This window comes from Streptomyces sp. NPDC048507 (assembly GCF_043199995.1).
GTDB lineage: Bacteria > Actinomycetota > Actinomycetes > Streptomycetales > Streptomycetaceae > Streptomyces.
Genome location: NZ_JBICWZ010000003.1, coordinates 498762 through 553137, shown reverse-complemented (window position 1 = coordinate 553137; position 54376 = coordinate 498762). Strand labels below are relative to the sequence as shown.

Sequence of the window (54376 nt, the reverse complement as noted above, 5' to 3'; positions counted from 1 at the left end):
CAAGCCGAAGAAGAAGGGCGAGGAGGATCCGTACGCCGAGTCCGAGAAGGAGATGGACGAGGCGAACCGGCAGGAGGACGAGGACACCGGCGAGGACGAGCAGATGTCCTTCGAGGCGCTGGAGTCCGACGCCGTCTTCGACCGGGTCCTCTACGACGGCGCCGAGTTCGGCATGCAGGCGCACCCGGGCAGCGAGGAGGAGCAGGACTACCTCGGCATCCCGGGGCTGCTGGAGCCGGACCAGGTGCAGATGCTGCTGCAGAAGCGGCAGTCGCGGCAGATCGCGCACAGCCGCCGCAAGCCGGACTCCGAGGCGGACCTGCTGGAGCTGCCCGCCGACCGGCGTCCGGTGGTTTCGCACAAGGAGCTGCTGGAGCTGCGCAAGTCGCTGAACACGATGGTCGGCGCGTACGTCCACCAGAGCGGCAAGCCGCACGGGGTGATCCACACCGAGCTGCGCCGGGTGTGCGGCGGGCCGCCGAGCGCGGAGGCGACGGCGGGGCAGCTGCGGGAGCGGATCAAGAAGGTGCAGGAGTGGGCCACGCGCATGCGGTAGGCATGCGGGGCCGGGACGGGAACGGGGCCCGTGCGCTGCTGCGCACGGGCCCCGTCCTCGTGTGGCCTGAGGCCGTCAGGCGCTGACGCGCCGGCGGCGGCCGTTGCCCGCGACCAGGGCGGCGCCCATGGCGAGGGCGACACCGCCGGCGCCGAGGGCCCAGCTGGTGGCCGCGTCGGTGCCGGTCTCGGCGAGCTCGCCACCGGCGTTGGTGGTGGTGCCGCCGGTGCCGGTGCCGGCGCCGTTGTTGTGGTCGACGATCGGCGTGGTGCTGGTGCCGCCGTTCGGCTTGGTGTCGTTGCCGCCACCGGTGTGACCGCCACCGGTGGAGCCGCCGCCGTTGGAGCCGGCCTTCGTCACCTGGGACTCGACGAAGTTGTCGGGCGAGTAGCTGTCGTCACCCTTGTTGTTGCTCCAGCCCGTGGGGGTGAGCGCGATGTCCGTCTCCGGGGCCTTCTTGTCGAACTTCAGCCGGAGCTTGATGTCGAACTTGTCGTCCTTGGCGATCGAGCCGTGGCCGAAGTTCAGGCTGTAGACGCCGTCGGAGCCCGTGGACTCGGCCGGGTACCAGTCCCAGTTGCCGTCCTCGTCGGGCAGGTACACCTCGAGGGAGATGTAGCCGTTGTCGAACTGGGTCGTGCGGGTCAGCAGGTCGATGCCGAGCTGGTAGTCCTCGTGGTCCTTGCCGCCGGTGTTGTCCACCTCGACGGTGAACTCCTGCCAGCCGCCGCCGGCCTTGAAGGAGGACGGCAGGTCCTTGATCGCGAGCTTCGGGCCGTCGGCGACCCACTTCGCGGCGTCCTGGGCCTCGGCCTCGCCCGCGGTCTTCGCGGCCGGGGTCTCGGCGCCGGCCTTGGCGGCCGGGGTCTCGGTGGCGGGCTTCGCGGCGTCCGCGGCGGGGGCCGGGGTCTCGGCCGGCTTCGCGGCGTCGGCGGCCGGCGCCGGGGTCTCCGCGGGCTTGGCGGCGTCCGCGGCGGGAGCCGGGGTCTCGGCCGGCTTCGCGGCGTCGGCGGCGGGGGCCGGGGTCTCGGCGGCGGCGTCGGCGGCCGGGGCCGCGTCGGGCGTCGAGATCGGTGCGTTCGGAGCCTCGTCCGCCATTGCGGGCGTCGCCATGAGGACCGTCGGGCCCACCACGGCGGCAGCGGCGACGATGGCCATGCGCTTCAGCTTCACTTGTACTTCTTTCCCCTACGTGGACGGGGCGCCGAACGCCCTGCCCACCCCCAAACATCTTTTTGAACACGATCAGAGTAAGGGGCCTGTAAAGCGGTTTTCGCCTGAGGAACATTACGAATTGGCACACCCGTGAGCAGAAAATGACGCAAACCGGCAGCAGGCGACCGGATTCTGGACGAGGCCTTCCGCTGAGCGGACCCGCTCGCTAATGTCCCCGCATCGAACGCCCCGTGGCAGCGCCGCCGCGGGAGCGCAGCCGGTGCCTTGGCCGCTACCGGCGGCCTCTCCGTGCGTCGCCGAGGGACCGGCAGCGCTCCACCCCGCGAGAGTCACCGCCGCCCACCGAAAGAGAGGGAGAGGCGTCGTGACCGCGGAGACCTCCCAGACTCTCGACCGAGGACTCAGAGTCCTCAAGCTGCTCGCCGACACCGACCACGGTCTGACTGTCACCGAGCTGTCCAACCGGCTCGGGGTGAACCGCACCGTCGTCTACCGACTGCTCGCGACCCTCGAACAGCACGCCCTGGTCCGCAGGGACCTCGGCGGCCGGGCCCGCGTCGGGCTCGGCGTGCTGCGGCTGGGACGCCAGGTCCACCCGCTGGTGCGGGAGGCGGCGCTGCCCGCGCTGCGCTCGCTCGCCGAGGACATAGGCGCGACCGCGCACCTGACCCTCGTCGACGGCACCGAGGCGCTCGCCGTCGCCGTCGTGGAGCCGACCTGGACCGACTACCACGTCGCCTACCGGGCCGGGTTCCGCCACCCGCTGGACCGGGGCGCGGCCGGGCGGGCCATCCTGGCCGCCCGTCAGGGCACGCTCATCGAGCCGGGCTACACCCTGACCCACGGAGAACTCGAAGCCGGCGCCAGCGGCGCGGCCGCCCCGCTGGTCGGTGTGACCGGGCTGGAGGGCAGCGTCGGCGTCGTGATGCTCGCCGAGGCCGTCCCCGAGCGGGTCGGCCCGCGCGTGGTCGACGCCGCCCGCGAGGTCGCCGACGCGCTGCGCTGAGCCGCTCGCGGGGTCGCCGAGACGCGCTGCGCCGGGCCGCCAGGCCGCGGGCCGGTCGGGGCCCCGGGCCCGGGCCCCGGTCCTGGCTCCGTGCCGGGCCGCAGGCGCACCGAAGGCGTACCCGAGGCGCAGCGGGCGCCGGGGCCGGTGTCCCGCCCGGCCGCCCTGTCCGCGCGCCCCGGGCACCGGCGCGGACGGTGCGGGCACGCGGCCCGATAGATTGGCCGGGTGCTCTCTCGCCTCACACGTCTGCCGCGTCCCGCCGCCCTGGCTGTCTGCGCACTGCCCGTGGCCGCGCTGTTCGCCGTGGCCGCCCTCGCGCCGCTGCCCTTCGTGATCGCCCAGCCGGGCCTCACGGCCGACGTGCTCGGCGCCCGTGACGGCAAGCAGGTCATCGTCGTGGCCGGCGCGCCCACCCGGGACACCAAGGGCCAGCTGCGGATGACCACCATCCAGGCCACCGGCCCCTCCTCCACGGTGACCCTGCCCGAGCTGCTCGGCGACTGGTTCGACACCAGCCGGGCGGTCATGCCGAAGGCGGCCGTCTATCCCTCGGGTGGAAGCGACAAGGAGATCGAGCAGCACAACCTGGAGGAGATGACACAGTCCCAGTCGTCCGCCGCCGAGGCCGCGCTCGGCTTCCTCCACAAGGACCCGGGGTCCGTCAAGGTCGAGCTGAACCTCGCCGACGTCGGCGGCCCCAGTGCCGGGCTGCTCTTCTCCCTCGGCATCGTCGACAAGCTCGACGGAGACGGCAGCGGCGGCGACCTCACGGGCGGGCGCACCATCGCCGGTACGGGAACCATCGCGGCCGACGGTACGGTCGGCGCCGTCGGCGGCGTGGGCCTCAAGACGCAGGCCGCCCGCCGCGACGGGGCGAGCGTGTTCCTCGTGCCGAAGGCGGAGTGCTCCGATGCCAAGGCCGAGCTGCCCGAGGGGCTGCGGCTGATCCCCGTCACCTCGCTGAGCGGGGCGGTGGACTCGCTGCGGGCGCTGAACCGGAACGAGTCGGTTCCGGGGTGTTGAGGGGCGGCGGGGGGCGGTCGAGGCCGCGCCAGGCGGGGAAGAGGAGCGGGGCCAGGGTGGCCAGGAGGTAGACGGCGCCGAAGCCGAGGAGGGCCGGCCGCACGCCGAGGGCGTCGACCAGCAGTCCGGCCGCGAGCCCACCGAGCGGCATGGTCAGTTCGCAGCCCGCCGTGGCCACGCCCGAGACCCGGCTGCGCAGTTCGTCCGGCACCAGCTCGTAGATCACGGTGCTCAGGACCGGATTCAGGACCCCGGCTCCCAGGCCCGAGAGGGCCATGACGACGGCGAGGGGGAGCGGGATGTCGGTGAAGGCGGCCGTCACGTACCGGGGCGCCCCGCACAGCAGGAAGGCCGCGGCGAACACCGCCCGGCGGGGGAGGCGTTCGCCCCACGCCCCGTAGAGCAGGGCGCCCAGCAGGGCGGCGCCGCCGAACAGGGAGATCAGCAGGCCGACGGAGGTGGCGCTGCCGAGGTCCTCGCGGCCGTGCACGGGCAGCAGGACGGCGCCCCAGCCCTGGTCGAGGCCGTTGGTCACCATCACCATCAGGGTGACCCCGGTCAGCAGCCGGGAGCGGATCAGGAAGGTCCAGCCCTCGGCGAGTTCGGTGCGGTAGGAGGCGAACGAGACCTTCTGCGCGGCCGGTTGGGGTTCGGCGGCCGGGACTCCGCGCAGGAAGGCGCCGACCAGCAGCGCGGAGGCGGTGAAGGAGGCCGCGTCCAGGAGCAGTACGGTCTCGGCCCCGACGAAGGCGATCAGCAGTCCGGCGGTGGCGGCGCCGATCATCCGGGCCCCGCGCGAGACGGCGTCGTAGAGGCTGGCCGCGCGGGGGAGGGTGGTGCCGGCGTGCTCGGCGAGGTGGGGGAGCAGGACGGAGCGCGAGGTCAGGCCCGGGGTGTGGACGAGGCCGCCGAGGGCCATGAGCGCGCACAGCATCCAGAACTGCAGCAGGCCCGCGTAGTGCAGCAGCGGGATCGCGCCGACCGCGAGGCCGCAGATGAGGTCGGAGGCGACGGAGACCCGGCGGCGGCCGATCCGGTCGATGACCGGGCCCCCGACGAGCGCGGCGACGATCACGGGCAGGGTGGCGCAGAAGGCGACGACGCCGGCCCGCCCGGCGCTGCCCGTGGTCTGGAGCACGAACCACGGGACGCCGATCAGGGTGAGTGAAGTACCGGCCGTGGAGACCATGTTGGCGGCCAGGACCGCCACGAAGGGGCGCCTGCTCATGCCGCGCGCTGCTGGACGCGGGTGTGCGGTCGGGCCTGGACGTGGGCCGGGTCCAGCAGGCGCACGCCGGCGCTGATCAGGGCTGCGCCGAGCCGGTTGCGCAGGGCGGGGACGGCCGGGACGGTGGGGGCGGCGGCCTCGTGGGCCCGGCGCCAGGAGGCGGCTTCGGCGGCGAGTTCGGCGGTACGGGCGGCGTGGATCAGGGTGTGCGGGTAGGCGTGCACGGCAGGACGGCTCCTTCGATGCGGGTACGGGTACGGGTACGGGTACGGGCGCGGCGGGGGTGAGGGCAGGGCGGCGCGCCCGGGCGGCCGGCGGGGCGGCGCGGGGGCGGCGCGCAGTGCCGCGCGGGCCGTGCGGGAAGCGGCGCGTGGGGCGGGGCGGCGACGGCGGGGCGACGTCGGTGCGTCGGCGGGCCGGGACTCGGGAGGCGGGCCCGGGAGGCGGGCCCGGGGGCGGTCAGGGCGTGCGGCGCGGGAAGGCGTGGGTGTGGACGCGGACCGTTTCGGATTCCGCGGACTCCGGCAGGTCGCGGTAGCTGTTGACCAGCTCGTGCATCTTGTGGACCAGTTCGTGGCTCTGCTCGGGCGTCAGCCGCAGCGTGAAGTCGCTGAGGTCGTGCGCCTGCCGCCACTCCTGCGGCCAGGTGCGCGCCTCGCCGAGCCAGGTGGTCAGCTCCTGCGTGTGGATCTTCAGGATCTCGCCGCGGAAGACGTCCGCCGCCTTCTTGGTCTCGGGGTCCTCGTCGCCCAGCAGGTCCTCGTCGAAGGCCGTGCCGTCGTGCGAGGCCTGCCACCAGCGCTCGCGCCCCTTGCCGTGCCCGGGCGCGTCCTCGACGAACCCGTGCGCGGCGAGCTGGCGCAGGTGGTAGCTGGTGGCGCCGCTGGACTCCCCGAGCTCCTCCGCCAGCCGGGAGGCGGTGGCGGGGCCGTTGCGCCGCAGGGAGGAGAGGAGCCGGATGCGCAGGGGGTGGGCGAGCCCGCGCAGGGAACGGGCATCGAGGGTCCGGACGTTGGGCTGGCCTTCAGCGGCGTTCTTCTCGGGCATGCCTCAACAGTAGAGTTGCAAAGAATTCTCTGCAAGAGTTTCTTTGCAACCAGTTCTTTGGAACCGGTTCGCCGAACCTCGGCCCGCCCGCTTCAGCGGTCCTCCGCGGCCTGCTCCACCAGCGGGATGATCCGCAGCGGGACCGGGTTCTCCATCACGATCGCCGTCGAGGCCCGCACGATCCCCTCGAAGCCGACGACGCGGTCGATCACCCTCTGGAGGTCCGCGTTCGAGCGCGCCACCAGCCGGCAGAGCATGTCCCCCTGCCCGGTGGTCGTGTGCAGCTCCAGCACCTCCGGTACGCCGTCCAGATGGGCCCGTACGTCCGCGCCCTGGCCCTGCTTGATCTCCAGCGTGGCGAAGGCCGTCACCGGATAGCCGAGGGCCGTCGGGTCGACCTGCGGGCCGAAGCCGCGGATGACCCCGTTCGACTGGAGCCGGTCCAGCCGGGCCTGGACCGTGCCGCGCGCGACCCCGAGCCGGCGCGAGGCCTCCAGGACCCCGATCCGGGGCTCGCGCGCGAGCAGCACGATGAGGCGGCCGTCGAGTTCGTCGATGCCCATGGAAACCCTCTCCCCGATCGCCGAATCGGCTGGTCATACTGCACAGATCTCGCAGTCATCCTGCGCCTGTACTGGTCATTCTGTACAGCAGAAATGGAAACTATTGCGCAGCTTGTGGATGGGCGGGACTCTGCGGTCATGACTGAGTCTCTGGCGAACCTCGAAACCGCCCCGCACACCGCGCGTGAGGCCGACCCGTTCCCGGTGAAGGGCATGGACGCGGTCGTCTTCGCCGTCGGCAACGCCAAGCAGGCCGCGCACTACTACTCCACCGCCTTCGGCATGAAGCTCGTCGCCTACTCCGGCCCGGAGAACGGCAGCCGCGAGACCGCCAGCTACGTCCTGACCAACGGTGCCGCGCGCTTCGTGCTGACCTCGGTCATCAAGGCGACGACGGACCACGGCCGCTTCCTCGCCGAGCACGTCGCCGACCACGGCGACGGCGTCGTCGACCTCGCCATCGAGGTCCCGGACGCGCGGGCCGCGTACGCGTACGCCGTCGAGCACGGCGCCCGCGGCCTGGACGAGCCGTACGAGGTCAAGGACGAGCACGGCACGGTCGTCCTCGCCGCCATCGCCACCTACGGCCAGACCCGCCACACGCTGGTCGAGCGCCGCGACTACACCGGCCCCTACCTGCCGGGCTTCGTCGCCGCCGCCCCGATCGTCGAGCCGCCGGCCAAGCGCACCTTCCAGGCGATCGACCACTGCGTCGGCAACGTCGAGCTCGGCCGCATGAACGAGTGGGTGGCGTTCTACAACAAGGTCATGGGCTTCACGAACATGAAGGAGTTCGTGGGCGACGACATCGCGACCGAGTACTCGGCGCTGATGTCCAAGGTGGTCGCGGACGGCACCCTCAAGGTGAAGTTCCCGATCAACGAGCCGGCCGTCGCGAAGAAGAAGTCGCAGATCGACGAGTACCTGGAGTTCTACGGCGGCGCGGGCGTCCAGCACATCGCGCTCGCCACCAACGACATCGTCGCCTCCGTGCGCGCGATGCGCGCCGCGGGCGTGCAGTTCCTCGACACCCCCGACTCGTACTACGACACGCTCGGCGAGTGGGCCGGCGAGACCCGGGTGCCCGTCGAGATCCTGCGCGAGCTGAAGATCCTCGTCGACCGCGACGAGGACGGCTACCTGCTCCAGATCTTCACCAAGCCGGTCCAGGACAAGCCGACCGTCTTCTTCGAGATGATCGAGCGCCACGGCTCCATGGGCTTCGGCAAGGGCAACTTCAAGGCCCTGTTCGAGGCCATCGAGCGCGAGCAGGAGAAGCGCGGCAACCTGTAGGACCCCCGCCGGTCCGCACGGCGCCCGCCGCGCGCCGCGACGCCCGCCTCCCCCGGACGCCGTCCGTCCGGGGGAGGCGGGCGTCCGCGCGCGGGCGCGGGCGCGGCGCGCCCGTCAGCGGGCCGGGGGCGACGGCTGCGGTTTCGCCGCCGGGGCCTTCGGCTTCGCCGGGGCGGGCTTCGGCGGATTGGGCTTCGGCAGCTCGGGCGCTACCCACGGGGTGCGCGGCTGCATGTTCTCCGGGCCGCCCTCCGAGGGCTGGCCGACCGAGGCCAGGGCCTCCTTCGCGAGCGGCCCCCGCAGCGGCGAGAACCCCGGGTTGGTCCGCATCGTCTCCTGGAGGTGGCGCCGCGCCGCGGCCTCGTCGCCCAGGCTCCGCTCGATCACGGCCCGGTGGTAGGCGAAGCTGGCGCTGCGCAGCCCCAGTTCGGTGGCCTTCTTCGCGTGCTCCAGGGCCGCCGTGTCCTCCCCGGTCCGGTGCAGGGCCCAGCCCAGGGCGTCGGCCACCTCCACGCTCTTGGTCCGCTCCCATTCCGCCGACAGGCGGCTCACGGCGGCCTGCGGATCGCCGTGGTCGGCCTCGAACAGGCCCAGCACCACCGCCTCGTTGACCCCGGCGGACGGGCCCCGTGCCGCCTGCGCCGCCAGCGAGCGGTACTGGACGCGGGCCTCCTCCGGCCGCCCCAGGGAGTCCAGCAGCTCGCCGAGCTCCAGCGCCAGGCGCGGCACCGGCGTGCGCCCGAGCGCCAGCCGGTAGTCCCGTACGGCCTCCCCGCCCCGCCCCAGCGCGGCCAGCGCCCGGGCCCGGCCGCCGAGCGCCTCCGGCTGCCCCGGGTCCGTGCGCAGCGCGGCCTCCTGCTGGCGCAGGGCCTCGGCGGCGTCGCCGCGTTCGAAGGCCAGCTCGCCGAGCCGGTGGAGCACGTACGCCTTCTCCGCCGGGGCCTTCGCGTCGCCCGCCGCGGCCTCCAGCGAGAGCACCGCGTCCTCGCGCCAGCCCCGGTCCCGGTAGACCTGCGCGGCCCTGAGGTGCGCGGGCAGTCCCTCGCGGAGCTCGGTGAGCCGCTCCAGCGCCTGCTGGGCGGCCTTGTAGGAGCCCAGGCCCGTGTACGCGTCCACGAGGACCGGGTACGCCGTCCAGCGCTTCGGCGCCTGGGCGCGCACCAGCTCGCCCCACTTCTTCGCCGTCCCGAAGTCCCGGCGGGCGTTCGCGAGGGCGCCCATGCCCGTCATCGCGTCGAAGTTGCCCTTCTCCGCCGGGCGGACCTCCAGGGACCGCTTCAGGGCCTTCTCCGCCTTCGGGAACCAGGCCGAATCGGCCGTCCGCCGGGCCTGTTCCAGGTACGCGGAGCCGAGCACCGCCCACGAAGCGTCGTCGTCGGCGTGCGCGGCGACCCACTTCTCCCGGTCCGCCACCAGTGCCTTCAGGTCCACCGCCGCCGCCGGGGCGCCCATGCCGACCGCCGCCGCGGCGCGTTCGCCCGGCCCCGGGGGACGCGCGTCGTCGCCCGTGCGGGCCGGGCGGATCAGCAGGGCCCCGGCGATCAGGACCACCGTCACCGCGGCCGCCACGACCGTCTTGCGGCCGGTGAAGGTCACGGGCGGCGCGGGCTGCCGCGATTGCTCGTCGAATCCGTCCATGCGCTCACTGTGCGTCAATATGAAGAGTTACCCGAGGTGTCCGAAGCCGGTCGCGGCCGTGTTCACACCGATGGCCCCGGCTGCCACGCTGACCCCATGGACGACGATCTTTCGGTACGGATTCCCGAGCCGGCCCCCGGCCCGCCGCCGGTGGCGCCCTCCGCGGAGCGGCTCTCCGGCGGCCTCTCCGAGGAGCATTCCGCGCGGCTCCTGGCGGCCCTGCGCGAGGGGCTCCCGCCCGAGGCCCTGCTGACCGACCCCCAGGTCACCGCCTCCTACGCCACCGACATGGCCAGCTTCTGCGCCGCCGGGACACCCGCCGTCGTCGTCCTGCCGCGCACCGTGGAACAGGTGCGGCACGTGATGCGCACCGCGACCGCCCTACGGGTCCCGGTCGTCCCGCAGGGCGCCCGTACGGGCCTGTCGGGCGCCGCCAACGCCTCCGACGGCTGCATCGTGCTCTCCCTCCTCAAGATGGACCGGATCCTGGAGGTCTCCGCCGTCGACCGGATCGCCGTCGTCGAGCCGGGCGTGGTCAACGCGGTCCTGTCCCGGGCCGTCGCCGAACAGGGCCTGTACTACCCGCCCGACCCCTCCAGCTGGGAGCAGTGCACCATCGGCGGGAACATCGGCACCGCCTCGGGCGGCCTGTGCTGCGTCAAGTACGGGGTCACCGCCGAGTACGTGCTCGGCCTCGACGTGGTCCTCGCCGACGGGCGGCTGCTGCGCACCGGGCGGCGCACCGCCAAGGGGGTCGCCGGATATGACCTCACCCGGCTCTTCGTGGGTTCGGAGGGCAGTCTGGGCGTGGTGGTCGGGGCCGTCCTCGCGCTGCGTCCGGCGCCGCCCCGGCAGCTGGCGCTGGCCGCCGAGTTCCCGTCCGTCGCGGCCGCCTGCGCGGCCGTCTGCGCCGTCATGGAGGCAGGGCTCGCGCCCTCGCTGCTGGAGCTGATGGACCGTACGACGGTCCGCGCCGTCAACGCGCTCGGCCGGATGGGGCTGCCCGAGAGCACCGAGGCGCTGCTGCTGGCCGCCTTCGACACCCCGGACGCCGCCGACGGGCTCGCGGCCGTCGGCGCGCTGTGCACGGCCTCCGGGGCCACCGCCGTCGTGCCCGCCGAGGACGCGGCGGAGTCGGAACTGCTGCTCCAGGCCCGCCGGATGTCGCTGACCGCCCTGGAGGCGCTGCGCCCCGCGACGATGATCGACGACGTGTGCGTGCCCCGGTCCAGGCTCGCCGAGATGCTCGACGGGACGGCGGCCATCGCCCGGACGTACGGCCTGCTCATCGGCGTCTGCGCGCACGCGGGCGACGGCAACACCCACCCGGTGGTCTGCTTCGACCCCGCCGACGAGGACGAGGCGCGGCGGGCCAGGGAGTCCTTCGACGCGATCATGGCGCTCGGTCTGGAGCTCGGCGGGACGATCACCGGGGAGCACGGGGTCGGGGTGCTGAAGAAGGAGTGGCTCGCGCGGGAACTGGGACCGGTGGGGGTGGAGGTGCAGCGCGAGGTGAAGCGGGCCTTCGACCCGCTCGGGCTGCTGAACCCCGGCAAGCTCTTCTGAGCCCGCGGGCATCAGAGGTCGCCGTCCGCCGACTCGTCCGAGGGCCAGGGGTCGCGCAGCCACAGGTCGTCGGCCGCCGGGGTCGGGGCGAGCAGTTCGGCCAGGGCGGCGTCCAGGCCGAGCCGGTCCGCCTCCGTCCCGGGCGGGACCGCGCGCAGCGTCCGTTCCAGCCAGGCCGACACCAGCCCGGCCGGGGCCTCCAGGAGGGCGTCGCCGTCGGGGGAGCTGAGGGCCATGCACAGGACGGCCCGGTTGTCGATCTTCGTGGGCCAGATCCGGACGTCTCCGTGCCCGCAGGGACGGAACACCCCCTCGACGAGCAGTTCGCGGGCGAACGTCCAGTTGACCGGGGTGCTGGAGCCGGTGTGGAAGGTGATGTGCACGGCGTACGGGTCGTCGGTGAGGTAGAGCAGCTTGGCGGGGACGCAGACGCTGCGCTCGGGGGACAGGACCAGCTTGAGTTCCAGTTCGCGTTCGATGACGGGCTGGTTCACGACGGCCTCACTTCGGTGGATGCGCTCGCGGGTGCGGGACCGGAGCGGATCCCGCACCCGGAGGGAGCGCGGAGGGGGCCGGGTATGACGCGACTTCCGGCATCGGAGCCGAGATTGGCCTGAATCTTTCGGCTGACCGAAAAGGGTCGGGTGGGGTGAGGTTCGCCCGAAGGCTTGGAATCTCCCGTTACCGGACCTGTCGGGAGGGGGTTCTTGGCTATGGTCCTCCCCTTGGGTCCTCCCCTGCACAAGCCTCAAGCCACGATCGGAGTTGGGGACATTGACGGCCTCCCCTGGTGACGGCGAGCACGCTGCCCGCGAGGGTTACTACCCCGATCCGTCCATCCCCGGCTTCGTCCGGTACTGGAACGGCGCGGCCTGGGTTCCGGGGACGAGCCGCCCCGCCGGGCCGGCCGCCGCTCCCGCGGAGGAAACGGGTCCGGTGTTCCTGGACGAGACCTCCGCGACGGAGGCCCTGCCGGAGCCGGCCGGTCCGCGGCCGGTGCCGGTGCCGGTGCCGGTGCCGGTGCCGCCGGGCGGCGGGGCGGAGCGCGGTGCGCCGGGGTGGCCGGATACCGCCCCCGGGCCGGGCGGCGGGGCTGCGGGGCGGGCGCCCGCCGCGGACCCCGCGTCGGGCGACGGGGCGGCGGGCTGGCAGGCGGACCCCGCGCACCAGGCGGGCTTCGGCGGACCCCGAGACGTCCGGGTCTCCTGGGGCGGCCCGGCGGAGCCGGAGCCCCGGGGCGCCGGGATCTCCCTGGCCCGGCACGCGGCCGCCACGGCCGCCGCCGCGCCGGGACCGGCCCGGCGGATGCCGGTACAGGCCGCGGCGGAGAGCGTCGGCATCCTGTCGGCCCGCCCGCCCGCCTGGCCCGACGCCCCCGGGGCGGGCACCTCGGGCCTCACCTCCAGTTGGCCGGAAGCCGTCGCCCCCGCCGTCGCCCCCGCCCCCGCCGTCACACCGGAGGCCCACGCCCCGGCCGGCCCGCCCCCGTCCGAGGTCCGCGGGGCGGCCCCGTCGGCGTTCGACGCGCTCGACGCGTTCGGTGAGCTCGGCGCGTTCGGCGAGCTCGACCCGCTCGACGTGCGCGGCCCGGCCCGGCCGGCCCGCCCCGCCGCGCTCGACGCGCACGCCCCCGCCCCCGTCGCCCGCGCCGAGTCCGGGCCCCGCGACCGGGCCCCCGTCGCCCCCGCCCGCCGCGCCGCGGTGCCGCCGGCCCCGACCGGGCACCCCGCGCCGTCCGGGGCCCGCGCGGACGCCGCCCGGCCCGTGCCCCCGGCGGAGCCGGCCCGCGCCGTGTTCGAGCGGATGGCGGAGCGCGCCGTACGGCCCGCCGGGCTCGTCCGCCGGGTGCTGGCCCGCGTCCTGGACTCGCTCGTGTCCGGCGCCGTCGCGACCGCCGTCGCGCTGCCCCTCGTACCGCGGGCGACGGCCCACGTGGAGGCCAAGGTGGACCTGGCCCGGGCCGGCGGCCGCAGCACCACCGTGTGGCTGCTCGACGCCACCACCGCCGGCTACCTCGGCGTGGTCCTGGCCGCCGTCCTGCTCTTCGGGGTGTTCTACGAGGCGCTGCCCACGGCCCGTTGGGGCCGGACCCCGGGCAAGAAGCTGCTCGGCGTCCGCGTCCTGTCCGCGTCCACCCTGCGCCCGCCCTCCTTCGGCGCCGCCCTGCGCCGCTGGCTCGTGTACGCCCTGCTCGGCCTGCCGGGCAGCCTCTGGTGCCTGCTGGACCGCCCCCGCCGCCGCGGCTGGCACGACCGCGCCGCCGGCACGTACGTGGCCCGGTAGGCCGTCTCTCGCGGATCGTGCCCGGCCCGCGCCGCCCGGGCCGCCGCGCGGGGGAGGCCCTCCCCCGAACGGACGCCGTCCCGTTGCGTGGTCCCCGGGCCCGGGTTCGACTCGGGCCATGAGTACCGACCAGCCGCCGCCGGGCCGGCAGCCCGAGGACGACCCGTTCCTCAAGAAGCCCCAGGGGCCGACGCCCCCGTCGGGCGGTTCGCCGTACGGCTCGCCGCCTCCCGGTGACGGTGGCTATCCCCCGCCGCCCCCGCCCCCCGGCGGCGGTGGTGGCGGCTACCCTCCGCCCCCGCCCCCCGGCGGCGGCGGATACCCCCCGCCCCCGCCGCCGTACGGCGGCGGCGGTGGCCCGTACGACGGTGGTGGCGGCGGCTACGGCATGCCCGACCCGCTGGCCGGGATGCCCCCGCTCGCGGACTTCGGCAGACGGCTCGGGGCCCGGATCATCGACCTGCTGATCGTCGGGATCCCGCTGTTCCTCATCCAGCTGCCGTTCGGCACCAAGCGGTACGTGGTCGACACCGACAAGGGCGAGGACGTCAGCGAGGTCATCACGAAGTCGTACAACGGCTCCGGTCTCGTGTGGACGCTGATCTCGATCATCGCGTACGTCGGCTACGACTGGTGGCTCACCAAGCGCAACGGCCAGACGGTCGGCAAGAAGGCCATGGGCCTGCGCGTCGCGATGCTCAACGACGGCAGCATCCCCCCGTCCAACGCCTCGCTGACCCGGGCCGCGGTGCTCTGGATCCCGACGCTGGTGTGCTGCTTCTGCCTGTGGCCGCTCGCGCTGATCGTGTCCATGCTGATCGACAAACCGTACAAGCAGGGCCTGCACGACAAGGTGGCCAAGACGGTGGTGGTCAAGGCCCCCTGACCGGTTACGCGTGCACGCGCGGGCGGCCGTCCCTCCGGGGGCGGCCGCCCGCTGTGGCGTTCGGGCCGGGTGGGTCCGGTCGGCTCAGTGGTGAACGGGGTGCTCGGCCGGGGCCGTTCGCGGCTCCGGCACCCGCGGGTGGGCGCCGGCGGCGGGGGTGGCGGCCCCCGCGGCGGTGGCCTCCGTGGCGGCGGAGGCGCGGCCGGTCCCGGTGCGCCCGGCGGCGTGGCGGCCGCGGCGTCGGGGGAGCGGCACGGTGAGGGCGACCAGCAGCCCCAGGGCCAGCGCGGCCGCGGAGATGACCGCGACCCCGAGTCCCGTGCTCGTCTGCGAGAGCAGCAGCATGGCGATCGTCGACACGATGACGGTGGCGGACCCGTAGGCGATCTGTGCGGCAGTCGGACGCGGCATGGCGTGTTCCGTCCTCAAGGCGGGGAGGGGGAGTCGGCTCAACTGGTCGCGCGTCAAGTGACTCTAGGACGGGATGCCCGAGCCGCGCCAGGAGTAAGCGTGGCCTTACCCACGGCGGCGGAGCACGGGGGGCGCACGGGATCACGCGGTGCGCGCCCGTGGCGGGTCCCTTCGCCCGGGATGGCCCCCTATGGCGGGAGAACGTCCGTATACCGGAACTGCCTGCCCGCATAGTGCAGTTGTAAGGAACAAGTCAAGGTCTGTCTTTTCTTTCGACTCTCCGGTCAAATGTCGTCACTTGAGACGCGCGCCGCGCGGAACCCCCCGCTCCCTTGGAGAAGTTCCGACCCACGTTGCGGCCGCGGGAGGGGAACGACATCAAGTGACCGGCAACTCCGTCAGACGACGCACCCTGCGCACCCTGGCCATCGGTGTGACCATGGCCGCCTGCGCGACCAGCGCCACCTTCTTCGCAGTCACCGCCGCCCAGGCGGACGACAAGGGCCCCGGGGTCTCCGCTTCCGACCGGCAGGACCCGACCGCTCCTGCCAACGTCGTCGAGCACAACCTCAAGGGCCCGTTCAGCGAGCAGGCCGCCAAGGAGCGCAAGGCCGCTCTGGAGCAGGTGCTCACCGGCAAGAAGGACGTCGAGCAGCGCGGCGCCTCGAAGGTCGTGAAGCTCGACGAGAAGAAGTACGTCGAGCTGGGCCGCGAGAAGACCGACAAGATCTTCACGATCCTCGTCGAGTTCGGCGACCAGGTCGACAACTCGACCATGTTCGACCCGGACGGCCCCGACGGCCCGAAGCCGCCCGTGCCGAAGTACGGCGGCACGCCCGGCCCGCTGCACAACCAGATCGCGCAGCCGAACCGCGCGGACAACAACAGCACGGCCTGGCAGAAGGACTTCAGCCGCGAGCACTTCCAGGACCTGTACTTCGGTACCGGCAAGGGCAAGGACTCGCTGAAGACCTACTACGAGAAGACCTCCTCGGGCCGTTACTCGGTCGACGGCGAGGTCGCCGACTGGGTCAAGATCCCGTACAACGAGGGCCGTTACGGCTCGAACTACTGCGGCCAGACCAACTGCTCCAACGTGTGGGACACCGTCCGTGACGGCGTCACCGCGTGGACGGAGGCCCAGAAGAAGGCCGGCAAGACCGACGAGCAGATCAAGGCCCAGCTGGCGCAGTACGACCAGTGGGACCGCAACGACTTCGACGGCGACGGCAACTTCAACGAGCCCGACGGCTACATCGACCACTTCCAGATCGTCCACGCGGGCGAGGACGAGTCGGCCGGCGGCGGCGTGCAGGGCACCAGCGCCCTGTGGGCGCACCGCTGGTACGCGTACGGCACCGACGTCGGCAAGACCGGCCCGGCGAACAACAAGGCCGGCGGTACCCAGATCGGCAACACCGGCATCTGGGTCGGCGACTACACGATGCAGCCGGAGAACGGCGGCCTCGGCGTCTTCGCGCACGAGTACGGCCACGACCTCGGTCTGCCGGACCTCTACGACACCTCCGGCGGCGGCGACAACTCCGTCGGCTTCTGGTCCCTGATGTCGGCGGGCTCCTGGCTCGGCGACGGCAAGGAGTCCATAGGCAACCTCCCGGGCGACATGACCGCCTGGGACAAGCTGCAGCTGGGCTGGCTGAACTACGACAAGGCCAAGGCCGCGACGAAGTCCACCCACAAGCTGGGCGTGTCGGCGTACAACACCTCCGACAAGCAGGCGCTGGTCGTCGAGCTGCCGAAGAAGAAGGTCACCACCGACATCGTCGCTCCCGCCGAGGGCTCCTCGCAGTGGTGGAGCAACATGGGTGACGACCTCAAGAACACCCTCACCCGCTCCGTCGACCTGACGGGCAAGAAGTCCGCCGCCCTGTCCCTCAAGGGCTGGTGGGACATCGAGGCGGACTACGACTTCCTCTACACCGAGGTGTCGACGGACGGCGGCGCCACCTGGACGGCGCTGGCGGGCACCGCCGACGGCGCGGCCATCCCGGCCGACGCCTCCGGCAGCCCGTCCCTGACCGGTGTCTCCGGCGCCTGGAAGTCGCTCAACTTCCCGCTGGACGCCTACGCGGGCAAGAAGGTCGACCTCCGCTTCCGCTACCAGACGGACGGCGGCGCGGGCGGCAAGGGCTTCACCGCCGACGCCGTCAACCTGACCGCGGACGGTGCGACCGTCTTCGCGGACGGCGCGGAGAACGGTGACAACGGCTGGACCGGCAAGGGCTTCTCCCGCGTCGGCGCCGGCTTCACCAAGGAGTACGACCAGTACTACCTGGCCGAGAACCGCCGTTACGTCTCGTACGACTCGACCCTCAAGGTCGGCCCGTACAACTTCGGCTTCTCCAACACCAAGCCGGGCTGGGTCGAGCACTACCCGTACCAGGACGGCCTGCTGATCTGGCTGTGGGACACCTCCCAGAAGGACAACAACACCAGCCAGCACCCGGGCTCCGGTCTGATCCTGCCGGTCGACGCCAACGCCAAGCCGATGAAGTGGTCGGACGGCACCCTGCTGCGCAACAAGATCCAGCCGTACGACGCGACGTTCAGCGCCTACTCGACGGACGCGTTCACCCTGCACAAGAACGGCGAGGCGCTCTTCCTCAAGCCGAAGCCGGCCCAGCTGGCCTTCGACGACCACAAGGGCAAGTACTACTACGACGAGAACCCGACCGGTTCGGTGAAGGTCACTGACACCAACACCAAGATCAAGATCGCGAAGGAGACCTACGACGGCCTCCAGATGACGATCGAGGTCGGCCCCGCCACCAAGTAGTCAGCAAAACCGCAGGTCAAAGCATGATCGGCCGTCGCCCTCTAGCGGGCGGCGGCCGATCGCGTTTAGATGCGGGTGCGAGTTTTCTTATTGACGGGGGAGCTGAAGATCATGCCAGGTGGAGGTTTCGTCAGACTGCCGGGCGGCAGCGTGGTGGTCGCGCTGACGCTGCCGCGGCCGTCCGGCGAGGGCGGAAACGTCCGCGTGCTGGTGCACGCCGCGAACCGGGCCCGCGCCCTGACCAGGCTGCGGAACCTCGGCATGCGGGCGGTGTACCTGCGCGGCAACGCCCAGCCCCCGACCCCCGACGAGGTCACCGCCGTCCTGCACCATCCGGACGGCCTCCTGTGGCGCTGCGCCCCCGACCGGGCGGCAGAGCTCTGGCACCCGATCCGGGCCCTCCTGCGGGGCGCCTAGGCCCCCCGCGGGCCCGTCCGCCCGGTCTCAGGGCCGGTGGCGGTCGCCGACCAGGGTGACCCCGGCCGCGGTGAGGTCCGCCAGGGCCCGCGCCGTGGTGCGGGCGGCCACCGCGGCCGTGAGGTCCAGCAGGACCCGGGTGGTGAAGCCCGCGCGGGCCGCGTCCAGGGCGGTGGCCTTCACGCAGTGGTCGGTGGCGATGCCGACCACGTCGACCTCGTCCACGTCGTGCGCGCGCAGCCAGTCGGTGAGCCCCGCGCCGTTCTCGTCGGCGCCCTCGAAACCGCTGTACGCGGCCTCGTACGCCCCCTTGTCGAACACGGCGGCGACGGCCCCGGACGCCACGGCGGGCGCGAAGTTCGGGTGGAAGCCGACGCCCTCGGTCCCCGCGACGCAGTGCACCGGCCAGGAGGTCTCGTAGTCGGGCTCGGCCGGGGGGCGCGCGAAGTGCGGACCGGGGTCGATGTGGTGGTCGCGGGTGGCGACCACGTGCCGGTAGCCGGCCGTGCTCTGCCCGATCAGCTCGGTGATCGCGGCGGCGACGTCGGCCCCGCCGGTGACGGCGAGGCTGCCGCCCTCGCAGAAGTCGTTCTGTACGTCGACGACGATCAGTGCGCGGTGCATGTCGGGTGCCCTTCGGCTCGATGGTGTGCGGCGGTGTGGGCGGCGGGCCCCCGCGGGGGCTCTTCCCCCGTCCCGCCCCTGCCCGAAACGGGGGGCCGGACCCGCGGCCCCGGCCGCGCGCCCGCCGCCCGGATCCCGCGGTCCGCCTCCCTACACGTACTCCGTCGGCAGGACCGCCTCGCCGCGAGAGAGCTGCGTCGCCGACAGGGGCAGGGCGGCGCGGGCCGCGCGGTGGCGGTCGCGGGCCGCCTCCAGGGGCTCGCGGGCCACCACCTCGCCCGCCTTGACGAGCTGGGTCAGCAGCTGGTGGTCGGCCAGGGCGGCCGGCACCGGGCCGGTGCCGATGACCTCCGCCTCGGCGGTCCCGTCCGCGTCCACCCGGCGGGCCGCCCACTTGCGGCCGCCGAGGGAGGTCTTGCCGCCCGAGGACTTCTTCGCCACCGGCGCCAGCGCCGCCTTCGGATCGGCCGAGACGGCCCGCGCGACCAGCTTGTAGACCATCGAGCACGTCGGGTGCCCGCTGCCCGTCACCAGCTGGGTGCCCACCCCGTACGCGTCCACCGGCGCCGCCGCCAGCGAGGCGATGGCGTACTCGTCCAGGTCCGAGGTGACCACGATCCGGGTGTTGACCGCGCCCAGCTCGTCCAGCTGCTGGCGCACCCGGTGGGCGACCAGCAGCAGGTCCCCGGAGTCGATCCGGACCGCGCCCAGGTCGGTGCCGGCCACCTCCACGGCGGTGCGCACCGCCTCGGCCACGTCGTAGGTGTCCACCAGGAGGGTGGTTCCCCGGCCCAGGGAGGCCACCTGCGCGGTGAAGGCGTCCCGCTCGGTGTCGTGCACCAGGGTGAAGGCGTGCGCGCTGGTGCCGACCGTCGGGATCCCGTACCGGAAGCCGGCCGCGAGGTCGGAGGTGGAGGTGAAGCCGCCCACGTACGCGGCCCGCGCCGAGGCGACGGCGGCCAGCTCGTGGGTGCGCCGGGCCCCCATCTCGATCAGCGGGCGCCCGCCGGCGGCGGAGGCCATCCGGGAGGCGGCGGCCGCGATGGCGGAGTCGTGGTTGAGGATCGACAGGATCACCGTCTCCAGCAGCACGCACTCGGCGAAGCTGCCCTCGACCCGCAGCACGGGCGAGCCCGGGAAGTAGACCTCCCCCTCCGGGTAGCCCCAGATGTCACCCGAGAAGCGGTACGACGAGAGCCAGTCCAGCGTGCGCATGTCGACGACGGCCCGCTCGCGCAGGAACTCCAGCACCGCGCCGTCGAAGCGGAAGTTCTCCACCGCGTCGAGCACGCGGCCGGTCCCCGCGACGACCCCGTAGCGCCGTCCCTCGGGCAGCCGCCGGGTGAAGACCTCGAAGACCGAGCGTCGGTCGGCGGTGCCGTTGGCCAGGGCGGCCTGCAGCATCGTGAGCTCGTAATGGTCCGTGAAGAGCGCTGTCGACGGCACGTCCACCGGCAGGCCCAGGTCCGCAGGGTTCATGTCACGGATGCTAGCGCACATCTCGTCAAACTGACGAGATGTGGGGGCCCGTTTGTGCGACGGGCCCCCCGCAGTGGCAGCATGGGACGAGTGAGTGTTGCTCCCATTGAGATCGAACGCACCGAATCGGCCGAAGAGACCTTCGCGGTCCCCGAACCCGACGTCCCGTGGGTGACCCTGGTGCACAACGACCCGGTCAACCTCATGAGCTACGTGACGTACGTGTTCCAGGCGTACTTCGGCTACCCCAAGGACAAGGCGACGAAGCTGATGATGGACGTCCACCACAAGGGCCGGGCGGTCGTCTCCAGCGGCACCCGCGAGGAGATGGAGCGCGACGTGCAGGCCATGCACGGCTACGGGCTCTGGGCGACCCTCTCGCAGGACCGCTTCTGATGGGCGGCGTCTTCGAGCCCCTGAAGGGCGCCGACGGCGCGACGGCCGAGCTGGACGGGATCGAGGTCTCCATCCTGCGCTCCCTCGCCGTGCAGCTGCTGGAGCTGATCGGCCCGGGCGAGCCGGAGCCCGCGCCGGACGCCGACCCGCTGGCCGTGCTGTTCGCCTCCGACGGTCCCACCGAACCGCCCTCCGACCCGGCCCTGGCTCGGCTCTTCCCCGACGCCTACGGGGGCCCCGGCGCGGGGCCCGGCGACGACCCGGAGGAGCTGCGCACGCGCTCGTCGGAATTCCGCCGCTTCACCGAGAACGACCTGCGCACCCGCAAGCGGGAGGACGCGCTGGCCGTCGTGCGCAGCCTCGACGCCCTGGCCCCGGCGGGCGACGGGGCGGCGGAGCTGGAGCTGACGGGCGAGCTGCGGCTGCGCTGGCTCGGCGCCCTGAACGACCTGCGGCTGACCATCGCGGCCCGGCTCGACATCACCGAGGACGACGAGAGCGCCGTGCTGTTCCGGCTGCCGGACGACGATCCGCGCAAGCCGATGGTGATGGCGTACCTCTGGCTCGGCGGACTCCAGGAAACGCTCATCGAGACCCTCTAGCCACCCAACGTTCGCTCAGCGGACGCTCAAATCCGGATAACGATCAGATCACCGCGATGCGGTGATCTGATCTCCTTCGGGACCTATGTCCCGATTTTTTTATGCCCCGCGTCACATGCGCACCCCTCGATCACCCGTAAGCCCGTGATAAATCTTCACGACCGCCGACGGGACGCCACCCATGTCCCCCGGCCCGCTTGAACCGGCTGATCGCCGGCGTGCAACTCCATCCGTATCCGGGGGGATCGAGGACCCGATCCGCAGCCAGTCAAGGCGCGGACCGGCGTGGAGAAAGGCGCACCAGACATGACCTCCGTACAGGTCGAACAGCACGACAGGACGCCCGACGAGGGCGCTCAGGGCGAGGGCGAGGGCTACCACCGCGCGCTCGGGGCCCGCCAGATCCAGATGATCGCGATCGGCGGCGCCATCGGCACCGGCCTGTTCCTCGGCGCGGGCAAGGCGATCTCCAAGGCCGGACCGAGCCTGATCCTGGCCTACGCGATCGCCGGCCTGGTCATCTTCTTCATCATGCGGGCCCTGGGCGAGCTGCTCATGTACCGCCCGGTCTCCGGCTCCTTCTCGGACTACGCCCGCGAGTTCCTGGGCCCGTTCTGGGGTTACGCCACCGGCTGGACGTACTGGCTGTTCTGGGTGGTCACCGGCATCACCGAGGTGACCGCGGCGGCCAAGTACATGTCGTACTGGACCAACGACAGCTTCCCGCAATGGGCGTACGCGCTGATCTTCACCGTCATCCTCTACGCCGCGAACCTGATCTCCGTGAAGCTCTTCGGCGAGCTGGAGTTCTGGTTCTCGATGGTCAAGGTCACGGCCATCGTCGGCATGATCCTGATCTGTGCCGGCATCCTCACCATCGGCTTCTCCGACGCCGCCGCCACCGCCTCCGTCTCCAACCTGTGGAGCGACCGCGGCTTCTTCCCCAACGGCATCGGCGAGACGCTGATGACCCTGCAGATCGTGATGTTCGCCTTCCTCGCCGTCGAGCTGGTCGGCGTCACCGCGGGCGAGTCCAAGGACCCCGCGAAGACCCTGCCCAAGGCCATCAACACCGTGCCGTGGCGCATCGCCGTCTTCTACGTCGGCGCGCTCATCATGATCATGTCGGTCATCCCGTGGTCGAACTTCAAGGCCGGCGAGAGCCCCTTCGTGCTGGCCTTCGAGAAGATGGGCCTCGGCGTCGGTGCCGCGATCGTCAACTTCGTCGTCCTGACCGCCGCGCTGTCCTCCTGCAACTCGGGCATGTACTCCACCGGCCGCATGCTGCGCGACCTCGCGCTCAACGGCCAGGGCCCGAAGTTCTTCACCAAGCTCACCAAGAGCGGCACCCCGCTCGTCGGCACCACCTTCTCCGCCGCGCTGATGCTGGTGGGCGTCTGGATCAACTACGTCGCCCCGGGCAAGGCCTTCGACTACGTCGTCTCCTTCGCCACCATCTCCGGCATGTGGGCCTGGATCATGATCCTGGTCTGCCAGATCCGCTACCGCGCCAAGGCCGACCGCGGCGAGCTGCCGCAGTCCCCCTTCCGCGCCCCCGGCGCCCCGTACACGAGCTGGTTCGCCCTGCTGTTCATCGGCATGGTCATCGTGATGATGGGCGTCGACAAGGACTCCCGCGTCTCGCTGTACTGCGCCCCGCTCTGGGGCCTGATCCTGGGCGTCTCCTACCTGGTGCTCAAGAAGCGCAACCCGAGCGGCGCGGCCTTCAACAAGGCCGACCGGGCCGCGAAGGCCGACGGGGCCGTCGAGGCCGGCCGGGGCGACCAGGGCGACAAGGCCGCGCGGGAAGCCTGACCGCAGCCCCCGGACCGTGAGTCCCGGCCGCCTGCCACGGCCGGGAACCACGCCCCCATGGGGCCCCTGTCCACCATGCGGGCCCTCCCGTACCGCTCCTCGGTACGGGAGGGCCCGTCTGCTTATCCTGTCGCTCATGCTGACCCTCACCCAGGACCTGTACGACCGGATCGTCGAGCACGCCCGCAAGGACCACCCCGACGAGGCGTGCGGCGTCGTGGCCGGCCCGGCGGGCACCGGCCGCCCCGAGCGGTTCGTGCCGATGCTCAACGCGGCCCGCTCGCCCACGTTCTACGAGTTCGACTCGAAGGATCTGCTGAAGCTCTACCGCGAGATGGACGACCGCGACGAGGAGCCGGTGATCGTCTACCACTCGCACACGGCGACCGAGGCCTACCCCTCGCGCACGGACCTCACGTACGCGAACGAGCCCGGGGCGCACTACGTACTCGTCTCCACGGCGGACCAGGACGGCCTCGGGGAGTTCCAGTTCCGCTCGTACCGGATCGTCGACGGGGTGATCACGGAGGAAGAAGTGCAGGTCGTAGCCAGCTACTGACCAGTATGCGAGCAGTTGTGGTCCACGATGCGGGATCACACTCCAAACGGGGGACCGGGAATCGTTAACATGACCGCATGGTTTCCCACGACGTGAGCATCGAGACGCCCGGCAGGCTGCTGCTCGTGGCGCGGCTGCACGTCGATCTGTGCCGCCTCGCCAGCGCCATCTGTCCCGCTGCCTGAGCACACCGGCCCCTCGCGCGGGGGCGCAAGAGCCGCGCGCCCGAACCTTCCTTCACGCCCTCCCGACACTGGAGCACGCTGCCATGGCCATCGAGGTCCGCATCCCCACCATCCTCCGCACCTACACCGACGGCGAGAAGGCCGTGAACGGTGAAGGCGCCACGCTCGGCGACCTGTTCAAGGACCTGGAGACCCGCCACAAGGGCATCGAGGAGCGCATCGTCGACGGCGGCCAGCTGCGCCGCTTCGTGAACGTCTACCTCAACGACGAGGACGTCCGCTTCCTCGACGGCATCTCCACCGCCCTCAAGGACGGCGACAGCGTCACCATCCTCCCGGCCGTGGCCGGCGGCTCGAAGTAATGCGATACGACTCCCCGCTCGCGGCGGTCGGCAACACCCCGCTGGTCCGTCTGCCGAGGCTCTCGCCCTCGGCGGACGTCCGCATCTGGGCCAAGCTGGAAGACCGCAACCCGACCGGCTCGATCAAGGACCGCCCGGCGCTCCACATGGTCGAGCAGGCGGAGAAGGACGGCCGCCTCTTCCCCGGCTGCACCATCCTGGAACCCACCTCCGGCAACACGGGCATCTCGCTCGCCATGGCCGCGAAGCTCAAGGGCTACCGGATCGTGTGCGTCATGCCGGAGAACACCTCGCAGGAGCGCCGGGACCTTCTCGCGATGTGGGGAGCCGAAATCGTCCCGTCACCGGCGGCGGGCGGTTCGAACACCGCCGTCCGGGTGGCCAAGGAACTGGCGGCCGAGCACCCGGACTGGGTGATGCTCTACCAGTACGGCAACCCGGACAACGCGGGCGCCCACTACGCCACGACCGGTCCGGAGATCCTCGCCGACCTCCCCTCCATCACCCACTTCGTGGCGGGCCTCGGCACGACGGGCACCCTGATGGGCGTCGGCCGCTACCTGCGCGAGCACGTGCCGGGCGTGAAGATCGTCGCGGCGGAACCCCGCTACGACGACCTCGTCTACGGACTGCGCAACCTCGACGAGGGCTTCGTCCCCGAGCTGTACGACGCCTCGGTCCTCACGACCCGCTACTCGGTGGGCTCGGCGGACGCGGTGACCCGCACGCGGGACCTGCTGCGCGAGGAGGGCATCTTCGCGGGCGTCTCCACCGGCGCGGCCCTGCACGCGGCGATCGGCGTGGGCCGCAAGGCGGTGGCCGCCGGCGAGAGCGCGGACATCGCCTTCGTGGTGGCCGACGGCGGCTGGAAGTACCTGTCGACCGGCGTCTACACGGCCGCGACGACGGAGGAAGCCATCGAAGTCCTCCAGGGCCAGCTCTGGGCCTGACCCGCCCAGCCGCGCCGCCCCCTCAAGCCCCACCGGCGTTTGGGGCGCGGGCGCGGAGCGCCGTGCGGTGAGCCGCGCCCGCGTCGGAGGCGGGAACGGTGGAAGGGCGGGTGGGGGACGGCCCGCGCAGCGGCGCCCCACCCGCGGCATCCGCGCCCGGGAGCGGCCCCGGTCCGCCCGGGCGGGGGCGTCACGCCCCGGTCAGGAGCTCCGCCAGGATCGCGGCGTGGCCCGAGGCCGGCTCACGCACCGCCGTGAGGAGCGTCAGCGGCCCCGCCGCCGCCAGCCCCCGCAGCCGCTCCAGCTCCGCCACCGCCCCCGGCCCCGCCAGCTCCGCCTCGTACCGCCGCCGGAACTCCCCGGCGGAGCCACCCGCGTGGAACCACCGCCGCAGCTCCGCCGACGGAGTCACCTCCCGGGGCCACTCGTCCACCGCGGCCGCCGCCTTCGACAGCCCGCGCGGCCACAGCCGGTCCACGAGCACCCGTACGCCGTCCGCCCCCGGCTCGGGCGGATCGTAGACGCGCCGCAGCCGGATCACGCCCCGCCCCCCAGCCCCAGCCCCCTGGCCCCGTCCCACAGCGTGGGGTCCAGCGTGCCCGTCCGGCTCCGGAACTCCCACAGCGACACCTCCTCCGGCCGGTCCGCCTCCAGGAAGGCGCCGCGGCCCTGCGTTCCCGCGACCCCCGGCGGCAGCGGGATGACCCCGGGCCGCCGGTCGTCGTACTTCCCGGTGATCCAGGCGACCCGCGCCCGCTCCCGGTGCACCCGTACGGCCAGCACCAGGCACGGCCGGCCGTCGGCCAGTCGCCACAGCTCACCGGCCCGCACGGGCGGCGGCGGTCCCGGCCCGTGGTGGCCCTCCGGCGGCCGCCGGACCGGCGTCGCCCGCCGGGGGAGCAGCACCACCACGGCCACGGCGACCGCCGCCAGCACGGCGGGCCACCAGGACGTGTCCATGCTCCGACCGTAGCCGTGCCCGAGCGCCCCGGCACGGCAGCCGCCACGTCGCCCGCCGTGGCAACCTCCGTGCCCCCTTTCGCTCCCCTGGGTGACAGCGCAGGTGATTCCCCCCACAACGGCCTGCCGCGGAGGAGCGACCGGAGGTTTCGCGCCTTACGCTCGACCCACGCACGGCCCGCATTCCGTCCACGGACCGTCCACGGAGGTTCACGCTCCATGAAGCTCACCGTCGTCGGCTGTTCGGGGTCGTTCCCGTCCGCGGATTCGGCATGTTCGAGCTACCTCGTCGAGGCCGACGGCTTCCGGCTGCTCCTCGACATGGGCAACGGTTCCCTCGGCGCGCTCCAGCGCCACTGCGGGCTCTACGACCTCGACGCGATCTTCCTGAGCCATCTGCACGCCGATCACTGCATCGACATGTGCGCCTACTTCGTCGCCCGCTTCTACCGCCACGAGGGCGGCCGCTGCGGCACGCTCCCCGTCTACGGCCCGGAGGGCACCGAGAAGCGCCTGACGACCGCGTACGAGGACGTCCCCGACGAGCGCTCCATGAGCGAGGTCTTCGAGTTCCGCACCCTGAAGCCGGCCACCTTCGAGATCGGCCCCTTCACGGTCCGCACCGAGAAGGTGTGCCACCCCGTGGAGTCGTACGGCATCCGCGTCGAGCACGGCGGCCGCACGCTGGCGTACTCCGGGGACACGGGGGTCTGCCCGGAGCTGGGGACGCTGGCGCGGGGCGCCGACCTCTTCCTGTGCGAGGCGTCCTTCACGCACGGCAAGGAGGACGTCCCCGACCTCCACCTGAACGGCCGGGAGGCGGGCGAGTACGCGCGCGGCGGCGGCGTCGGCCGGCTCGTCCTGACGCACATCCCGCCGTGGACGGACGCCGGGCGCAACCTGGCGGACGCCCGCGCGGTCTACGACGGCCCGGTCGAGCTCGCGTACCCGGGCGCCGTCTACGAGGTCTGAGCGGCCTCCCCCGCACGGCAGGAGCCCCCGCCCTCCCATCGGGGAGAGCGGGGGCTCCTGTGCGCGGTGCGCACGGGGTGCGCGGTGCGGTGCCGTGGGGCGCGGGGCCTACTTGGCCTCGGCCTTCTGGAGCTCGGCGAGCTCCTCGTCGGACTCGCGGCCCGGCGTCGGCAGGTTCCACTTGGTGATCGCGAAGCGGAAGACGAAGTAGTAGACCACCGCGAAGCAGAGGCCGATGCCGGCCAGGCCCCACGGGTTGTTCGCGATGCCGAGGTTCAGCAGGAAGTCGACCGCGCCGGCGGAGAAGCCGAAGCCGTCCCGCATGCCCAGGGCCCAGGTGAGGGCGAGGGAGACACCGGTGAGGACCGCGTGGATCGCGTAGAGCACCGGGGCGATGAACATGAAGGTGAACTCGATGGGCTCGGTCACACCGGTGACGAACGCGGTGGCCGCGAGCGAGAACATCATGCCGCCGACGACCTTGCGGCGCTCGGGGCGGGCGCAGTGGACGATCGCGAGGCAGGCCGCCGGGAGGGCGAACATCATGATCGGGAAGAAGCCGGTCATGAACTGTCCGGCGGTCGGGTCGTGGTGCAGGAAGCGGGCGATGTCGCCGTGCACGGCGCCGTCGGGGGTGTCGAAGGAGCCGGCCTGGAACCACGGGAAGGAGTTCAGCAGGTGGTGCATGCCGATCGGGATCAGCGCGCGGTTGGCGACACCGAAGATGCCCGCGCCGACGGAGCCGGAGCCGACGAGCCACTCACCGAAGTTGTGCAGACCGGTGCCGAGGACCGGCCAGATGAGACCGAAGACGATGCCGATGAGCAGACCCGCGAGCGCCGAGAGGATCGGGACGAGGCGGCGGCCGCCGAAGAAGCCCGCCCAGTCCGGCAGCTTGGTCCGGAAGAACTTCTGGTAGAGCAGGGCGGTGACGAGACCCATCACGACGCCGCCGAGGACGCCGGCGTTGACCGGGGCGTCGACTTCGACGATCTTGCCCGCGACGACCTTGGCGACCTTCGGCAGGTTCGAGTCGGTGAAGGTGGCGAGCACCTTCTGGAAGACCAGGTAACCGGTGACGGCGGCCAGGGCCGTCGAGCCGTCCGACTTCTTCGCGTAGCCGATCGCGATGCCGACGGCGAACAGCAGCGCCATGTTGTCGAGGATCGCGCCACCACCGGCGGCCATGTAACCGGCGATCTTGACGATGAAGGTCGGGAAGACGTCCTTGTCGCCGAGCATGTCGTCCGCGCCGAGGCGGAGCAGCAGAGCGCCGGCCGGCAGCACGGCAACGGGGAGCATGAGGCTCCGGCCGATGCGCTGCATGACGGCCATCACGCCAGCGCCCTTCTTCTTTTCCGCAGCGGTCGCTGTGGACATGGGGTTCCTCCAGTGGACAAGGCGCTGCCTGGGGACAAGGAAAAAAGGGGGGTGGCGGCGTCTCGGAAAGGGGGACCTGGGGCCGGACAAGCCCGCATGGTCTACACCACCAAGTGGTGTAGACCAGTTGTAGCACGGTGAGGTCTGCGTAAGGAACCCGTCATTTTCGTGGCGGGAAACACATTCGGACATCAACGACAAAGGCCCCCGGACCCGCCGGGTCCGAAGGCCTTGGCATCCAGGCTTAAGGCCTGAACCGCCGTGGTTTGTGCCGTTATTGTCCCATGGACTACGCCTTGGTGTTCTCCACCTGCATCGCGGCGATCTCCTCGTCCGACTCCCGCCCCGGGGTGGGGATGTCGAACTTCGTGATCGCGAACCGGAAGACCGCGTAGTAGACGACCGCGAAGGCGAGCCCGATCGGGATGATCAGCCACGGTCTGGTCGCCAGGTTCCAGTTGATCACGTAGTCGATCAGGCCCGCCGAGAAGCTGAAGCCGTCGTGCACGCCCAGCGCCCACGTCACCGCCATCGACACGCCCGTCAGCACCGCGTGCACCGCGTACAGGGCCGGCGCCACGAACAGGAACGAGTACTCCAGGGGCTCGGTGATGCCCGTGACGAACGAGGTCAGGCCCACCGACAGCATCAGCCCCCCGACCTCCTTGCGGCGCAGCGGCTTCGCGCAGTGCGTGATGGCCAGGGCCGCCGCCGGGAGGGCGAACATCATGATCGGGAAGAAGCCGGACAGGAACAGGCCGGCGTTCGGGTCCCCGTTCAGGAACATGTTGATGTCGCCGTGGACCGTCTTGCCGTCCGGCGTGGTGAACGATCCGAACTGGAACCAGATGGGCACGTTCAGGAACTGGTGCAGGCCGATCACGAGCAGCGCCCGGTTCGCGACGCCGAAGATGCCGGCGCCCCAGGAGCCCAGCCCGATCAGCCAGTCGGAGAAGCTCTCCAGCGCGTCCCCGACCGGCGGCCAGACCCACAGGCACAGCGCGGCGAAGGCGATGGCGACGAAGGACATGATGATCGGGACGAGCCGGCGTCCGTTGAAGAAGCCCAGCCAGTCGACCAGCCGCACCCGGTGGTAGCGCTGCCAGAACCAGGCCGCGAGCAGCCCCATGACGATGCCGCCGAACACCCCCGGGTTCTGGTACGTGAACCCGGCGAAGGTGTCGCCCGGGCCCAGGCATCCGCCGCCGATGTTGCGCGTGCCGTCCGGGCAGCTCTTGGGGAAGGCGTGCAGCACGCCCCGGTAGACGAGGAAGCCCGCGACGGCCGCCAGGGCCGTCGAGCCGTCGGCCTTCTTCGCCATGCCGATCGCGACGCCGATGCAGAACAGCAGCGGCAGCCCGAGGTCCGGATCGAGCAGGGCTCCGCCCGCGCCGGCCATCACCTTGGCGACGTCGGTCCAGTTCAGGCCGTCCTTGCCGAACACGTCGGGCTGGCCGAGCCGGTTCAGGATGCCGGCCGCCGGCAGCACGGCGATCGGCAGCTGCAGGCTGCGCCCCATCTTCTGCAGGCCCTGGAACAAGCCGTTCCACCACTGGTTCCGCGGCACTGCTGCGGCGCTGCTCGCGCTCATCGCGACCTCCCTGGACCGGCCCGTTTTGGCAGTCGCAACACTTGCGGCACACTGGTGTAGACCAGTGGCGGGCAGGCTGCTGCTGATGGTCATCTTTCGGCAGTTACCGGGCTCGTGCTCGCGTAGATAGGCCAACCGTGAGCTACCGTGACGAAGCGGACGACGATGGTTACGGCCGCCGAGACTCGTTCTTCGTAACACCCAGGGAGAAACGCATGGCCACCAAGGCTGAGAAGATCGTCGCCGGGCTCGGCGGTATCGACAACATCGAAGAGGTCGAGGGCTGCATCACCCGCCTGCGCACCGAGGTCGCCAACCCCGACCTCGTCGACGAGGCCGCGCTCAAGGCCGCCGGCGCCCACGGCGTCGTCAAGATGGGCACCGCGATCCAGGTCGTCATCGGCACCGACGCCGACCCGATCGCCGGCGAGATCGAAGACATGATGTGAGCTGAGCCCCGACCGGGCCACCGGCCCGACCGGCTCGACCGGCTCCAGGGAGACCCCGTACCGGGCACACCGGACGGGGTCTTTCCGTACCCGCGCACCGACTAGGCTCACAGCCATGTCTCGCATCGACGGCCGCACGCCCGAACAGCTCCGCCCGGTCACCATCGAACGCGGATGGAGCAAGCACGCCGAGGGCTCCGTCCTCATCTCCTTCGGCGACACCAAGGTCTTCTGCACCGCCTCCTTCACCGAAGGCGTCCCGCGCTGGCGCAAGGGCAGCGGCGAAGGCTGGGTCACCTCCGAGTACTCGATGCTGCCGCGCTCCACCAACACCCGCGGCGACCGTGAATCCGTCCGCGGCAAGATCGGCGGCCGCACCCACGAGATCTCCCGCCTGATCGGCCGCTCGCTGCGCGCCGTCATCGACTACAAGGCCCTCGGCGAGAACACCATCGTCCTGGACTGCGACGTCCTCCAGGCCGACGGCGGCACCCGCACCGCCGCCATCACCGGCGCGTACGTCGCCCTCGCGGACGCCGTCGCCTGGGGCCAGAAGAAGAAGCTGATCAAGGCCGGCCGCAAGCCGCTCACCGGCACCGTCGCCGCCGTCAGCGTCGGCATCGTCGACGGCGCACCCCTCCTCGACCTCTGCTACGAGGAGGACGTCCGCGCCGAGACCGACATGAACGTCGTCTGCACCGGCGACGGCCGCTTCGTCGAGGTCCAGGGCACCGCCGAGGGCGAGCCCTTCGACCGCAAGGAACTCAACGCGCTCCTCGACCTCGCCGCCGGCGGCTGCGCCGACCTGGAGGCCCTCCAGCTCGGGGCCCTGGAGCTGCAGGCCCCGTAGCAACCGCCGGACGCGGGCGCGCGTCTACGCCGGTACGGGCGCACGGAGTCGAATCCGTGCGCCCGTCCACACATCCGAGCCCGGGGGGACCCGAATGAAGCCGAAGCACCGCCTTGCCGCCGTCGCCCTGACGGCCGTACTCGCCGTTCCGGCGCTGGCCTCCTGCGACGCGATCTCCACCGCGATGGACTGCGCCAACACGGCCGTCGCCATAGCCAACAGCGTGGACCAGCTCCAGCAGGCCGTCTCCCAGGCCGGGAACAGCGTCCAGGACACGCAGAACGCGCTCAACCAGATCGAGACGAACCTCAAGCAGATCAAGGACTCGACCGGCAACGCCGACCTCTCCAAGGCCGTCGACTCCATGAGCACCGCCGTGAAGAACGTCCGCACGTCCGTCGAGAACGGCGACGCCACCCCCGACGTCCAGCCCGTCGCGGACGCCGCCAAGGAGATCTCCAAGGTCTGCACCCCGGGCTGACGGGCCCGGGCCGACGAGGGCCGGGTGCGGGCGGGCCGGGCGGAGCCGAAATAATGGGAGCCATGACTTCCACCCCCTCCACGCCCTCCGCCTCCGCCGCGCCGCGCCGTCTGATCCTGGCCACCCGCAACCCCGGCAAGGTCACGGAACTCCACGCGATCCTCTCCGCCGCCGGCCTCCCCTTCGAGCTGGTCGGGGCCGACGCGTACCCGGAAATCCCGGACGTGAAGGAAACCGGCGTCACCTTCGCCGAGAACGCCCTGCTCAAGGCCCACGCCCTGGCCCGGGCCACGGGCCTGCCGGCCGTCGCCGACGACTCGGGGCTCTGCGTGGACGTCATGAACGGCGCCCCCGGCATCTTCTCCGCCCGCTGGGCCGGCACCCACGGCGACGACCAGGCCAACCTCGACCTGCTGCTCGCCCAGCTCGGGGACATCGCCGACGAACACCGCGCCGCCCACTTCTTCTGCGCGGCCGCCCTGGCCCTGCCGGACGGCACCGAACGCGTCGTCGAGGGCCGCCTCCTGGGCACCCTGCGCCACGCCCCCGCGGGCACCGGCGGCTTCGGCTACGACCCGCTCCTCCAGCCCCTGGGCGAATCCCGCACCTGCGCGGAGCTCTCGGCGGCGGAGAAGAACGCCATCTCCCACCGCGGCCAGGCCTTCCGCGCCCTCATCCCGGTGGTCCGCGAACTCCTCGGCTGAACCCCGCCGGACATCCCGAAGGCCCCGCACGCGACCGCGTGCGGGGCCTTCGGGATGCGACGTGCGGTTGGGGGGACTCGAACCCCCACGGGTTTTACCCCACTGGGACCTAAACCCAGCGTGACTGCCAATTCCACCACAACCGCGACATTGCGCCTGAATAGGACATCGCGTCCGTTCGGGCTGCCGACATTCTACGGGCGGCTGCCGTCGCGGCGGTGGCGGTGGCGGGATCAGATGCCGAGGTCCTTGATGATCTTGGCTACGTGGCCGGTGGCCTTGACGTTGTAGAAGGCGTGCTCGACCTTGCCGTCCTCGTCGACGACCACCGTGGAGCGGATGACCCCGGTGACCGTCTTGCCGTACAGCTTCTTCTCGCCGAAGGCGCCGTACGCCGTCAGGGTCTCCTTGGCGGGGTCGCCGACCAGGGTGACCGACAGGTGCTCCTGCTCGCGGAACTTCGCGAGCTTCTCCGGCTTGTCCGGGGAGACGCCGATGACGTCGTAGCCGGCGTCCGCGAGGAGGCTGAGGTTGTCGGTGAAGTCGCAGGCCTGCTTCGTGCAGCCCGGCGTCAGGGCGGCCGGGTAGAAGTAGACGATCACCTTGCGGCCCTTGTGGGCGGCCAGCGAGACCTCGTTGCCGTCCGCGTCGGGCAGGGTGAAGGCGGGGGCGGTGTCGCCCGGCTGGAGTCGCTCGCTCATCGGTAGGTCTTCTCCTCGGGAGGGGAACGGTACGCCACGAGACTAAGCTGACAGACTGTTCATGGCGGACTACGCCCCATGCGACCACGAGCACGACACGACGACGGAGGCAGCGCGGTGCCGGAAGCCAGGACCCCCGCACAGATCGAGGCGGACATCGTCCGCCGCCGCGAGCAGCTCGCCGAGACGCTCGACGAGATCGGCGTGCGCATGCACCCGAAGACGATCATCGGGGACGCGAAGGCGAAGGCGGCGAGCGCGGTGGACCACACCGCCGGGCGGGCCTTCGTGGCCGTCAACCGGCTCGTCACCGACGTGAAGGACGGCCTGCGCCACCAGGACGGCGCCCCGCGCCCGGAGCGCATCGTGCCCGTCGTGCTCCTCGCCGTGGGCGTGGTCGGCCTGCTGGTGGCCTCGGCGCGACGCAAGCGGTGAGGACCCGCCGGGGTACCGGGCGCGCGGCGGCAGGTAGGTTCGGGGCGTGAGCGAGAACACCACCCACGACAAGCTGCCCATCCGCATGCTGCACGACCGCGTGCTCGTGAAGTCCGACCTGCCCGAGGGCGAGCGGCGCTCGGGCGGCGGCATCCTGATCCCGGCCACCGCCGCGGTGGGCAAGCGGCTCGCCTGGGCCGAGGTGGTCGCGGTCGGCCAGAACGTGCGCAGCGTGGAGCCCGGCGACCGGGTCCTGTACGACCCGGAGGACCGGGCCGAGGTGGAGGTGCGCGGGGCGACGTACGTGCTGATGCGCGAGCGGGACCTGCACGCCGTGGCCGCGGAGCGGCTGGAGGGGTCCAAGGACTCCACCGGGCTGTACCTCTGAGAGCCGGGCGGGCCTGACCTTCGAGGGCCGGTGACCGTTGTCACCGGCCCTTCGTGCTGCCCTTTGCTACGGTGGAGGGGAACCCCGACGAGACGCGCCGTACCGGGTTGCAGGACGCAAAGACGACGCACTTCCTTTCCATTCTCGTCTCGTCCCGGAGGTGCCTGGTCATGGCATGGGTTCTTCTTCTCGTCGCCGGTCTGCTCGAGGTCGGCTGGTCGATCGGCATGAAGTTCACCGAGGGCTTCACGCGGCTCTGGCCGTCCGTCTTCACCGGCGCCGGCATCGTCGCCAGCATGGTGCTGCTGTCCTACGCCGCCAAGACCCTGCCGATCGGTACGGCGTACGGCGTCTGGGTGGGCATCGGCGCGGCCGGGGCGGCCGTGCTCGGGATGGCGGTGCTGGGGGAGCCCGTCACCGCCGCCCGGATCTTCTTCATCTGTCTGCTGCTGGTGGCCGTGGTGGGGCTCAAGGCCACCTCGGGTCACTGACCACCGCTCACTCCAGGAGGTCCGCCGAGGGGCGGCGGTTGCGGGTGATGCCGCCCTGGGTCTCGCCGCCGGTGGTCTGGCCGCCGGTGGTCTGGCCCCCGGTGGTCTGGCCCCCGGTCGTGTCACCGCCGGTGGTCTGACCGCCCGTGGTGTCACCACCGGTGGTCTGGCCTCCGTTCGTCTGGCCGCCGTTCGTCTGTCCGCCCTGCGTCTGGCCGCCCTGGCCCTGGCCCCCGTTGTCCTGACCGCCCTGGCCCTGACCCCCGTCGGTCCGGCCGCCCTGGCTCTGGCCGCCGTCGGCCCGGCCGCCCTGGGTGCTGCCGTCCTGCGTCTGGCCGCCCGTCGGCGGGGTGGGCCGCTCGGCGGGCGGCCGGCCGGTGCCCTCCGGCTGCTGCGGGGTGGCGGGCCCGACCGGCGGCGGGGGCTGGGCCGCCCCGGGCTGCAGCTCCAGGTCGAAGTCCACCGGGTCGGTGGCCTCCAGGGCCGCCTTCGTATACGCCGCCCAGATCCGCGCGGGGTAGCCGCCGCCCCCGATGCGGGCCTCGCCGAGCGCCCCGTAGAGCGGCTGGAGCGTGCCCGTGTCCGGGTCCTGGCCCATCATCGCCACCACCGTGACCAGGTCCGGGGTGTACGCCGCGAACCACGCCGAGCGGTCCTGTTCGGCGGTGCCGGTCTTGCCGGCGGCCGGATGGCCGGCCGCCAGGGCCGCCGTGCCCGTGCCGTTGTCCACGACGCTGACCAGCATGGACGTGGTCGTGTCGGCGGCCTCCCGGCTGACGGCCTGGGTCGGGGTGCGGTCGGGGAGGTGGAGGTCCTCGCCGTCCTTGGAGATCTTCTCCAGGAAGGTGTACGGGGTGCGTCGGCCGTGGTCGGCGAGGGTCGCGTACGCCTGGGTCATGTCCAGCACGCTGGCCTGCATGGTGCCGAGCGCGATGGCCGGGCCCGCGTCGAAGTTCGGGGTGTTCTCCGGGATGCCCAGGGCGATGGCGGTCGACTTGACCTTGGCGCCGCCCACGTCGACGGCCATCTGCGCGTACACGGCGTTGACGGAGAGGTCGGTGGCGGTGCTGACGGTGATCGGCCCGTACGAGACCTGGCCCTCGTTCTCCGGGCTGAAGCGGATCCGGCCGCCGACGACGGGGCGCTTGTTGTCGCCGTTGTACACGGTGTTCGGGGTGATCCGCCTGCCGTCCTGGGTGCGGGAGTCGTTCTCGACGGCCGACGCGAAGACGAACGGCTTGAAGGTGGAGGCCACCTGGTAGTCGTGCCGGGTCGCGTTGTTGACGTACTGCTTCGTGTAGTCGATGCCGCCGTACAGGGCGACGACCTTGCCGGTGGCCGGGTCGATCGAGACCCCGCCCGCGCGTACGAGGCGGTCCGCGGGACGGGCGGCCGGGTCGAGCTTGTCGCCCATCTGCTGCTTGACCGCGTCGACGAACTCCCCCTGGCGGCGCTTGTCGATGGTGGTGGTGATGCGGTAGCCGCCCTCGGCGAGGGTCTTGTCGTCCAGGATCTTCTGCTCGGTGATGTAGTCCTTGACGGCTTCGACGAGGTAGCCGCGCTGCCCGGACAGGCCGGCGGCCGGACGGACCTTGCCGGGCTCGGGGAAGCGGGCCGCGGCGCGCTCGGCGGCGGGCATCCACTTCTTCTTCACCATGCCGTCGAGCACGTAGTTCCAGCGGGCGACGGCGCGCTCGCGGCCGCGGGGGTGCGAGACGACGTCGAAGGCGCTGGGGGAGTTGAGGAGAGTGGCGAGGTAGGCGCCCTCGGCGGTGGTCAGCCGCCCCACGTCCTTGCCGTAGTAGGCCTGGGACGCGGCCTGGATGCCGTAGGCGTTGCGGCCGAAGTAACTGGTGTTCAGGTACCCCTCCAGGATGTAGTCCTTGGACTTCTCCCGGCCGAGTTTGATCGCGATGAAGAACTCCTTGGCCTTGCGCTTGAGCGTCTGCTCCTGGCCCAGGTAGTAGTTCTTGACGTACTGCTGGGTGATGGTCGAACCGGACTGGGTGCCCTTGCCGGTCGCGGTGTTCCAGGCGGCGCGCACCATGGCCTTGGGGTCCACCGCCCGTTCGGAGTAGAAGTCCCGGTCTTCCGCGGCGAGCACGGCTTCCTGGACTCCGCGGGGGATCTGGGACAGCGGTACGTTGACGCGGTTGACCTCGCCGTCGCGGGCGAGCTGGGAGCCGTCGGCGTAGAGGTAGAGGTTGGACTGCGCGGTGGCGGCGGCGTTGGCCGGCGGGATGTCGACCAGCAGGTAGCCGGCCGCGAGGGCGCCGCCGATCAGCAGGGCGAGGAGCAGCAGGCCGCCCAGGACCATGCGCCAGGTGGGGAAGATCCGGCGCCATCCGGTGCGCCGCCGCCCGGTCCGCCCGGTCCGCCCGGTCCGCGCGGTCCCGTTGGTGTGCTGCCCGGGGCCGCTCCCGGCGGCGGACGGTCCTCGCGGGGGCTCCTGCGGGGTGTCCGGGTCACGAGGGGACCAGCCCCGTTGTGGTGACTGGTCGCTCATCTCCGGAACTCCTCGTGGCTGTGTGAAATGTCCACATCCGTACCTCATGGTGTCTACCCGATGGCCGTTGCATCCGCCCCGGACGGGCATAAAACGGTCGCGTGGCTCGCCCCTCCGCACTAAGCTCGCGCGCTTTGGCCGACGTAGGAACGACGTGGGAATCGGAGGGATACGGTGCGTCAGAGAGCGGCACGGGCGCCGGCGCGGGGAGCGGGGCCGGGCGCGGCGCGGGCAGCGGGGCCGGGCGGGGGGCGCAGGCCGTGGCTCTACCCGGCCGTCGCCGCGGGCGGGTTCCGCCGCTACGCCGCCTACGGGACGGCCACGGCGGCCGGGGTGTTCACCAACACCGTGTTCGGCTTCATCGTCGCGTACACGTACATCGCGCTGTGGGACGAGCGCCCCGGCCTCGGCGGCTACGACCAGGCGCAGGCGCTCACCTTCGTCTGGGTCAGCCAGTCCCTGCTCGCGGCCGGTTCGCTCCTCGGGAGCGGCTTCCAGGAGGAGTTCCAGGAACGCGTCCGTACGGGTGACATCGCGGTCGACCTCTACCGCCCGGCGGACCTCCAGCTGTGGTGGCTCTCGGCGGACCTGGGCCGGGCCGCCTTCCAGCTGATCGGGCGCGGGGTGGTGCCGCTGGTGGCGGGGGCGCTGGCCTTCCCGCTGGCGCTGCCGGCCGATCCGGCGCGCTGGCTGCTGTTCCTGGTGTCCGTCGTGCTGGCCCTGACCGTCGGCTTCGCCGTGCGCTACCTGCTGGGGCTGGCGGCCTTCTGGCTGATGGACGGTGCGGGGATCAACATGATGGCCTCCGTCGTGACGGTCTTCTTCTCCGGGATGCTGCTGCCGCTCACGGTGTTCCCGGGCGGTTTCGGGGATGTGGTGCGGCTGCTGCCCTGGGCCGCGATGCTCCAGGTCCCGCTGGACGTGCTGCTGGGTACGCACGCGGGGGCGGGCGGCGCCGGCCGGGCGCTGGCGTTCCAGGCGGGCTGGGCGCTCGTGCTGCTGGGGGCGGGGCGGCTGGTGCAGTCGGCGGCCACGCGGAAGGTGGTGATCCAGGGTGGCTGACACGACGGAGACGGTGGGGGCCGTAGGGGCTTCCGGGGTGACCGGGCCCGCGGCGTCGTCCCGGGCCCTGCCGCGCGGCGGGCGGGCCCGCGAGGGGCTGCGCGGCTACCGCCTGATCGTCGGGATGTGGATCCGGTCGACGATGACGTACCGGGCGTCCTTCCTCCTCGCGACCTTCGGGAACGCGGTGATCTCCCTGCTCGACTTCGTCGCGATCGCCATCATGTTCTCCCACGTCGACGCCCTGGGCGGCTTCACCCTCCCCGAGATCGCCCTGCTCTACGGGTCCTGCACGGTCTCCCTGGGCCTGGCCGACCTGTTCCTCGGCAACACCGACCGCATCGGCGCCCGCGTCCGGGACGGTTCCCTCGACACCATGCTGGTGCGCCCCGTTCCGGTGCTCGCCCAGGTCGCGGCCGACCGCTTCGCGCTGCGCAGGCTGGGCCGGATCACCCAGGGGACGGCCGTGATGACCTGGGGCATCGCCGTGCTGGAGCTGGACTGGACGGTCCTGAAGGCGGTGCTCGTGGTGGTGATGGTCGTCGCCGGGGCGGGGATCTTCGCGGCGGTGCTGGTGGCGGGGGCGGCGTTCCAGTTCCTCGCCGGGGACGCGGCGGAGGTGCAGAACTCCTTCACGTACGGGGGCTGCACCATGCTCCAGTACCCGCCGACGGTGTTCGGCAAGGACCTGCTGCGCGGGGTGGTCTTCGTCGTCCCGCTGGCCTTCGTCAACTGGCTGCCCGCGCTGTACGTACTGGGCCGGCCCGATCCGCTGGGGCTGCCGCGGTGGACCGCGTTCGTGAGCCCGCTCGTCGCCCTGGCCCTGTTCCTGCCCGCGTCGCTGGCGTGGCGCGCGGGAGTCCGTTCCTACCGAAGTACGGGGAGCTAGCCGTGACGGCTGCCGAGCAGGATGCGCTGATCTCGCTGGACGGGGTCGAGAAGGTCTTCGACGTACGCCGTCGCACGGGCCTGATGCGGAGGGAGAAACGGCAGGTCAGAGCCGTGGACGGGATCAGTTTCGAGGTGGCCCGCGGCGAGGTGGTCGGCTACATCGGGCCCAACGGAGCGGGCAAGTCCACCACCATCAAGATGCTGACCGGCATCCTCACCCCCAGCGGCGGCCGGCTGCGCGTCGCGGGCATCGACCCGGCGCGGGAGCGGATGCGGCTCGCGCACCGGATCGGGGTGGTGTTCGGGCAGCGCACCACGCTGTGGTGGGACCTGCCGCTGAAGGACTCCTACGGGCTGATGCGGCGCATGTACCGGATCCCGGCGGCGCGGTTCGCGGAGAACCTGGAGCGCTGCGTGGACCGGCTCGACCTGGCCGCGCTGCTCGACGTACCCGTGCGCCAGCTCTCGCTCGGGCAGCGGATGCGCGGGGACATCGCGGCGGCCCTGCTGCACGATCCGGAGGTGCTGTACCTGGACGAGCCGACGATCGGGCTGGACGTGGTCAGCAAGGCGAAGGTACGGGGGTTCCTGCGGCAGCTGAACGGGGAACTGGGCACCACCGTGCTGCTGACCACGCACGACCTCCAGGACATCGAGCAGCTGTGCGAGCGGGTGATGGTGATCGACCACGGACGCCTGATGTACGACGGCGAGCTCAGCGGACTGCACGCGCTGGGGCGGGGCGAGCGGACGCTGGTGGTCGACCTGGAGCGGGAGCTCGCGCCGATCGAGGTGGAGGGGGCGCGGGTGGTGAAGGTGGACGGGCCCCGGCAGTGGCTGGGGTTCCCGGCGGGGGCGTCGGCGGCGCCGCTGGTCGCGGCGGTGGCGGCGCGCTACCCGCTGCTGGACCTGTCGGTGCGGGAGCCGGACATCGAGGACGTGATCGCGCGGATGTACGCGGGGCGGGGGTGAGGGCGGCGGCCCGGGCGGGTGCTGGGCCCGTGGCGGGTGCGGTGGGTGCGGCGGGTGCTGCGGGTGCTGCGGGTGCTGGGGGGCATTCAACTGGGCCGGGTCTCTGCATAGGGTGGGCCACATGAGTGACGAGCGGCCTCAGGAGCCGTTGCCGGAGGAGCCGTTGCCGCCGCAGGCATCGTCGGGGAAGCCCTCGCTGGAGAAGGCCCCGCTGCCCGCGCCCGCGCCCGCGCCGACGCCCGCGCCGATGCCGGCGGCGGCGCCCGCGCTGAGGGCGTCGGACGCCGACCGCGAACGGGTGGTGGAGCGGCTGCGCGACGCCGTCGCCGAGGGCCGGCTCGACATGGACGAGTTCGGGGAGCGGCTGGAGGCGGCGTACAAGTCCCGTACGTACGCCGAGCTCGAACCGCTGACCCGCGACCTGCCGGCCGTACCCGGCGAGGCCCCGCTCGGCGCCGCGGCGGCCACGCCCGCCGGGACGGCCCCGGCGGAGGGCGCCTGGAGCGGCCGGATCGGCGGCTCGGGGACCTCGGCCACCGCCGTCGCCGTGATGTCGGGCTTCCAGCGCAAGGGCCGCTGGACCGTACCGGCCCGCTTCAACGCGGTGGCCTTCTGGGGCGGCGGCGACCTCGACCTGCGCGAGGCGGACTTCTCGCAGCGGGAGGTCGTCATCACCTGCGTCGCGATCATGGGCGGCATCCAGATCACGGTCCCGCCGGGTGTGGAGGTCGACGTCCGGGGCATCGGCGTCATGGGCGCCTTCGACCAGAGCGGCACCCAGATCGCGCCCCAGCCGGGCGCCCCGCGGGTGGTCGTCAACGGCCTGGCCTTCTGGGGCGGGGTCGAGGTGCGCACCAAGGCGCCGAAGGGCCCGAAGCCGGTCAACGGCAAACGGCCCCGCAAGGAGCTGTAGCCGGGGCCGTACGGCGCGCCGGGAACTCCCCGGGCCTCCCGGTAGTCGGATGCTATGCAGACGAAACCGGCCACCGGGGGAAGGCAGGAGCAGGTGAGCAGAGTGCAGAGCGCCGAGGGCGGCAGCGGTAGCGACGGCGGAGGTCCGGACGGGGGCCGTACGGGAGCGCGCGCCGTGCCCCCGCCCGCCCGCGGCGGGTTCGTCTTCAACGCGGCGGACGAGGAGCGCCGGCGCGGGGTCCGCCGGATGAAGACCACCGCGACGGGCCTGCTGATGCTGGTCGCGCTGGTCTACGTCCTGGCCAAGTACGCCCAGCACGCGTGGGGCGCGGGCGGCTGGGCGGGGTACGTGGCGGCCGCCGCCGAGGCCGGCATGGTCGGCGCGCTCGCGGACTGGTTCGCCGTCACCGCCCTGTTCCGGCGGCCGCTGGGCCTGCCCATCCCGCACACCGCGATCATTCCGACCAAGAAGGACCAGCTCGGGGTCTCCCTCGGGGAGTTCGTCGGCGAGAACTTCCTCTCCGCCGAGGTGGTGCGCGCCCGCCTGCGGGCGCTCGGCATCGGCGGGCGCCTCGGCGCCTGGCTGGCCGAGCCCGCGCACGCCGACCGCGTCACGGCCGAACTGGCCACCGCGCTGCGCGGAGCGCTGACCGTCCTGCGCGACTCCGACGTCCAGGCCGTCGTCGGCGAGGCGATCACCCGGCGGGCGGAGGCGGCGGAGATCGCGCCGGGCATCGGCAAGACCCTGGAGCGGGTCGTCGCCGACGGAGGCCACCACCGGGCCGTCGACCTCGTCTGCGCCAAGGCCCACGACTGGCTCGTCACCCACGGGGAGTCCGTCATGGACGCCGTCCAGGGCGGCGCCCCCGGCTGGACCCCGCGCTTCGTCGACCGCAAGATCGGCGACCGGGTGTACAAGGAGCTGCTCCGCTTCGTAACGGAGATGCGGGACATGCCGGGCCACCCGGCGCGCGGGGCGGTGGACCGCTTCCTGACGGACTTCGCGGCGGACCTCCAGTCCGACACCGAGACGCGGGCACGGGTGGAGCGGCTGAAGTCGGAGGTCCTGGCGAGGGGCGAGGTGCAGGACGTGATCGCCTCGGCCTGGACGGCCGTCCGGTCGATGATGATCTCGGCCGCGGAGGACGAGCGGAGCGAGCTGCGGCTGCGGGTGCGGTCGTCGCTGATGTCCCTGGGATCCCGGCTGGCGACGGACGGCCGGCTCCAGGACAAGGTGGAGGGCTGGATCGAGGGGGCGCTGGTCTACGTGGTCACCACCTACCGGGCGGAGATCACCTCGCTGATCACCGACACGGTGGCGGGCTGGGACGCCGAGCACACCTCGCGCAAGATCGAGGCGCACATCGGCCGCGACCTCCAGTTCATCCGCATCAACGGCACGGTGGTCGGCGCCCTGGCGGGCCTCCTGATCTACACGGTCTCCCGAGCCTTCGGCGCCTGACGCCGCCGCCGCGGCAGCGGCAGCCGCACCGGCACCGGCGGCCGGACGCCGCAGCCGCTGCCGCTGCCGGAGCGGCGGGCGGCTGCCGCTGCCGTGCCGCGTGCCGCAGCCGCGTCGCGTGCCGCAGCCGCAGCCGCAGCCGCAGCCGCAGCCGGAGCCGGAGCGCGGGCCGGACCGGGGCCACAGGCCGGAGGCACAGGCCGCAGCCGCGCCGCAGGCCGCAGCGTGCTGGAGTCGCGTCGCGTGTCGCAGCCGGGGCCACAGACCGCACCGCGCCGCAGCCGGGGTCGTGGGCCGGGATCATTTCGAGGCCGCGGTCCGGGGCCGGCCCGGGGGCCAGGCGCTCCCGCCCCGGCCCCGAGTGCCGGGGGAGGGGTGTGTGCCCCGGCCCGCCGGGGGTCAGCCGCGGTCCGCCACCGCCCAGGCCGTCGCGGCGACGACCCCCGCCGCGCCGATGACCGCCGGCCACGCCCCGACCTTCTTCGCCAGCGGGTGCGCCCCCGCGAACCCCGCCAGGTACAGCGCACCCAGCCCGGCCGCCGCCGGGGCGCCGCCCTGCCGGTGCCACTCCCGCCCGGCCACGATCCCGGCGGCGCCGAGCACGACGCCGCCCAGGGGCCGCTTCTTGGTCCAGCGCGCGACGGCGTACCCGCCGACCAGGCCGGCCGCCGCCACCACGGAACTCGGTACCCGCGCCATGTCGAAACTCCCTCGTTCGTTCGTTCCGTCCGCCACGCCCGCCGGCACCCGGCCGGACGTCACGATGATCTGAAAAGTCGCCTACGGGGTACGAGGCTAGCGCGGGCCCCTCGACCCGCGCCGGACCCCCAGCGCCCCGAGCAGCAGCACGGCCCCGCCGACCACGGCATCCGGCAGCGCCTCCCGCACCCCGCGCGGCAGCAGCGCCACGACCCCGAGGACGAGGAGGAAGGCGAGCGCGCACGGGCCGGCCACCCGCAGCAGTCTGTCCACGGGCTGCTCAACGCCCCGCCCCGGCCCGCGACACGGACCGTACGGGGCCGTTTTGTCGCACACTCGCCGTTTCTGCGCACCCCCGGGACCGGGAACCTCCGGGGCGTAGATTCGGTCTTCCAGGAGGAAACCCCCTCAACTCACCGCCCACCCCACCCCCGGGAGCAGACAGCGTGATCTCTTACGGACGGGCCGTCCTCGACCTCGCGGACGAGCTGGCCGACGCCTACGCGGACGTCTTCTCCGCCCCGCCCTGGAACGAAGGTGAAGAAACCATTCGCCAGTTCGCGGCCCGCCTCCAGACCGACGCCCGGCGCCCCGGTTTCCGTACCGCCTTCGCCCAGTCCGCGACCGGCGTCGACGGCTTCGCCACCGCCTGGCTGACCCCCGCCCCCTTCCCGAAGGGCCGCGCCTACCCCCAGGTCGCCGCCCAGCTCGGCCCCGCGCGCGTACGGGAACTCCTGGTCGGCGCCCTGGAGATAGACGAGCTCGCCGTACGCGGCTACGCGCGCGGCCACGGCACCGGCCGGGCCCTGCTCACCGAGATCACCGCCGACGCACCGGACCGCCGCGCCTGGCTGCTGACCTCACGGCTGGCCACGGACACGGTGGCCACGTACCGGCGCCTCGGCTGGCACGAGGTGCCCGCGCTCCCCGGGACCGAGACGGGCGTGGTCGTCTTCCTGTCCCCCGATCACCCGGCCCGCGACAGGTAGACCCCGGCCCGCCCGGGCATACCGGGGCCATGATCACACCGAAGGCCCCCGTACCCGTGGCCCGCCGGCAGCTCGGCCTCGCCACCCGCCACCAGCTCACCACCACCGGCGGCGTACCCGCCGCCACGCTCACCTCGCGCACCCGCCCGGGCGGCCCCTGGCAACGCCTCCTGCCCCGGGTCTACCTCCTCCAGACCGGCCCCCCGGACCACCGGCAACGCGCCCTCGCCGCCGTCCTGTACGCCGCCGAGCCCACCGCCGACCCGCTGTCCGGCGACACCGCCGCCCTCACCGGCGCCGCCGCCCTCGCCCTCCTCGGCATCCGCGAGGCCCCGCCCCTACCGGCCGACGTCCTGATCCGCGCCCCGCGCCGTCTCGCCGCGCACCCCCAGGTCCGGCCCGCGGCCACCACCCGCTGGCCGCGCACCCTCACCGTCTCCGGCGTCCCCAGCACCCACCCGGTCCGCGCCGCCGCCGACTACGCCTCCCGGGCCGCGCACCCCGACCGGATCCGCTCGGTCCTGGCCCAGGTCGTCCAGGCCGGCTGGTGCCACCCGCACGACCTGCACGCCGAACTCCGCGCCTCCCGCCTCCTGGCCCGCCCCGCGATCCGCGCCGCCGCGGCGGAACTCCTCGCCGGGGTCCGCTCGGTCGCCGAGGCCCGCGCCCGCGACACCCTCACGGCGACCGACCTCCCCACCCCCCTGTGGAACGCCCGCCTCTACACCCCGGACGGCACCTTCCTGGCCAGCCCGGACGCGTACTGGCCGGACGAGGGCGTGGCCCTGGAGATCGACTCGGCCGAGTACCACTACACCCGCGACGCCTGGCACGCCACGCTCCGCCGCCGCCTGCGGCTGGAGTCCCACGGCGTCCTGGTGGTCAGCGCGACCCCGTCGATGATCCGCGACACCCCGGCGGACGTCATCGCCGCCCTCCGCACCCTCCTCGCCCTCACCACCCCCCGCCCCACCCCACCCACAGCCCTGGCCCGCGGCCACCAGCAGCTCCTGCTGTTTCCCGGAGGCTCCGGCTAGCTCGCGATGGCCGAGTAGGACCACACGTCCGCGGGGATCTCGTGGCGCAACTGCCATTCGATCCCCATCGGATTGCTGCCCTTGTGACGAAGGTATTCCGCCGGGCCGAGCAACATCCACGCCTGGGGTCCGCCGATGTCCGTCTTCTTGTACCGCCGCACGAACAACAGGACGTGCGATCCGTTGCTGACGTGGGACTGGTAGCGCACGCCGGTCGGCGAATTTTCCGACGTCTGGTTCTGAGACTCCCAATGGAACTGGAATTCATTCATCGCGTAGTCCTTGTAACGCGTCTGTGGGGAGAAGTCCTTCTCGTCCTTCTCCAGCGTGATGAAGAGCGCATCCGTCTGGATCCCCTCACACCACCTCACGCCCTCGCGGAAGTGCCCCGGCACGAACCCTCCCACCACGGACTGGCCCAGCGCCGGAAGGATCTCCTCGCGGCTGTACGAGGCGTGCACGGTCAACGGGAGGGCAGAGTGATCTCCCGTGAGGGGCAGCGGGACGTGGTCCGTCTGCTCCAGGTCATGGGCCAGGACCTGGCGGAGTTCGTCACGGAAGTGGGGCTGAGCCCGTAGGGAGTCGAATCCGTCCTGGTAGCGGGAAAAGCCACCTGCGAGCGGCCAGAGAGAGAAGAAGAACATGCGGGCGTACGCCTGGCCCTGGGCGTCGAGTGATTCGTACGGCACGGGGTCGTCTTCGAGCAGGCTGGTATAGGCGCGAACCCGTGCCGGGTCGTCCACGTGCAAGAAGGCGGAGACCCGCTTGAGGAGCGCTTCCTCCCCCACGGGCACCGCCGCCGTGAGCAACTTGGACCGGCGCAGGAGGCCCGTCCACGAGTTGCCGTTCCCCCGGTAGAGCTCCTTGACGTCTCGCCCGCTCTCCGCCAGATAGGCGGAGAGTCGGGGTTCGCCGTACGCTGCGACTTCCCGTGCGAGCTGCGTGACGTTGACGTTCATCTGGTTGCGGATGTTCTCGATGATCAATTCCTTGGCCTTCGCCTCAAGGATGATCTGGCAGCCGGAGGGCAGCTGGGGGAAGTCGTGCTCGATGCTGTTGAGCAGGCGGTTGCGGGTCAGGTTCGTCAGTGCGCGGAACTGCTCCTCGAAGCGGAATTCCTTGCGGTGCTGACCGATGAAATCGAGGACGGTGAGGACCGGCTTGTTCTCGTTGCGCCGCAGCCCGCGACCCAACTGCTGGAGGAAAACGGTGGCGCTGGACGTGGGCCGCAGGAGGAGGAGCGTATCGACGTCGGGGACGTCCAGTCCTTCGTTGAAGAGGTCCACCGAGAAGATGGCGTTGAGCTGCCCCGTCCGTAGGGCGTCGAGCGCTTCCTTGCGTTCGGTGCGGGGAGTCTCGCCGGACAGGGCGACTGCGCGGAGCCCGGCGCGATGGAAGAAGTCGGCCATGAAGTGGGCATGTGCAACCGAAACGCAGAAGCCGAGGGCACGCATCCCCTCGGGGTCTCCGTGCTTCTCCTGTAGGGCCCGAACGACGAGCCGGGCTCGAGCCTCGTTCCCGGTGAAAACCTCGCTCAGGGCGGTGGCGTCATAGGCACCCCGCTTCCAAGCGATCGCCGACATATCGGTGTTGTCGGTGATGCCGAAATAGTGGAAGGGGCAGAGCAGGTCGTTCTCCAACGCTTCCCACAACCGCATTTCGGCAGCGATACGGCCGTCGAAGAACTCGTCCTGAACGTTGAGGCCGTCCATCCTCTCCGGCGTGGCCGTGAGACCGAGCAGCTCGAGCGGCCTGAAATGATCGATGATCTTTCGGTAGGTGGGAGAGGTGCCGTGGTGGAATTCATCGATGACGACGACGTCGAACTGGTCCCGCGAGAGCTGCTCCAGGGTTCGGGCGTTCAGAGACTGCACGCTCGCGAAGACGTTCTCCCATCGTGCGGGGGTCTTGCCGTCGCAGAGTTGCTCTCCGAAGTTCGCGTCCACCAGCACGTCCTGGTACGTCCGCAGGGACTGGTCCAGGATCTCCTTCCGGTGTGCGACGAACAGCAAACGCAGCTTCCGGCCCGCCTGCTGCTGGAGGCGTTTGAAGTCGAGGGCCGCCATCACCGTCTTGCCCGTACCGGTGGCCGCGACCAGCAGGTTGCGGTGCCGGTCGTGCACGGAGCGCTCGACTTCCAGGCGTTCCAGCATGTCCCTCTGGTGCGGGTACGGACGCACTTCCAGGCCTGACAAGCTGATGACCCGAGAAGCGGCCACACCACCGGAATTGCCGGCGATTTTCAGGGCTTCGTCGAGCCTCTGGGCGTCCCGGTCCGGGTCGTACGGCTCGAAGGCCCGCTCGCTCCAATACGAGTCGAAGGTCGCTTCGAATTTGCGCAACACATCTGGGGTCGCGATGCCGGAGAGACGGACGTTCCACTCCAGCCCGTCGAGGAGGGCGGCCTTCGACAGATTGGAGCTGCCGACATATGCGGTATCGAAGCCGGAGTCGCGGCGGAAGAGCCAGGCCTTGGCATGCAGGCGGGTCGAGCGCAGTTCGTAGTTGACCTTCACTTCGGCGTTGAACTCGCGCACCAGTCGGTCCAGGGCGCGGCGCTCGGTGGCGCCGATGTACGTCGTGGTGATGACGCGGACGGGGATGCCACGTTCGGCAGCGGCCTTCAGCGGCTGCTCCAGCACTCGGAGCCCGTGCCACTTCACGAAGGCGCACAGCAGGTCGATGCGGTCTGCTGTGGCGAGCTCGGCGCGAAGCTCCGAGCCGAGGCTCGGGTCCTCCGGAGAATTGGTGATCAGCGCAGTTTCCGAGAGGGGAGTGGACGGGCGGGTGGTGTAGGCGCCCGTTGCGGCCGGTCCTCCCACGGCGAGGAGCTGCCGCGGCCCCTCAGAAATCGGCTCCGGCTGCGCCCGGTCCCCGTCCAAGCTGCTCAGGGAGTGGAGGATCGCGTTCGCGGCGTCCACTCGTTCGTCCGGCGGCAGTCTCTTCAGAAGCTGACCGACTGCTTGCGCCACGTGTCGGGTGAGCACGTGTTGTGACGACTCGCTGCCGACGGGTCCCTCTATGACGAGGGACCCCGCAGTGGTCATTTCCTGGAGCTGGTCTTCGAGCCTGCTGGTGATGAGTGTCTCGTGAAGACCGGTGACCGGCTTCGAACTGCTCGGATGGGTGCCAGAGGTCACGGAGTCTCCTCGTTGGACGGGTCATCGCAGCCTCGTTTGTATCAAGGGCGACCGACACCGTCCGCGTGAATCTGACGCAGCAATGACGCAGGGAGTTCCCTTTCGGTCATGCGCTGGCTGGTTCTGCTACTGAGCTTCGCCGTGGCATTCCGGGTAGGGCTTGCCCGAGGTGCACCAGCAGGGGGAGGTGGGGGTGGGGGGCCAGGGGGTGGCCTTGCCGCGGGCGGCCAGGGTGGTGGCGTACTCCGCCAGGAGGGAGGGGGAGGCCGGGGAGGTCTTCTCCGAGGCCGCGAAGGCTTCGTACGAGGGGACGTTGCCCGTGACGATGCCGAGGTTGGTGGTGCCCGAGGCGGCCAGGCTGCGCAGGGCGGACTCGGTGGCGGTGAGGTGGGCGGCGTGGGAGGGGTACTCCGCCGCGAGGGTCGGGTAGGAGGCGACGAGTTCCGTGAGCTCGCGCTGGGGCCAGTGGAGGATCGCCACCGGGAAGGGGCGCGAGAGGGCGGCCCGGCGGTCGCCCAGTTCGGCGCGCAGGCGGGCGATCTCGGCGCGCAGCTCCGCCGGGTCGTCGGAGCCCAGGGCCCAGATGCGCTTGGGGTCGTGGAGCTCGTCCAGCGGGATCGGGCCGGAGTGGCGGGTGTCGGCGGCCATGTCCCAGTCGTCGTGCGGGAGGGCGAGCAGGCGGCGTACCCGGTGGCGGCCCGTGAGCAGGGCCGTCGTGGCCTGGGTGAGGGGGGTGTCCTCCGAGGTCAGGAGGGTGGCCGCCTCGGTGAAGCACGCGTGGGAGGCCTCCAACTCGTCGTGGGCTTCCAGGGCTTCCGCGATGACCTCCCAGGGCGCCGGGTCCGTCGGTGCGGCGGCGCGGATGCCGGAGATCAGGGCGCGGGCCTCGGCCTCGTGGCCGTACTCCCACAGGTTGGCGGCCTGGAGGGCCTTGATCAGGTGCGGGTCGGCGGGCGCGGCGGCGAGGAGTTGGTCGTAGAGGGTGCTCGCGCGCTCGCGTGCGTCGGCCAGTTCGAGGTGGGCCGCGGCCTGGAGGAGCAGGGGCTCCTGGTCCTCGGGGTAGCGGGTCGCCGTGCGGATGAGGCGCTCGGCTTCGGCGATGTGCTCGGCGGGCGTGTCGGGGCGCATGGTTCACACCGTACTGCCGCTGGTCAGTTGAAGGGGGAGGACTTAGGGTGCGGGCCGTGCGGGATCGGGTGAGGGTGGTGGTCCAGGGGCGCGGCCGGCGGGGGCGCCGGGCCGGGCTCGCACGGCTGCTGTGGGTGGGTGCCGAGGCGATCACCACCGTGGGTGTGGTGGTGGCGTTGCTGGTGGTGCACCAGGTGTGGTGGACCAACCGGCAGGCCGTCGCCGCCGCCCGGGAGCAGGTACAGGTGCTGGAGGACCGGTGGCGGGACTCCGGCGCCGCCGCCGAAGCGGGGGACGGCGCCGGTCCGGAGGGCGTCGCTGAGGGTGGGAGTTCGCCCGTCGTCGAGGGGGGTTCGAGCGGTGCCGGTGCCGGTGCCGGGGCCGGCCCCGGGCCGGGGCGGTCGGCGCCCCCCGCCGCCAAGCCCGCGCCGCCGCAGCAGCAGCGGCCGCAGCAGCCGCAGCCGCCGCCGGCGCGGGAGGAGGCGTACGCCGTGCTGCGCGTTCCGAGCCTCGGCCTCACCGTGCCCGTCGCGCAGGGGGTCGACAAGCGGGCCGTGCTCGACAAGGGGTACGCCGGCCACTACCCCGGCACCGCGCAGCCCGGGGCGGCGGGGAACTTCGCGCTGGCGGGGCACCGCAACACCCACGGGGAGCCCTTCCGGTACATCAACCGGCTCAGGGCGGGCGACCGGTTGCTGGTAGACGTCCGGGGGCGGCGCTACACGTACGTGGTGGACAAGGTGCTGAGCGAGACCACCGAGCGGGACACCGGGGTGATCGCCCCCGTGCCGCGCAGCACGGTCCGGCCCGACGCCGGGTACGCGGAGCCCGGCTCGTACATCACCCTGACCACGTGCACGCCCGAGTACACCTCCAAGTACCGCCTGGTGGTCTGGGGCACCCTCGCGTCCTAGGGGCTGTCGTCGAAGTCGTGTCGTAGCCCGGAGGGCGGCCCCGCGGCGTCCGGTGCGTGCTCTCGGCGTGCCGGGCGGAAGCCCTCGTACCGGACGTACTCGGGATTTCGCCCGGTGCGGCGAGAGTGCGTGCCGGGTGTCGCGGGGCAGACACGGCTGCGACGACAGCCCCTAGGGTGGGGCGATGCGTCCGCAATTGCTGTGGCTCGGGGTGCCCTTCGTGCTGTTCGCGGGGGTGCTGCCCGTCGTGAACCGGCTGGAGCCGAGGCTCGGCGGAGTGCCGTTCCTGCTCGCGTGGTTCATCGGGTCGACGCTGGTGACGCCGCTCGCCGTGTGGCTCGTCCGGCGGGCCGATCTGCGGGCCGGGGGCCGGCGGTGAGCGCGGCCGCGGTGGCCACCTCGGTCTTCGCCGCCTTCATGGTGGTGACCGTCGCCCTCGGGCTGCTCGCCGTACGCGGGCGCGGCGGTGGCGGGGGAGGGCTCGCCGAGTGGTCGGTGGGCGGGCGCTCGCTGGGGACCGTGTTCATCTGGGTGCTGATGGCGGGGGAGGGCTACACCAGCTTCAGCTACCTGGGGGCGGCGGGCTGGGGCTACGACTACGGGGCCCCGGTGATGTACGTCGTCGCGTACATGTCCTGCGGCTACGCCCTCGGGTACGTGGCCGGGCCGGTGCTGTGGGACTACGGGCGGCGCCACGGGCTCGTCGGGATCAGCGACATGGTGGCCCACCGATACGGGCGCCCGTGGCTGGGCGCGGCGGTGGCGGTCCTGGCCACCGTGTTCCTGCTGCCGTACATCCAGCTCCAGATCACCGGGATGGGCATCGTCGTGACGACGGTGACGTACGGGGCCGTGTCGCTGGAGTGGGCCTACTTCGTGGCCTTCGCCGTGACCACCGCCTTCGTCGTCGTGAGCGGGCTGCGGGGCAGCGCCTGGGTGTCGGTCCTGAAGGACGTGCTGGTCATCGGGACGCTGGGGTTCCTCGCCTGGTACGTCCCCGTCCACTACTTCGGCGGCTACGGGGAGCTCTTCGACCGGCTCGCGGCCGAGAGGGCGCAGTGGCTGACGCTGCCCGGGCACGGGGACGGACCGGGGGGCCGGGGGCGGCTGGGGACGGGCTGGTTCGCCTCGACGACCGTGCTCAACGCGCTGACCGTCGTCATCTTCCCGACCACCGTGGCCGGCTACCTCGGGGCGCGCAGCGCCGGCACGCTGCGCCGCAACGCCGTCCTGCTGCCCGCCTACAACGTGCTGCTGTTCGTGCCGATGCTGCTGGGGATGGCGGCGCTGTTCGTGGTGCCCGGGCTGACGGGTGCGGAGTCGAACCTCGCGCTCTTCGAGCTGGTGGTCGACTCGCTGCCGGCGTGGGCGGTGGGGGTGATCGGGGTGGCGGCCGCGCTGTCGTCGATCGTGCCGATGGCGGTCTTCATGCTGGTCATCGGGACGATGTGGGGGCGCAGCGTGCTGTCGCTGGTGCCGCGCTGGAGCGCGGGGGAGCGGCAGAAGACGGCTTCGCGGATCGTGGTCGTGGCCGCGGGGACGGTGGCCCTGGTGATGACGTACGCCGCTCCCAACACGCTGGTCCGGCTCTCGCTCGTCTCGTACGAGGGGATGGCCCAGCTGGTGCCGATGCTGCTGCTGGGTTTGGTGTGGCGCGGGCTGACGATGCCGGGGGCGGTCGCCGGGCTGGTCGTCGGGGTGGCGGCCGTCTGCGGGCTCGTGTTCACCGGGAACGATCCGGTGTGGGGGGTGAACGCGGGGATGGTGGCGCTGGCGGCGAACCTCGTGGTCGCGCTCGCGGTGTCGGGTGGCGTGCGCCGGTGGGGTCCGCCGGATCCGGACGGACGGCCGGACGGGGAGGTGCTGGCGCGCGATCCGCTTCCGGAGCGGAAGACCGGTCCCGTTGTCGGTGCGCCCCGCTAGTATCGGTCGTGAGTGCCCGCCCCGTACGGGGGTTCGGGGCTCATGGAGGGGGAGGGGGCGGTTCCGATGGCCCGACGGGCCGACGCGCGCTCCCTGTTGTCCTTCCTCGTCTCCTCGCGGGCGGGCGCCCTGCTCGCCGCCCTGCTGGTGTTCGGCGGGGCCCTCGGCCTGATGCCGGGGCAGAACGGCCTCGCCGCCGCCGTGGTCGCGCTGGCCGCGGCCGTCGCCGTGGGGGCCGCCGCGCTGGCGGCCTCGGCCGTGTCGTCCGTGCCGCCGCACCGCATACGCACCGCGATCCGTGATCGCGAGCAGCGCACGGCGTTCCTGCCGCAGCGCGATCCCGACGCCTCGGGCCGGTCGCGGCCCAGGGCTCCGGGCCGCCGTGCCCCGACGGCCGCGTAGGGGCGCGCAGTACACCGTCCGCCGGACGCCGCTCGGTACCCCGCCACTCCCGGGTACCGCGCGCCGGTTCCGCCGACGCCATCGCCTTCTGCTGACTGATCACTGTCGTCGCCCCTCGCGGGTCGTCGCGCCGAAATGCACCTTCTTTCGACGTTCGACGAGACCCCTCGGAGGGCCCGCGTGTCCGTTTTCACCCATCTTGTTGCCGAGTTGGGCCGGCTGCTCCAGCCCGTCCTCGCCCAGTCCGCGACCGCTGCCGCGATCGTGCTGTTCACCGTGCTCGTACGGCTCGCCCTGCACCCCCTGAGCCGGGCCGCCTTCCGCGGGGCGACCCCGGTGGCCGGCTGCCTGCCGACGCTGCTCCAGCTGCCGGTGTTCTTCGTGATGTACCAGGCCTTCTCGTCGGCGGAGGTGGGCGGCGCGGCCAACGAACTGCTGGCGCACCGGCTGTTCGCCGCCCCGCTCGGGTCCCGCTGGGCGGACGCCCTCGGGGAGGGCGGCCTCCTCGGGGCGCAGGGGCTGGTGTTCCTCGGGCTGTTCGCCGCCGTCGGGGTGGTGGCCGCGTGGAGCGCGGTCCGCGGGCGGCGCGCCGCAGCGGCCGCCCCGGCGCCGACCGCCCCGGCGCCGACCCCTCCGCGCGGGGCGAAGGGCGCGCAGCGCGGGGCCGTGGCCGGCGCCGCGAAGGGCGGCCCGCTCGGGGCCCTGGCCGCTCCGGCGGAGCTGAGCGCCGAGCAGCAGGCGGCGATGCGCAGGCTGGGCGGCGTACTGCCCCTGCTGTCGTTCGGCACGCTGATCACGGCGGCCCTGGTGCCCCTGGCCGCCGGGCTCTACCTGGTGACCACCACCGCGTGGTCGGTCGCCGAGCGCGCCTGGCTCCAGCACCGCAAGGACCGGGCCGCCCGGGCGGCGGCCGGGGCGGCGGCGGCCGGGGAGGCTGCCGCTGGAAGGCCGCGTTCCAGTCTGTGAACAGGGTCTTGCGGATTGGTCGTACATCTTGGAGGATCGACCAATCCTCCGATGGCCGCAACCCATCGTCCGGCCCGGGGCATGCCCATGGGCCGACCACCCTCGACCACGGGAGAATGTCCATGAAGCTGCTGCGTGTCGGACCCGTCGGATCGGAGCGCCCCGCGCTGCTCGACCAGGACGGCACCCTGCGTGACCTGTCCGGCCTGATCACGGATGTGGACGGGGCCCTGCTGGCCGACGACTCCGTACTGTCCCGCGTACGGGACGCCGCGGCGGCCGGCGAGCTTCCGGTCCTGGACGCGGGAGGCCTGCGCACCGGCTCCCCGGTGGGGCGGATCGGCAAGATCGTGGGCATCGGGCTGAACTACCACGGGCACGCGGCCGAGGTCGGCGCGGAGGCTCCGGCGGAGCCGATCGTCTTCCTCAAGTCCCCGGACACCGTCGTCGGCCCCGACGACACCGTGCTGATCCCGCGCGGCAGCGTGAAGACCGACTGGGAGGCCGAGCTCGGCGTCGTCATCGGCGCCACCGCCCGCTACCTGGGCTCCGCCGAGGAGGGTCTCGCGCACGTCGGGGGCTACGTCCTCGCGAACGACGTCACCGAGCGCGCCTTCCAGACGGAGCGCGGCGGCACCTGGGACAAGGGCAAGAACTGCGAGACCTTCACCCCGCTCGGCCCCTGGCTGGTCACCGCCGACGAGGTCCCGGACCCGCAGGTCCTGGACGTACGGCTGTGGGTCAACGGCGAGCTCAAGCAGGACGGCCACACCTCGGACCAGATCTTCCCGGTCGGCGAGGTCGTCCGGTACCTGAGCCACTTCATGACCCTGTACCCGGGCGACGTGATCGTCACCGGCACTCCGGCCGGTGTGGCCGCGGGCCAGCCGGAGCCGAAGCCGTTCCTGCGGGCCGGTGACGTGGTCGAGGTGGAGATCGCGGGTCTCGGGCGCCAGCGCCAGGAGTTCAAGGGCGCGTAGCGCCGAGGGGGGGGAGGGGCGGGGCCGCCGGGGGGGGGGGCCGGCCCCCCCCCCCGGCCCCCCCCCCCCCCCCCCCCCCCCCCGCCCCCCCCCCCCCCCCCCCCCGCCCCCCCCCCCCGCCCCCCG

Annotated in this window: 57 protein-coding genes, 1 tRNA gene and 1 riboswitch (1 of these 59 running past the window's edge); of the genes, 37 read left to right on the top strand and 21 right to left on the bottom strand. The window is 72.4% G+C overall.

Features of this window, described 5'->3' with window-relative positions:
- A protein-coding gene (locus ACGFXC_RS11620; protein ID WP_393711826.1) for a DEAD/DEAH box helicase crosses the window boundary here: on the top strand, positions 1-556 show its 3' end. It extends 1229 nt beyond the left edge of the window; only the last 556 of its 1785 coding nucleotides appear in the window; the start codon falls outside the window, past its left edge; it ends in the stop codon at positions 554-556.
- Positions 557-631: 75 nt separating this feature from the next.
- Here the strand turns inward: ACGFXC_RS11620 and ACGFXC_RS11615 are convergent, their stop codons facing one another.
- Positions 632-1729, bottom strand: coding sequence for a hypothetical protein (locus ACGFXC_RS11615; RefSeq protein WP_393711825.1), 1098 nt, complete (start codon positions 1727-1729; stop codon positions 632-634).
- 367 nt (positions 1730-2096) lie between these two features.
- Here ACGFXC_RS11615 and ACGFXC_RS11610 point away from each other — a divergent pair, with 367 nt between their 5' ends.
- Positions 2097-2738: a helix-turn-helix domain-containing protein gene (locus tag ACGFXC_RS11610; protein WP_351826981.1), complete on the top strand. Its 642-nt coding sequence runs from the start codon at positions 2097-2099 to the stop codon at positions 2736-2738.
- A 228-nt stretch (positions 2739-2966) separates the two neighbouring features.
- On the top strand, positions 2967-3764 hold the full coding sequence (locus ACGFXC_RS11605) for a S16 family serine protease (RefSeq protein WP_393711823.1): 798 nt from the start codon (positions 2967-2969) through the stop codon (positions 3762-3764).
- Here the strand turns inward: ACGFXC_RS11605 and ACGFXC_RS11600 are convergent.
- The 4 genes from ACGFXC_RS11600 to ACGFXC_RS11585 form a co-directional block, all read right to left on the bottom strand.
- The gene (locus ACGFXC_RS11600; RefSeq protein ID WP_393711821.1) at positions 3694-4992 is read right to left on the bottom strand and encodes an MFS transporter; all 1299 of its coding nucleotides are present in this window, start codon (positions 4990-4992) and stop codon (positions 3694-3696) included. The genes ACGFXC_RS11605 and ACGFXC_RS11600 overlap by 71 nt on opposite strands.
- The gene (locus ACGFXC_RS11595; protein WP_393711820.1) at positions 4989-5216 is read right to left on the bottom strand and encodes a hypothetical protein; all 228 of its coding nucleotides are present in this window, start codon (positions 5214-5216) and stop codon (positions 4989-4991) included. The genes ACGFXC_RS11600 and ACGFXC_RS11595 overlap by 4 nt, the downstream gene beginning before the upstream one ends.
- Positions 5217-5451: 235 nt before the next feature.
- The gene (locus ACGFXC_RS11590) at positions 5452-6039 is read right to left on the bottom strand and encodes an ArsR/SmtB family transcription factor (protein WP_393711818.1); all 588 of its coding nucleotides are present in this window, start codon (positions 6037-6039) and stop codon (positions 5452-5454) included.
- A gap of 92 nt (positions 6040-6131) precedes the next feature.
- On the bottom strand, positions 6132-6602 hold the full coding sequence (locus ACGFXC_RS11585) for an Lrp/AsnC family transcriptional regulator (protein ID WP_393711816.1): 471 nt from the start codon (positions 6600-6602) through the stop codon (positions 6132-6134).
- Positions 6603-6740: 138 nt separating this feature from the next.
- Between ACGFXC_RS11585 and hppD the strand changes: the two genes are divergently transcribed.
- On the top strand, positions 6741-7895 hold the full coding sequence (gene hppD, locus ACGFXC_RS11580; protein ID WP_393711814.1) for a 4-hydroxyphenylpyruvate dioxygenase: 1155 nt from the start codon (positions 6741-6743) through the stop codon (positions 7893-7895).
- Between the two features lie 114 nt (positions 7896-8009).
- Here the strand turns inward: hppD and ACGFXC_RS11575 are convergent, their stop codons facing one another.
- Complete coding sequence (locus ACGFXC_RS11575) at positions 8010-9533, bottom strand: hypothetical protein (RefSeq protein WP_393711812.1); 1524 nt, start codon at positions 9531-9533, stop codon at positions 8010-8012.
- 96 nt (positions 9534-9629) lie between these two features.
- On the opposite strand from ACGFXC_RS11575, the gene ACGFXC_RS11570 reads away from it, so the two are divergent.
- On the top strand, positions 9630-11099 hold the full coding sequence (locus ACGFXC_RS11570) for an FAD-binding oxidoreductase (protein ID WP_393711810.1): 1470 nt from the start codon (positions 9630-9632) through the stop codon (positions 11097-11099).
- A gap of 11 nt (positions 11100-11110) precedes the next feature.
- Here the strand turns inward: ACGFXC_RS11570 and ACGFXC_RS11565 are convergent, their stop codons facing one another.
- Complete coding sequence (locus ACGFXC_RS11565; protein ID WP_393711808.1) at positions 11111-11593, bottom strand: SsgA family sporulation/cell division regulator; 483 nt, start codon at positions 11591-11593, stop codon at positions 11111-11113.
- Positions 11594-11873: 280 nt separating this feature from the next.
- On the opposite strand from ACGFXC_RS11565, the gene ACGFXC_RS11560 reads away from it, so the two are divergent.
- Positions 11874-13382, top strand: a complete 1509-nt coding sequence (locus ACGFXC_RS11560; RefSeq protein WP_393711806.1) for an RDD family protein — start codon at positions 11874-11876, stop codon at positions 13380-13382.
- Positions 13383-13500: 118 nt separating this feature from the next.
- On the top strand, positions 13501-14268 hold the full coding sequence (locus ACGFXC_RS11555; RefSeq protein ID WP_393711804.1) for an RDD family protein: 768 nt from the start codon (positions 13501-13503) through the stop codon (positions 14266-14268).
- A gap of 84 nt (positions 14269-14352) precedes the next feature.
- Here the strand turns inward: ACGFXC_RS11555 and ACGFXC_RS11550 are convergent, their stop codons facing one another.
- Positions 14353-14679, bottom strand: coding sequence for a hypothetical protein (locus tag ACGFXC_RS11550; RefSeq protein WP_393711803.1), 327 nt, complete (start codon positions 14677-14679; stop codon positions 14353-14355).
- Positions 14680-15118: 439 nt separating this feature from the next.
- Between ACGFXC_RS11550 and ACGFXC_RS11545 the strand changes: the two genes are divergently transcribed.
- Positions 15119-17476: an immune inhibitor A domain-containing protein gene (locus tag ACGFXC_RS11545; RefSeq protein WP_393712212.1), complete on the top strand. Its 2358-nt coding sequence runs from the start codon at positions 15119-15121 to the stop codon at positions 17474-17476.
- 111 nt (positions 17477-17587) lie between these two features.
- On the top strand, positions 17588-17893 hold the full coding sequence (locus ACGFXC_RS11540) for a hypothetical protein (protein ID WP_351830772.1): 306 nt from the start codon (positions 17588-17590) through the stop codon (positions 17891-17893).
- 27 nt (positions 17894-17920) lie between these two features.
- On the opposite strand, the gene ACGFXC_RS11535 is transcribed toward ACGFXC_RS11540, so the two are convergent.
- Both ACGFXC_RS11535 and ACGFXC_RS11530 read right to left on the bottom strand, forming a co-directional pair.
- The gene (locus ACGFXC_RS11535) at positions 17921-18517 is read right to left on the bottom strand and encodes an isochorismatase family protein (protein WP_393711801.1); all 597 of its coding nucleotides are present in this window, start codon (positions 18515-18517) and stop codon (positions 17921-17923) included.
- A gap of 150 nt (positions 18518-18667) precedes the next feature.
- Positions 18668-19996 (bottom strand): nicotinate phosphoribosyltransferase, encoded by a 1329-nt coding sequence (locus ACGFXC_RS11530; RefSeq protein WP_393711800.1) that lies wholly within the window; start codon positions 19994-19996, stop codon positions 18668-18670.
- Positions 19997-20077: 81 nt separating this feature from the next.
- Here ACGFXC_RS11530 and clpS point away from each other — a divergent pair, with 81 nt between their 5' ends.
- The 7 genes from clpS (at position 20078) to ACGFXC_RS11495 (ending at position 24865) form a co-directional block, all read left to right on the top strand.
- A complete protein-coding gene (gene clpS / locus ACGFXC_RS11525; RefSeq protein ID WP_351830778.1) occupies positions 20078-20392 on the top strand; it encodes an ATP-dependent Clp protease adapter ClpS in 315 nt (104 codons plus the stop codon).
- On the top strand, positions 20392-20994 hold the full coding sequence (locus tag ACGFXC_RS11520; RefSeq protein WP_393711799.1) for a DUF2017 domain-containing protein: 603 nt from the start codon (positions 20392-20394) through the stop codon (positions 20992-20994). Before clpS ends, ACGFXC_RS11520 begins: the two co-directional genes overlap by 1 nt.
- Before the next feature lie 306 nt (positions 20995-21300).
- Complete coding sequence (locus ACGFXC_RS11515; protein ID WP_393711797.1) at positions 21301-22809, top strand: amino acid permease; 1509 nt, start codon at positions 21301-21303, stop codon at positions 22807-22809.
- Positions 22810-22945: 136 nt separating this feature from the next.
- A complete protein-coding gene (locus tag ACGFXC_RS11510; RefSeq protein WP_266577128.1) occupies positions 22946-23368 on the top strand; it encodes a M67 family metallopeptidase in 423 nt (140 codons plus the stop codon).
- A gap of 77 nt (positions 23369-23445) precedes the next feature.
- The gene (locus tag ACGFXC_RS11505) at positions 23446-23553 is read left to right on the top strand and encodes a putative leader peptide (RefSeq protein ID WP_311736929.1); all 108 of its coding nucleotides are present in this window, start codon (positions 23446-23448) and stop codon (positions 23551-23553) included.
- Between the two features lie 83 nt (positions 23554-23636).
- Positions 23637-23915 carry a MoaD/ThiS family protein gene (locus ACGFXC_RS11500; RefSeq protein WP_393711795.1) on the top strand — a complete coding sequence of 93 codons (279 nt, stop codon included), beginning with the start codon at positions 23637-23639 and terminating at the stop codon, positions 23913-23915.
- Entirely contained in the window at positions 23915-24865 is a 951-nt protein-coding gene (locus ACGFXC_RS11495) for a PLP-dependent cysteine synthase family protein (RefSeq protein WP_393711794.1), read from the top strand. The genes ACGFXC_RS11500 and ACGFXC_RS11495 overlap by 1 nt, the downstream gene beginning before the upstream one ends.
- Positions 24866-25055: 190 nt before the next feature.
- On the opposite strand, the gene ACGFXC_RS11490 is transcribed toward ACGFXC_RS11495, so the two are convergent.
- Together ACGFXC_RS11490 and ACGFXC_RS11485 are read right to left on the bottom strand one after the other, a co-directional pair.
- On the bottom strand, positions 25056-25406 hold the full coding sequence (locus ACGFXC_RS11490; protein WP_393711792.1) for a DUF488 domain-containing protein: 351 nt from the start codon (positions 25404-25406) through the stop codon (positions 25056-25058).
- Positions 25403-25825 carry a hypothetical protein gene (locus ACGFXC_RS11485; RefSeq protein WP_393711790.1) on the bottom strand — a complete coding sequence of 141 codons (423 nt, stop codon included), beginning with the start codon at positions 25823-25825 and terminating at the stop codon, positions 25403-25405. Before ACGFXC_RS11485 ends, ACGFXC_RS11490 begins: the two co-directional genes overlap by 4 nt.
- Before the next feature lie 219 nt (positions 25826-26044).
- On the opposite strand from ACGFXC_RS11485, the gene ACGFXC_RS11480 reads away from it, so the two are divergent.
- Positions 26045-26797: an MBL fold metallo-hydrolase gene (locus tag ACGFXC_RS11480; RefSeq protein WP_393711788.1), complete on the top strand. Its 753-nt coding sequence runs from the start codon at positions 26045-26047 to the stop codon at positions 26795-26797.
- Between the two features lie 108 nt (positions 26798-26905).
- Here the strand turns inward: ACGFXC_RS11480 and ACGFXC_RS11475 are convergent, their stop codons facing one another.
- Positions 26906-28177, bottom strand: coding sequence for a PTS transporter subunit EIIC (locus ACGFXC_RS11475; RefSeq protein WP_393711786.1), 1272 nt, complete (start codon positions 28175-28177; stop codon positions 26906-26908).
- 289 nt (positions 28178-28466) lie between these two features.
- Entirely contained in the window at positions 28467-29768 is a 1302-nt protein-coding gene (locus ACGFXC_RS11470; protein ID WP_393711784.1) for a PTS transporter subunit EIIC, read from the bottom strand.
- 215 nt (positions 29769-29983) lie between these two features.
- Between ACGFXC_RS11470 and ACGFXC_RS11465 the strand changes: the two genes are divergently transcribed.
- The 4 genes from ACGFXC_RS11465 to rdgB all read left to right on the top strand — a co-directional run bounded on the left by ACGFXC_RS11465 (position 29984) and on the right by rdgB (position 32252).
- A complete protein-coding gene (locus ACGFXC_RS11465; protein ID WP_393711782.1) occupies positions 29984-30217 on the top strand; it encodes a glucose PTS transporter subunit EIIB in 234 nt (77 codons plus the stop codon).
- Positions 30218-30332: 115 nt separating this feature from the next.
- Positions 30333-31067: a ribonuclease PH gene (rph, locus tag ACGFXC_RS11460; protein ID WP_393711780.1), complete on the top strand. Its 735-nt coding sequence runs from the start codon at positions 30333-30335 to the stop codon at positions 31065-31067.
- 94 nt (positions 31068-31161) lie between these two features.
- The gene (locus ACGFXC_RS11455) at positions 31162-31548 is read left to right on the top strand and encodes a hypothetical protein (RefSeq protein ID WP_393711778.1); all 387 of its coding nucleotides are present in this window, start codon (positions 31162-31164) and stop codon (positions 31546-31548) included.
- 62 nt (positions 31549-31610) lie between these two features.
- Positions 31611-32252 (top strand): RdgB/HAM1 family non-canonical purine NTP pyrophosphatase, encoded by a 642-nt coding sequence (rdgB, locus tag ACGFXC_RS11450; protein WP_393711776.1) that lies wholly within the window; start codon positions 31611-31613, stop codon positions 32250-32252.
- A 62-nt stretch (positions 32253-32314) separates the two neighbouring features.
- Here rdgB and ACGFXC_RS11445 read toward each other — a convergent pair.
- Together ACGFXC_RS11445 and bcp are read right to left on the bottom strand one after the other, a co-directional pair.
- Positions 32315-32398, bottom strand: a tRNA-Leu gene (locus ACGFXC_RS11445).
- A gap of 87 nt (positions 32399-32485) precedes the next feature.
- Complete coding sequence (bcp, locus tag ACGFXC_RS11440; RefSeq protein WP_393711774.1) at positions 32486-32953, bottom strand: thioredoxin-dependent thiol peroxidase; 468 nt, start codon at positions 32951-32953, stop codon at positions 32486-32488.
- Between the two features lie 117 nt (positions 32954-33070).
- On the opposite strand from bcp, the gene ACGFXC_RS11435 reads away from it, so the two are divergent.
- The 3 genes from ACGFXC_RS11435 (at position 33071) to ACGFXC_RS11425 (ending at position 34267) form a co-directional block, all read left to right on the top strand.
- Positions 33071-33388, top strand: coding sequence for a DUF3618 domain-containing protein (locus ACGFXC_RS11435; RefSeq protein WP_393711772.1), 318 nt, complete (start codon positions 33071-33073; stop codon positions 33386-33388).
- A 46-nt stretch (positions 33389-33434) separates the two neighbouring features.
- On the top strand, positions 33435-33776 hold the full coding sequence (locus tag ACGFXC_RS11430) for a co-chaperone GroES (protein WP_030239046.1): 342 nt from the start codon (positions 33435-33437) through the stop codon (positions 33774-33776).
- A 54-nt stretch (positions 33777-33830) separates the two neighbouring features.
- Positions 33831-33908: riboswitch (guanidine-III (ykkC-III) riboswitch) on the top strand.
- A 38-nt stretch (positions 33909-33946) separates the two neighbouring features.
- A complete protein-coding gene (locus ACGFXC_RS11425) occupies positions 33947-34267 on the top strand; it encodes a multidrug efflux SMR transporter (protein WP_030158619.1) in 321 nt (106 codons plus the stop codon).
- A gap of 7 nt (positions 34268-34274) precedes the next feature.
- Here ACGFXC_RS11425 and ACGFXC_RS11420 read toward each other — a convergent pair whose 3' ends face one another.
- Positions 34275-36773: a transglycosylase domain-containing protein gene (locus ACGFXC_RS11420; protein WP_393711771.1), complete on the bottom strand. Its 2499-nt coding sequence runs from the start codon at positions 36771-36773 to the stop codon at positions 34275-34277.
- A 174-nt stretch (positions 36774-36947) separates the two neighbouring features.
- On the opposite strand from ACGFXC_RS11420, the gene ACGFXC_RS11415 reads away from it, so the two are divergent.
- From ACGFXC_RS11415 to ACGFXC_RS11395, 5 genes are all read left to right on the top strand, one after another.
- Entirely contained in the window at positions 36948-37835 is an 888-nt protein-coding gene (locus ACGFXC_RS11415; protein ID WP_393711769.1) for an ABC transporter permease, read from the top strand.
- Positions 37828-38724 carry an ABC transporter permease gene (locus ACGFXC_RS11410; RefSeq protein ID WP_393711768.1) on the top strand — a complete coding sequence of 299 codons (897 nt, stop codon included), beginning with the start codon at positions 37828-37830 and terminating at the stop codon, positions 38722-38724. The genes ACGFXC_RS11415 and ACGFXC_RS11410 overlap by 8 nt, the downstream gene beginning before the upstream one ends.
- A 2-nt stretch (positions 38725-38726) precedes the next feature.
- A complete protein-coding gene (locus ACGFXC_RS11405; RefSeq protein ID WP_393711766.1) occupies positions 38727-39698 on the top strand; it encodes an ATP-binding cassette domain-containing protein in 972 nt (323 codons plus the stop codon).
- A gap of 121 nt (positions 39699-39819) precedes the next feature.
- Entirely contained in the window at positions 39820-40611 is a 792-nt protein-coding gene (locus ACGFXC_RS11400; protein WP_393711764.1) for a DUF1707 domain-containing protein, read from the top strand.
- 54 nt (positions 40612-40665) lie between these two features.
- On the top strand, positions 40666-42072 hold the full coding sequence (locus tag ACGFXC_RS11395; protein ID WP_393711763.1) for a DUF445 domain-containing protein: 1407 nt from the start codon (positions 40666-40668) through the stop codon (positions 42070-42072).
- Between the two features lie 399 nt (positions 42073-42471).
- On the opposite strand, the gene ACGFXC_RS11390 is transcribed toward ACGFXC_RS11395, so the two are convergent.
- A complete protein-coding gene (locus ACGFXC_RS11390; protein ID WP_393711761.1) occupies positions 42472-42771 on the bottom strand; it encodes a hypothetical protein in 300 nt (99 codons plus the stop codon).
- Positions 42772-42867: 96 nt separating this feature from the next.
- Positions 42868-43044 (bottom strand): hypothetical protein, encoded by a 177-nt coding sequence (locus ACGFXC_RS11385; protein ID WP_393711760.1) that lies wholly within the window; start codon positions 43042-43044, stop codon positions 42868-42870.
- Positions 43045-43217: 173 nt separating this feature from the next.
- On the opposite strand from ACGFXC_RS11385, the gene ACGFXC_RS11380 reads away from it, so the two are divergent.
- Both ACGFXC_RS11380 and ACGFXC_RS11375 read left to right on the top strand, forming a co-directional pair.
- Positions 43218-43760, top strand: coding sequence for an N-acetyltransferase (locus ACGFXC_RS11380; protein WP_393711758.1), 543 nt, complete (start codon positions 43218-43220; stop codon positions 43758-43760).
- A 29-nt stretch (positions 43761-43789) separates the two neighbouring features.
- The gene (locus ACGFXC_RS11375; protein WP_393711757.1) at positions 43790-44797 is read left to right on the top strand and encodes a hypothetical protein; all 1008 of its coding nucleotides are present in this window, start codon (positions 43790-43792) and stop codon (positions 44795-44797) included.
- Here ACGFXC_RS11375 and ACGFXC_RS11370 read toward each other — a convergent pair.
- Together ACGFXC_RS11370 and ACGFXC_RS11365 are read right to left on the bottom strand one after the other, a co-directional pair.
- Positions 44794-47844 carry a DUF3427 domain-containing protein gene (locus ACGFXC_RS11370; protein WP_393712210.1) on the bottom strand — a complete coding sequence of 1017 codons (3051 nt, stop codon included), beginning with the start codon at positions 47842-47844 and terminating at the stop codon, positions 44794-44796. The genes ACGFXC_RS11375 and ACGFXC_RS11370 overlap by 4 nt on opposite strands.
- A 219-nt stretch (positions 47845-48063) precedes the next feature.
- Positions 48064-49065: a hypothetical protein gene (locus tag ACGFXC_RS11365; RefSeq protein ID WP_393711755.1), complete on the bottom strand. Its 1002-nt coding sequence runs from the start codon at positions 49063-49065 to the stop codon at positions 48064-48066.
- 56 nt (positions 49066-49121) lie between these two features.
- Between ACGFXC_RS11365 and ACGFXC_RS11360 the strand changes: the two genes are divergently transcribed.
- From ACGFXC_RS11360 to ACGFXC_RS11335, 6 genes are all read left to right on the top strand, one after another.
- Complete coding sequence (locus ACGFXC_RS11360; protein WP_393711754.1) at positions 49122-49979, top strand: class E sortase; 858 nt, start codon at positions 49122-49124, stop codon at positions 49977-49979.
- 184 nt (positions 49980-50163) lie between these two features.
- Positions 50164-50358: a DUF3311 domain-containing protein gene (locus ACGFXC_RS11355; protein WP_393711752.1), complete on the top strand. Its 195-nt coding sequence runs from the start codon at positions 50164-50166 to the stop codon at positions 50356-50358.
- A gap of 38 nt (positions 50359-50396) precedes the next feature.
- The gene (locus ACGFXC_RS11350; protein WP_393712208.1) at positions 50397-51902 is read left to right on the top strand and encodes a sodium:solute symporter; all 1506 of its coding nucleotides are present in this window, start codon (positions 50397-50399) and stop codon (positions 51900-51902) included.
- Positions 51903-51968: 66 nt separating this feature from the next.
- On the top strand, positions 51969-52304 hold the full coding sequence (locus tag ACGFXC_RS11345) for a DUF6412 domain-containing protein (protein WP_393711751.1): 336 nt from the start codon (positions 51969-51971) through the stop codon (positions 52302-52304).
- A 135-nt stretch (positions 52305-52439) separates the two neighbouring features.
- On the top strand, positions 52440-53270 hold the full coding sequence (locus ACGFXC_RS11340; RefSeq protein WP_393711750.1) for a YidC/Oxa1 family membrane protein insertase: 831 nt from the start codon (positions 52440-52442) through the stop codon (positions 53268-53270).
- A 122-nt stretch (positions 53271-53392) separates the two neighbouring features.
- Positions 53393-54250, top strand: a complete 858-nt coding sequence (locus tag ACGFXC_RS11335; protein ID WP_351818877.1) for a fumarylacetoacetate hydrolase family protein — start codon at positions 53393-53395, stop codon at positions 54248-54250.
- Positions 54251-54376 lie beyond the last annotated feature (126 nt).

Excerpts from the sequence above, each read along its gene's own strand:
- ACGFXC_RS11600 (WP_393711821.1), bottom strand. The coding sequence starts at position 4,992 with ATGAGCAGGCGCCCCTTCGTGGCGGTCCTGGCCGCCAACATGGTCTCC.
- ACGFXC_RS11590 (WP_393711818.1), bottom strand. The coding sequence starts at position 6,039 with ATGCCCGAGAAGAACGCCGCTGAAGGCCAGCCCAACGTCCGGACCCTC.
- ACGFXC_RS11585 (WP_393711816.1), bottom strand. The coding sequence starts at position 6,602 with ATGGGCATCGACGAACTCGACGGCCGCCTCATCGTGCTGCTCGCGCGC.
- hppD (WP_393711814.1), top strand. The coding sequence starts at position 6,741 with ATGACTGAGTCTCTGGCGAACCTCGAAACCGCCCCGCACACCGCGCGT.
- ACGFXC_RS11575 (WP_393711812.1), bottom strand. The coding sequence starts at position 9,533 with ATGGACGGATTCGACGAGCAATCGCGGCAGCCCGCGCCGCCCGTGACC.
- ACGFXC_RS11570 (WP_393711810.1), top strand. The coding sequence starts at position 9,630 with ATGGACGACGATCTTTCGGTACGGATTCCCGAGCCGGCCCCCGGCCCG.
- ACGFXC_RS11555 (WP_393711804.1), top strand. The coding sequence starts at position 13,501 with ATGAGTACCGACCAGCCGCCGCCGGGCCGGCAGCCCGAGGACGACCCG.
- ACGFXC_RS11550 (WP_393711803.1), bottom strand. The coding sequence starts at position 14,679 with ATGCCGCGTCCGACTGCCGCACAGATCGCCTACGGGTCCGCCACCGTC.
- ACGFXC_RS11545 (WP_393712212.1), top strand. The coding sequence starts at position 15,119 with ATGGCCGCCTGCGCGACCAGCGCCACCTTCTTCGCAGTCACCGCCGCC.
- ACGFXC_RS11540 (WP_351830772.1), top strand. The coding sequence starts at position 17,588 with ATGCCAGGTGGAGGTTTCGTCAGACTGCCGGGCGGCAGCGTGGTGGTC.
- ACGFXC_RS11535 (WP_393711801.1), bottom strand. The coding sequence starts at position 18,517 with ATGCACCGCGCACTGATCGTCGTCGACGTACAGAACGACTTCTGCGAG.
- ACGFXC_RS11530 (WP_393711800.1), bottom strand. The coding sequence starts at position 19,996 with ATGAACCCTGCGGACCTGGGCCTGCCGGTGGACGTGCCGTCGACAGCG.
- clpS (WP_351830778.1), top strand. The coding sequence starts at position 20,078 with ATGGGACGAGTGAGTGTTGCTCCCATTGAGATCGAACGCACCGAATCG.
- ACGFXC_RS11520 (WP_393711799.1), top strand. The coding sequence starts at position 20,392 with ATGGGCGGCGTCTTCGAGCCCCTGAAGGGCGCCGACGGCGCGACGGCC.
- ACGFXC_RS11515 (WP_393711797.1), top strand. The coding sequence starts at position 21,301 with ATGACCTCCGTACAGGTCGAACAGCACGACAGGACGCCCGACGAGGGC.
- ACGFXC_RS11510 (WP_266577128.1), top strand. The coding sequence starts at position 22,946 with ATGCTGACCCTCACCCAGGACCTGTACGACCGGATCGTCGAGCACGCC.
- ACGFXC_RS11505 (WP_311736929.1), top strand. The coding sequence starts at position 23,446 with ATGGTTTCCCACGACGTGAGCATCGAGACGCCCGGCAGGCTGCTGCTC.
- ACGFXC_RS11500 (WP_393711795.1), top strand. The coding sequence starts at position 23,637 with ATGGCCATCGAGGTCCGCATCCCCACCATCCTCCGCACCTACACCGAC.
- ACGFXC_RS11495 (WP_393711794.1), top strand. The coding sequence starts at position 23,915 with ATGCGATACGACTCCCCGCTCGCGGCGGTCGGCAACACCCCGCTGGTC.
- ACGFXC_RS11485 (WP_393711790.1), bottom strand. The coding sequence starts at position 25,825 with ATGGACACGTCCTGGTGGCCCGCCGTGCTGGCGGCGGTCGCCGTGGCC.
- ACGFXC_RS11480 (WP_393711788.1), top strand. The coding sequence starts at position 26,045 with ATGAAGCTCACCGTCGTCGGCTGTTCGGGGTCGTTCCCGTCCGCGGAT.
- ACGFXC_RS11475 (WP_393711786.1), bottom strand. The coding sequence starts at position 28,177 with ATGTCCACAGCGACCGCTGCGGAAAAGAAGAAGGGCGCTGGCGTGATG.
- ACGFXC_RS11470 (WP_393711784.1), bottom strand. The coding sequence starts at position 29,768 with ATGAGCGCGAGCAGCGCCGCAGCAGTGCCGCGGAACCAGTGGTGGAAC.
- ACGFXC_RS11465 (WP_393711782.1), top strand. The coding sequence starts at position 29,984 with ATGGCCACCAAGGCTGAGAAGATCGTCGCCGGGCTCGGCGGTATCGAC.
- rph (WP_393711780.1), top strand. The coding sequence starts at position 30,333 with ATGTCTCGCATCGACGGCCGCACGCCCGAACAGCTCCGCCCGGTCACC.
- ACGFXC_RS11455 (WP_393711778.1), top strand. The coding sequence starts at position 31,162 with ATGAAGCCGAAGCACCGCCTTGCCGCCGTCGCCCTGACGGCCGTACTC.
- rdgB (WP_393711776.1), top strand. The coding sequence starts at position 31,611 with ATGACTTCCACCCCCTCCACGCCCTCCGCCTCCGCCGCGCCGCGCCGT.
- bcp (WP_393711774.1), bottom strand. The coding sequence starts at position 32,953 with ATGAGCGAGCGACTCCAGCCGGGCGACACCGCCCCCGCCTTCACCCTG.
- ACGFXC_RS11425 (WP_030158619.1), top strand. The coding sequence starts at position 33,947 with ATGGCATGGGTTCTTCTTCTCGTCGCCGGTCTGCTCGAGGTCGGCTGG.
- ACGFXC_RS11420 (WP_393711771.1), bottom strand. The coding sequence starts at position 36,773 with ATGAGCGACCAGTCACCACAACGGGGCTGGTCCCCTCGTGACCCGGAC.
- ACGFXC_RS11400 (WP_393711764.1), top strand. The coding sequence starts at position 39,820 with ATGAGTGACGAGCGGCCTCAGGAGCCGTTGCCGGAGGAGCCGTTGCCG.
- ACGFXC_RS11395 (WP_393711763.1), top strand. The coding sequence starts at position 40,666 with ATGCAGACGAAACCGGCCACCGGGGGAAGGCAGGAGCAGGTGAGCAGA.
- ACGFXC_RS11390 (WP_393711761.1), bottom strand. The coding sequence starts at position 42,771 with ATGGCGCGGGTACCGAGTTCCGTGGTGGCGGCGGCCGGCCTGGTCGGC.
- ACGFXC_RS11375 (WP_393711757.1), top strand. The coding sequence starts at position 43,790 with ATGATCACACCGAAGGCCCCCGTACCCGTGGCCCGCCGGCAGCTCGGC.
- ACGFXC_RS11370 (WP_393712210.1), bottom strand. The coding sequence starts at position 47,844 with ATGACCACTGCGGGGTCCCTCGTCATAGAGGGACCCGTCGGCAGCGAG.
- ACGFXC_RS11365 (WP_393711755.1), bottom strand. The coding sequence starts at position 49,065 with ATGCGCCCCGACACGCCCGCCGAGCACATCGCCGAAGCCGAGCGCCTC.
- ACGFXC_RS11355 (WP_393711752.1), top strand. The coding sequence starts at position 50,164 with ATGCGTCCGCAATTGCTGTGGCTCGGGGTGCCCTTCGTGCTGTTCGCG.
- ACGFXC_RS11350 (WP_393712208.1), top strand. The coding sequence starts at position 50,397 with ATGGTGGTGACCGTCGCCCTCGGGCTGCTCGCCGTACGCGGGCGCGGC.
- ACGFXC_RS11345 (WP_393711751.1), top strand. The coding sequence starts at position 51,969 with ATGGCCCGACGGGCCGACGCGCGCTCCCTGTTGTCCTTCCTCGTCTCC.
- ACGFXC_RS11340 (WP_393711750.1), top strand. The coding sequence starts at position 52,440 with ATGCACCTTCTTTCGACGTTCGACGAGACCCCTCGGAGGGCCCGCGTG.
- ACGFXC_RS11335 (WP_351818877.1), top strand. The coding sequence starts at position 53,393 with ATGAAGCTGCTGCGTGTCGGACCCGTCGGATCGGAGCGCCCCGCGCTG.